The sequence below is a fragment of the Streptomyces sp. NPDC049954 genome (assembly GCF_040656295.1).
GTDB lineage: Bacteria > Actinomycetota > Actinomycetes > Streptomycetales > Streptomycetaceae > Streptomyces.
Map to the genome: position 1 here is coordinate 204,964 of NZ_JBFALS010000008.1, position 56,585 is coordinate 261,548.

Genomic DNA, 56,585 nt, shown 5'->3' on the forward strand with positions numbered 1-56,585 from the left:
TCTCGGACCTGAGCGGCAGGCTCGGGGAGGGGATGGGCAAACTCGCCGAGGGCAAGGTCGGCCCCGGTGGCGCGGTCAAGAGCCTCGCCAAGGGCGGCCAGGCACTGAGCGAGGGCAAGTCCCCGGGGCAGGCGGCCATGACGGCCGGTGTCTCTCACCTCAAGGACACGGTCAAGGACAAGGTCAAGGGATTGTTCGGCAAGGGCCGCAAGGGCGGCGGCGGCAAGTCGAAGAGCGTGACGATCTCCGAGGACATCGACGTCGGCGTCCCCGTGCGCGAGGCGTACGACCAGTGGACGCAGTTCCAGGAGTTCAGCACCTTCGGGAAGGGTGTCGTCAGCGTCGAGAAGGCCGACGACACCACGAGCAACTGGAAGGTGAAGGTCGCCAAGTCCACCCGCAGTTGGAAGGCGAACGTCACCGAGCAGGTGCCGGACGAACGGATCACCTGGACCACGGAGGGCGCGAAGGGCACGGTCAAGGGCGTGGTCACCTTCCACGCCCTCACCGACAACCTGACCCGCGTCCTGCTCGTCCTGGAGTACTTCCCCAAGGGCCTGTTCGAGAAGACCGGCAACATCTGGCGCGCCCAGGGCCGCCGGGCCCGCCTCGACCTGAAGCTCTACCGCAAGTTCATCATGATGCGCGGTGAGGCCACCGACGGCTGGCGCGGTGAGATCCGTGACGGTGAGGTCGTGGTCGAGCACGACGACGCGATCGAGGAGGAAGAGGCGCGCACCGCCGAGGAGGAGTCCTCGCAGGACGACGGTCCCGAGACGGACGAGGGCGAGCCCGAGGACGCGGACCCCGAGGACCCCGAGGACGACTCCGACTCCGACTCCGACTCCGACGAGGAGTACCTCGACGAGGACGAGGAGGAGGTCCCGGAGGAGGAACTTCCCGAGGACGAGGACGACGGGGAGTACGAGGACGAGGACGTTCCCGCCGATGAGGAGCCCGAAGAGGACTCCGAGGACGAGCCCGAGGAGCACGCGGCTTCGGAGGACGAGGAGCCGCCCGCCGAGGAAGAGCCCGAGGAGGACCCGGCCGAGGAAGAGCCCGAGGAGGACCCGGCCCCGCGTAAGCGGCGCCGTACCGCCTCCGCGCGTGGCTGACGCGCCCGTGACGCGCGCCGTCTCCCCGCCCGCGCTGCCTCGACACGGCGAAGGGCGCGGGCAGGACTGAGCGGCACGCGGCCCCACGCACCGGCCGGGCGTACGGGGGAGTCCTTTCGGGACTCCCCCGTACGCCCGGCCGGACTCGTGTCGGCTCCCGCGCGCGGAAGACTGCTCGACGCCCCGGGGAACGGCCGCGGTGAAGTGCCCGGCGCTTGCGCGCTCGCCACGGGCCGGGCCAACCCATCTGGTTTCAGACGGGATCGAACGGCCATACGGATGTCATGACTGCACAGAGCGAAGAGAACAAGAACTCCAAGGGTGCGGCCGCGAAGGTCGCCGAGGGAGCGAAGGCCACGGCCGACAAGGGGCGCGGTACGACGAGCTCCGTCGGGACCGCCGCCAGGAACAGCTCAGCGGTCGCAACCGAGAAGGCCAAGTCCTCTGTCCACGCGGCCAAGGAGTCGGCGCAGGGGGCCGGCAAGCTCGTCGGCGCCGGCTGGCAGAACAGCCGCGAGGCCGTCAAGTCGACGGCGGGCAAGGCGGCCGGTGCCGCGGGTACGGCGTGGACGGTGGTCAAGCACCGCAAGGCCATCGCCGCGGGTGCCGCGGGAGCCGTGGCCGGTGCGGTGGGCGGTGCCTACGCGCTGGGCCGCCGTACGGCGGCCGGCCGGCGCGGACCGCTCACCCGGCTGACCGGCGGCCGGATCTGAGGACGGCCTCCGAGGAGCGGGGCCGAAGGGCACGATTCAGGGCACGAGACGACGGAGGACCGGCGGATGCCGCCGGTCCTCCGTCGTCTCGTGCCCCTTCCGCGTGCGGCGGCCCGCACCGGTCTCTCGCGCGCACCGGCCACCCGCGCGGTCCGGGGCCGCCCCTCGGCCGGCCTGCGTCCCTCGGCTCGAACGAGGGGCGCCCGGGTGCGAACAGCGGGCCCCGGCCTCACCCGATGAGGTAGGTACCAGGGGTTTATCTCCTCGCGCCGCCGAAGAATGTAGTGCGAACGCAGTCCGTCCCCTAATCTCTCGGAAGAGAAGGGTCCGGAGAGGTGAGTACGCCTCAAATACCTTTTGAGTGACGGTCGTTGACTGCCACTCATCACCGTTCAGGATTTCCGCGTTCGTACCGTTCTCCTCTGTGAGGGACGCGAATGGACCCGCACTCGGCGTTGTCCACTCTTTTCACCCCGGCCGGCCGGGAAAACCCCTATCCCGTTTTCGCCGCACTCAGGAGTTCCGCACCCGTCCACCACGACGCGGAACTCGACACCTATTTCCTCACCCGCTTCGCCGACTGCCGGTACGCGCTGGGCGATCCCGCCCTCCTCGTCCCCGACCTCGACTGGTACGCCCGCCAGGACCCCGGCTGGCAGGAGCACTCCGGCGCCGACTTCTTCTACTCCTGTCTGCTGCGGCGCAACGGGGCCGACCACGGCCGGCTGCGGCGGCTGGTCTCCGGTGCCTTCTCGCTGCGCCGCGTGCACGCGCTGCGCGCCGGAGTCGGCCATCTGACCGACGGCTTCCTCGACCGCCTCGCCGACGCCTGCGCGGACGGTGGCACCGCCGACTTCCAGGCCCTGGTGGGGTACCCGCTGCCCGTCGCGGTCGTCGGGCGGCTGATCGGTGTACCGGCCGAGGAACAGCCGGACTTCCAGCGGCTGGGCCGTGACGCCGGCCGGCTGCTGGAGCCCCTGCGCACCGCGCGGGACTGGGAGCTGGCCGACCGGGCGGTGGACACGCTGCGCGCCTACTTCACCGCGCTCGTCCAGCGGCGGCGCGCCGAGCCCGCCGACGACCTGACGACCGACCTGTTGCGCGCCAGGGACGCCGACGACACGAGGCTCGACGAGCGGGAACTCGTCGACACCCTGCTCCTGGTGCTCGTCGCCGGCTACGAGACCACGGCGGGCCTGCTCGGGCTCGCCGTCCACGCCCTGCTGACCCATCCCGCCCAGTGGCGGGCTCTGCGGGCGCACCCCGCGCTCGTCCCCCGCGCCGTCGAGGAGGCCATGCGCTGGGACACCCCGGTGCAGATGACCGAGCGGATCGCCGCCCGGGCGCTGGTGATCGGCGGGGTCCCGGTCCCCGAAGGGGCCAATGTGACGACCGTGCTCGCCGCCGCGCACCGGGACCCCGAGCGGCACCCGGAGCCCGACGCCTTCCGGGTGGACCGGACCGACATCAAGGTGCTCGGGTTCGGGGGCGGCGCGCACTACTGTCTCGGCGCGGCCCTGGCCCGGCTGGAGGCCGCCGAACTCCTCGAACGGCTCCTGGTCCGCTTCCCCGCGCTCTCGCTCGCGGGCGGCGCCGTCCGGCGCTCCTCGGTCAGTCTGCGCGCCTTCGACGTCCTGCCCCTGTCCGTACGCGGCTGACCTTCCGAAAGGGTTCCCGTGAGATTTCTCGACCAGGAACGTACCGCTGCCGAACGACTGTTACCCGGCCTGGACGCCGCCCTCGCGCGTCATCCGCTCGGGGAGCTGGAGAGCTGCCCGAGCCCCGGGATCGCCGCGTTCCGCGCGAGCGGTGGCCCCGGGCTGCTCGTGCCGCGCCGGTACGGCGGGCTCGGCGCGAGTCCGCTGGAGGCCGTCCGGGTGCAGCGCGCCGTCGGTGCCCGCTGCCCCTCGCTCGCGGTGGCCACCACCATGCACCACTTCTCCGTGGCGGGGCTCGTCCAGGCGGTCCCCGGCGACGGGGGGCCACCGGGTCCCGGGGGGCTGCTGCTTGCCTCGGTCGCCGCTGAACGGCTGCTGCTCGCCTCGGCGTTCGCGGAGGGACGTACCGGTCAGAACATCCTGCGCCCGCACATCGTCGCGCGGCGCAGGAACGGCCGCGTCGTGCTCAACGGCAGCAAGATGCCGTGCAGTCTGTCCCGGTCGATGGATCTGCTGACGGTGTCCGTCGTCCTGCCCGAGGACGAGGGCCCCGGCCCGCGGGAGCAGGGGCCGGCCGGCCCGGGCCGGCTGGCCGTGGCCCTCGTACCGGCGGGGACACCCGGAGTGGAGGTCGTGCCGTTCTGGGGCAGTCCGCTGCTCGCCGGCGCGGAGAGCGAGCAGGTCGTCCTGCGTGAGGTGGAGATCGACCCGCAGCAGGTCGTCACCACGGAGGTGACCGCGGACGCCGTGCCCGACGACCTCCACCTCGCCGGTTTCCTGTGGTTCGAACTTCTGCTGACGGCGGGCTACTTGGGGATGGCCAGCGCGCTGGTCGAGCGGGTCCTCGGGCGGAGCGGCCCGCCCGCCGACCCCACTTTGCTCGTGACCGGTGTCGAGGCGGCCGCGCTGTCGCTGGAGGCGGTGGCCCGCGCCATGGAGACGGAGGAGTGGACCGACACCCTGCTGGCCGGCGCGCTCGCCGCCCGCTACGCGGCGCAGGACACCATCGCCCGCACCACGCGCGACTGTCTCACCGCCCTCGGCGGCATGGCCTTCGCCGGTGACCCGGACGGCAGTTACCTCGCCTCGGCCGCCGGCGCCCTCGCCTTCCATCCTCCGGCGCGCAGCCGCATGGCGCGGCCACTGGGCGACTACCTCGGCGGCCGGCCCCTGCGCATCGGCTGAGGAGAGACACCGGCCCCGCTCACAGAGAGGTGAACGACACCGTGGAAACCGCGGACACCGGCCCCCGAGGACACCACGTCGACGTGGTGCGCACCATCGACGCGCTGCCGCCCGGACTGTGGGAGCGACTCGCCCCGCCGCACGACCCGATGTGGTCGCCCGCCGTCTTCGCCGCGATGGAGAGCGGCCGGCTCGGCCCCGAGGGCTACGCCTATCTCGTCGTGTACGAGAACCTCGTGTACGAGGACACCCTGTCCGAGAAGGCCCTGTCCCGGAGGGCCGGGTACGAGGAGGCCGCGAGGGACGGCCGGAAGGGCGGCGTGCTGGGGGACGGCGGCCGGATCAGGCCCTTGCTCCGCTCCCGCCCCAGGCCCTGTCTCCTGGACGTCGAGCCGTACCGGGACGGGCGCGTGCCCGTCGCCGTGCTGCCGCTGTGCCTCTTCCGCTCGCTGCGTCTGGACGCCGTGGTGGCCCCCCGGGAGCGGCGTCTGCTGGCGCCGCTGCGCCGTCTCGCGCCCGGGCTGCTGCGGGTGCCCATGCTGCTGTGCGGTCATCTGCTCGGGCAGGGCCACGTGCTGAGCGTCCGGCCGCTGACCGCTCCCCTCGCCCGGGTCCTGGTGCGCGCCGTGGTCGACTTCGCGCGCCGCGAGCGGCTCGGCACGGTCGTGCTCAAGGACTTCGCCCCCGACGCGCTCGCCCCGTGGGGCGCGGCTCTGCGCGAGGCCGGATTCTTCCTCGCGCCGGGCCTGCCCGACACCGAACTGCGTCTCGAACCGGACCGCCCACCGCGCCCCGGGCACACCGCTGCCGACTCCCTCTTCGACGCGTACGTGGCCTCGCTGCCGGCCGCGCCGCGGCGCAACGCGCGCCGCAACATGCGCACCCACGCGGCCCACCCGGGGCTGCGCACGGAGACCGTCGAGGACTTCGCGCACCTGGTCCCCGAGATGCTCGGGCTGTACGGGCAGGTGATGGAGCGCGCCGACCAGACCCTCGACGTCATCGACGCCGCCTTCCTGCACCGGCTCAACGCCGACCGGGACAGCTGCCTCGTCGCCTGTTTCCACGGGGAGCGGCTCGTCGCGTTCCTGCTGTGCCTGTTCACCGGCGAGGGCGCGACGGGGGCCAGGATCGGCCTCGACTACGCACTCGCCCACCGGGCCCGCCTGTACCACCACGTCCACTACGCGGCGATCCGCCTCGCGCTGTCGCGCGGCTGCCGCCGCATCCGCTTCGCGCAGACCGCGTACACCCCGAAGACCGAGATGGGCTGTGCGCTGGTCGAGCAGACGTACGCCCTCACCCATGTGCGGCGGCTGCCCCGCGCCGTGCTGCGCGCCCTGCTGCCGAACGCCCTCGCGGCGGCGCGCGACCGGGCGCTGGGCCGCGCGGGGCGCGGCGCCGCCGGCCGGACCCGGGAGACGGTGCCGGCGCCCGGCGCGCACCGGGAAGGGGGGAAGCCGTGCCCCGAGTAGAGGTGGACCTGGACATCGCGGTGCCGCCCGCGGCCGCCTGGGCCGCCGTCGTGGACGTCGAGGCGTTCGCCGACCGCATGGCCGCCGTCGAGTCCGTCACCGTCCTCGCCCGGCCGCGGGCCTGCCGCCGCACCACCGCGTGGTCGGTGCGGCTGAGCGGTTCGGTGCTGCGCTGGACCGAGGACGAGGTGATCGACGAGGCCGCGCGGCGCTTCGACTTCCGGCAGACCAGCGGCGACCTCGGGGCCTTCGCCGGGCACTGGGGTGTCACCGCGGGCCCGGACGGCGGCAGCACCGTGTCCCTGCACGTGGACTTCGACATCGGCATCCCGCTGCTCGCCGACCTCCTCAACCCGGTGGCCGCCGAGGCCCTGCGGGAGAACGCCGGCCAGATGCTCGCCGCCCTCGAACAGCAGCTGACCGCCCGCGCACCGCACCCGCCGCGCGAGGGCCGCACCCCGGAGGGTACGAGTGCCCCGGCCTGAGACCACTCCCCCGCCCCGCCCCGACGGTCCGTCCTCCGTCTTCGATCTCGTGCGCCGCCACTTCTCGCCCAAGCTCGCCCTCACCGGCTCCTTCGCGGGGCGCGGCGCCCACGAGGAGTCCGCCGAGGGCTGCCGGGTCACGCTGTCCGACGGGCGGCGTGCCCTGGACTTCGGTTCCTACGCCGTGACCCTGCTCGGCCACCGGCACCCCGCCGTGGTCGCGGCGGTCCGCGACCAGCTCGACCTGATGCCGGCCTCGACGCGTGGTCTGACCAACCCCACCGCCGCCCGCGCCGCCGAAACCCTCAGCGGCTACTTCGGCGACGTCCTGCCGAAGGTGTACTTCGGCCTGAACGGGGCGGACGCCGTCGAGGTCGCCGTCAAACTCGCGCGGCTGGCCACGGGCCGTCCCCGGGTCCTCGCGGTGCGCGGCGGCTTCCACGGGAAGTCGGCGGGCGCCCTGTCCCTCACCCACCATTCCGCCTACCGCGTGGGCCTGTTCGGCAACGCCGCCGACACCGCGCACCTCGATCCCGGTGATCCGGGCGCCTTCCGGCGCGCCCTGGGCGCGGGCGACGCCGCCGCCCTCGTCCTGGAGCCGGTCCAGGGGGAGAACGGGGCCTTCCCGCTGCCGCTGGAGGTGGTGCGCGAGTGGTGCGCCGAGGCCCGCGCCCACGGCACTCTGGTGATCTCGGACGAGATCCAGTGCGGGCTGCGCCGCTGCGGCGACCGCTCCCCCGCGCTGGCCGCGGGGCTGCCCGTGGACGCCCTGCTGGTCGGCAAGGCGCTGGGCGGGGGCGTGGTCCCGCTGTCGGCCGTGGTGTGCTCGCCGCGGATGTACGCCCCGCTCGCCGACGATCCCTTCCTGCACTCGGCGACCTTCGGCGGCCATCCCCTCAGTTGTGCCGCGCTGCCCGCCGCCCTCGGCGCGATCGAAGGGCTCGCCGGCCACGGCGACGTCCTGTCCGCCGCTCTCGACACCGCCCTCGAAGGCCTGCGCCGCGCTCACCCGGAGGTGGTGCGGACGGTGCGGGGCCGGGGGCTGCTACGCGGGCTCGACCTGTGCTCGCCGCGCGCGGCGGGCCGGGTCGTCGTGGAACTCGCCGCCGCGGGCCTCCTGGTGTCCCCGTGCCTGAGCCGGCCCACCACCGTCCGGCTGCTGCCGCCCCTGGTCAGCACCGTGCGGGACGTCGAAGAGGCAGCGGCGATCCTCGACACGGCGCTGCTCGCGGCCGCCACCGATCTCGACCGGGCCACGGCCGCCACCGACCACGAGAACAGGAACCGCCCGTGACAGCATCCGAACCCCCGCTCGCTCCCGCACCCGCCGGGCAGCGCCCCGGCCCGGTCTCCCGCGCCGAGATCTCCGTGCTCGTACGGACCGCCGCGGCCGACGTCCTGGGCGCCGTGCCCGAGGAGATCGACGAACAGACGGACCTGGAGCGCGACTTCGGTATCGACAGCCTGGAGCTCATGGACATCGGGTCCCGGCTGGAGAACACGCTGCGCGTCCGGATCCCGCTCGCCGACCTGGTGGGGGCGAGGACCGTGTCGGACGCCGTCACCCTGCTCCACGACCGGCTGGCGGGCCGCCGGTGATCCTCCACCGTCCGGCAGACGGCCCGGCCCGGGACCGTACGCGCGTCGTCGTCACCGGCATGGGCGTGAAGTGCCCGGCGGGCAACAGCGTGGAGGAGGTGTACCGCGCGCTGTTCGCCGCCCGTTCGACCGCGGCACGGGTACCCGAACTGACGGCGGCCGGGCTGCCCGTGGACTTCGCCTGTCTCGTCCCGGCGTTCGACACCGGCCCCTACGTGCCCGCTCGGGAGCTGCGCCAGATCGACCGCACCACCCTGCTCCTGCTGTGCGCGGCGGCCGACGCGCTGGGCGACTCCGGTCCGCTGCCCGACGTGCCGCCGCACCGCGTCGGCGTGCAGATCGGCACCGGGGTGGGCGGGCTGCCGAGCATGGAGGCGACCACCCGCGAGCACGACGACCGGCCCTCGCGGATGCCGGTGCACACCGTGCCCCGCGCGATGGCGAACTCCCCGGCCTGCCGGCTCGCCATGCGGCACGGTTTCCGGGGCGACTGCACCACTTACTCGACCGCGTGCGCGAGCGGTACGACCGCGATCGGCGAGGCCGCGCGCAGAATCCGCTGCGGGGAGCTGGACGTCGCCGTGGCCGGCGGGGTGGACGCGGCCGTCACGACGGTCATCATGAGCGGCTTCGCGCGGCTGCGCGCCCTGTCCCCGCGCGGCGGCGAACCGGCCCTCGCCAGCCGCCCCTTCGACACCGACCGGGACGGTTTCGTCCTGGGCGAGGGGGCCGCCGTCCTCGTCCTGGAACGGCTGGACCGGGCGCGGGCGCGCGGCGCCCGCGTGTACGGCGAGGTGTGCGGGTACGCCTCCACCTGCGACGCCTTCCACATCGTCGCCCCGCAGGAGGACGGGCTCATGGCGAGCACCTGCATGAGCGCCGCTCTCGCCGACGCGGGTCTGGGCCTCGCCGACATCGGGCACGTGAGCGCGCACGGCACCTCCACGCTGCGCAACGACCGGGCGGAGGCCCGCGCCGTGCACCACTGCTTCGGGGGCGGCTCGCCGCCGGTGACGGCGGTCAAGGGGGTCACCGGGCACCTCATCGGCGGTTCGGGCGCCGTCGAGGCCGTCCTCGGCCTCCTGTGCGCCGCCCGGGGGCAGGTGCCGCCCGTCGCCAACACGCGTACCAACGCGGAGGCGGACCTCCTGGACGTGGTCATCGGCGCGCCACGCCGTGTGCCGCCCTCGCACGTGCTGTCCAACTCCTTCGGCTTCGGCGGCCAGAACGCCTGCCTCGTGCTGGGCCCGCCCCCCTGATCCGGTCCTCCTTTCGGCCGGTCGCCCCTCCCCCACCTCTCCTGGACGGCTGACATGCGCATCCTCGTCACTGGCGCCACCGGCGTCGTCGGCACCGAGGTCCTCGCCCGGCTGCGGGCCCATCCCCTGTGCCGCCACGGCCGGGTGACCGGCGTCGCCCGGCGCGCGGCCCCGGACGTCGTGTCCTGGGACATGGGGGCCGCGCCCGCTCCGGCCGGCCTCGCGGGCCCGTGGGACGTCATCGTGCACACGGCGGCCTCCACCCGCTGGACGCTGACCAGACCGCAGGCGCGGCAGGCGAACCTGCTGCCGCTGCGGGCCGTGCTCGCGCTCGCCGGGCGCGGCACCCATCTCGTGCACGTCTCGACAGCGTACGTGGACGGGGCGCGGGCCCCCGAGGACCTGCGCGGCACGGAGTTCGAGGGGTACCGCAACGGCTACGAGTGGTCGAAGGCCCGCTGCGAGGAGGTCGTCAGGAACGAGCACCGCGGGCCGCTCACGGTGGTGCGGCCGCCGCTGATCGTCGGCCGGAGCGGCACCGGCGAGATCGCCCGTTTCTCGGGCCCCTACACCCTGCTCCAGGCACTCGTCTCGGGCCTCGCCGCCGTCGTCGTCGGCGATCCGGAGGGCTACGCGGAGATCGGCCCGGTCGACGAGGTCGCGCGGGCCGTGGTGGACGCCGCCCTGAGCGCCCCGCCGCTGCTGGCCCGCACGGAGGTCGTCGCGGGCGGCCGCCAGTGCCTGCGGCTGTCCGGACTGCTCGACGTGGTGTGCACGACCCTGAACGAGTTCCGCGCCGCCCACGGAGCGCCCCCGGTGCCCCGCCCGCCCATCGTCCCCACCGAGACGTGGAACCGCTTCTTCCTACCGCTGGCGGAGCAGTACCTGTCGCCGCTCCAGCAGCAGGCCGTCCGCCTCCTGGCCATGTTCCAGAGCTACACCAGCATGAGCGCGCCCTTCGAGCCGACCCGTCAGGTCGAGGACCCGGCGGCGGTCATGGCGGCCTCGGTGCGGCACTGGGCGCGGAGCAGGCCGCGACTGGCACTGGCCCGGCCCACCCCGTGGACGCTTCTGGGTGAGTGACCGGAGGTGCCGTCCGGCCCTGGCTCCGTGCCCCGGTCCGCGTCCGCGGCGACCCGCGTGTCCGGGGCACCGGTGGCGGCCGGGTCGCCGCGATACGCCCTGTCTCATACGATACGAGGCGTCCCGCACCAGCGGGACGCGGACCGGCGAGGCAGGAGGTGCCTTCACCATGGACCCCCGGATGGACCGCACGCGCAGGCATGTCCTCGCCTGCGCCCGGGAGTTGCTGGCCGACCGGGGGGCGGCGGGTGTCACCTTCACGACGGTCGCCCGGACGGCGCGAGTCTCCCGCAACACCCTGTACCGGCACTGGTCCACCCGGGAGCAGCTGCTCGTCGACGTGACCTTGATGCAGTACGAGGAGGAGACGCGGAGCCGGGCGCCGAGGGGACCGGAGGAGTTCCTGCACACGGTGCGCGACAGCCTCGGTTCGGCCGGGGGCGCCGCCGCGCTCGCGAGCCTGATCGCCCGGGCCGGGCACGATCAGGTGAGCGCGGACGTCCTGCGCCAGGTCGCCGGCCTGCGCCAGAGCATCCTGGCCGAGGCGGTCGGACCGGTCTCCGACGCCGAGTTCGCCTCCCTGGTGGGCCCGCTCTTCTACCAGGCCCTCATCGCCCGCCGCCCGGTGGACGACGCCTTCCTCGCCGACCTCGCGCACGCTTTCACCGAGCGCCGCGAAGGCCGGTCCTGAGCCGCATGCGAGAGTGACCGGGCAGCGGCTCCGTGGGCCGCGTGAGGGTCCCGGCAGCGCGTTGACGTCTCCGGTGGCGAGGGACGACCCCGCGACTTCCTAGGGTGCCGGGACGCAGCAGTCGAAGGCGAAGGCGAGCTGAGCGAGCTGGAAGCCGGCGCCCGCCCGGTGGAAGTCGACGCAGTGGCCGGCGGAGCGGACGAGGCGCGCGTCGACGTGCGGAGCGGCGCGGAAGGCGGCGCCGAACTCCTCGACCTGCCGGGTGTCGGTCAGCCACAGCCGGTCGAACTCGCCCTGCCTGCTGTGCACGGGAACGGTGACCTGGGCGGCGACCGAGCGGACCCGCTGCGGCCACGAGGTGTTGATGTCGATGAGTTCGGCGGGCGGGGTCGGCGCGTCCGAGCGGTGACTGGCCTGCGGCATGTGCGCCTCGTACGTCCCCGGCGGGCCGAACATCACGGCGTCCTTGATCTGCTGCGGCATCCGGGCCGGGGTGTCCGGCAGCTCGCCGAACGCGGCCAGTTGCTCCTTCGGGACCTGGAGCAGGCAGCCGGAGACGGCGATGCCGAGCAGCGGCCAGGACGGCGTGCGCGCGGCGGTCGCGATGACGACGGCCCCGCCGATCGAGTGCCCGACCAGGACCACGCCCGCAGTTCCCGTGCCGAACCGCACCCAGAGTTCGGCGGCCAGATGGTCGAGGGCTTCGGCATTCTCCAGGATGACGGAGTCGGGCCCGCCCTTGGCGACGGGTGAACTGCCGCCGTACGAGGGGCGGTCGATCGCGATGACGGGGACACCGGCCGCCGCGGCGCGGTCGAGCAGCGAGTGGCCCGGGACGTCGAAGTACGCCGAGGTGTAGGTGCCTCCGTGCACCGCGATGATCAGCGGTGTCCCGGCGGCCGGTTCCCCTTCCCCGGCCTCACGGCGGCGGCCGGTGAAGGACATGCCCTGAGCGGGTCCAGGAGTGCTGACGCTGTGGGTGAAGCGGACCGTGCCCGTCGCCGTCGCCATGGGCCCTCATTTCCTCGGTCGGTGTCCGTCTCCGGCGCGGTGCCGTCCGCCGGTTTCCTCGGTCCGCACACCGTAAGGGCGATATATGATAGCGACAAGGCTCTGTACGAGCTGAATCCTCCGTACGCGTCACGGCCTGCGCGGCGCCGGCTGCTGCGCGGCACGGCGCAGCAGCGGAGCGAGCCGGTGGTCGACGAGCTGCCGCATGACGAGAGCGGTGTGGGTGCGCTCGACCCCGGGTATCGCGAGCACCCGGCCCGCCACGCGGTACAGGTCCTCCGCGTCGGTGGCGACGACGTGCACCAGGAGGTCGCTCGGTCCGCTGAGCCCGTGCACCTCGATGACCTCCGGGACGGCGGCGAGGGCGCTCCCCACCTCGTCGAGCCTGCGCTGCTCGACCTGGGTGGTGATGAACGCGGTGAGCGGGTAGCCGAGCGCGGCCGGGTCGATCGCGCGCTCGAAGGAGTCGATCGCCCCTTCGCGTTCGAGGGCCGCGAGCCGGGACTGCACGGTGTTGCGGCTCAGTCCGCACGCCTCGGCCAGGGCGACGGTGGTGGCGCGCGGATGCTCGGCGAGGGCGAGCAGAAGCCGCGCGTCGGTGGGATCGGTCCGTCCGTTGCTGGGCACCTTGCTCACCTTCCGGGGCTGGGGAGTTCACGGACTGAGCAGTATGCACATATATTCTTCCGGTTGTTGTGCGCCGCCGGAAGCGGTGCTTTTGTCGACGGGTCGACGGCAGGCCACGTGCCGCCGTCCCGAGCCCTGCCCTCCGTGCCCCGCGGGCGCCCTGGGCGTCACCCGCTTCGGGCAGTCGGGTGCGCCGCAGGAGGTGTACCGCCACCACGAGATCGACGCCGCCAGCGTGGTCCGCGCGGCCCTCGGCCTGACGGAGTGAGGCCCCCGCGACGCGTGGGGGGCACCCGGCCGTGGGCTAGATTGGATATATGGCTGACGACACGAAGGCGGCGCGGCGCCAGGGTCTGCGCTCAGTGGCCTCGACCGGGGACTCGGCGGTCGACCGGGTCACCGCCGAGGTACGGCGCGCGGTGCTCCACGGCACCCTCGCGCCCGGGTCGACCTTCTCCATCGCGGAGTTGAGCACCCAGCTGGAGGTCAGCCACATTCCGGTGCGGGAGGCGCTGCGCCGGCTGGAGGCGCAGGGGCTGATCGTCCTGCGCCCGGGGCGCAGCGCGATGGTGAGTCCGCTGCACCGTGACGAACTGCGCGCGATCTACCGGTTGCGTCAGCTGATCGAGCCCGATCTCGCGGCGCGCGCCTGCCCGTTGCTGACCCCGGCCGACCTCGCCCGCGCGGAGTCCCTGCTGGCCGCTTACGGGACGGGGTCGGACAACGCGGACGACCTGTGGTCCACCCACCACGACCTGCACCTGGTCCTGATGCGGCCCGCCGCTTCGGAGTGGGACCTGCGGCTGCTCAACCAGCTGTGGCACGCGTGCGACCGCTACACGCGCATCGTCTTCGACCCGTACGCGGCCAGCTCCCACGACCTCGCCTCGCGCGAAACCGCCCACCGCGGCCTGCTCGCGGCGGCCCGCTCGGGCTCCCCGGCCGAGGCGCGGCTCGCGGTCGCCTCCCACCTCGCGGAGAACGAGGCGGCGACGCTGGAGGCGCTGGCGGTCCTGTCCGCCGGCTCCCGGGGGGAGAAGGCCACCACCCCGAGCGGGACCGCGACCAGGTCCAGGTCCGCGCGGAGCTGAAGCGGCCGGCCGGCAGTTCTCGGCCTTCCCGGTACGGGAGGAGATCCCGGACTCCCGCTTGGTTTCTCGTATACAGCTCCTCGCGCGCATGCGCCTCGCGCTCCGGATGACCGAGCCGGTGGCGACAACGCTGAGCCGGTGACGATCGCCCGCCGCCTGTCGCGAGCAGTTCCCGACAGAGCCGCACGCCCGAGCGCGTGCGGCTCATCCACGCCCCCCTGCCATGCCCCCCTGCGTGCTCGGAGATCAGCGCGCGCTGTTGAATAGTCTATGTGGACTGATACAGTTCGACCATGCCGCGTCGCACTCTCGACAACCCCGTCGTCCTCGCCGTCCTGGGCCTCCTGCTGGAACAGCCTTCGCATCCGCACCAGATGCTGGGCGAGCTGCGCCGCCGCAGTGAGCACCACGCCGCGGCGATCAGCCGGGGCACGCTCTACAACACCGTGGCGGCGCTGGTCGAGGCGGGCTGGGTGGCCGAGCAGGGCAGACAGCGCGCCGGGAACCGCCCGGAGCGGACCGTCTACGCCCTCACCCCGGCGGGCCGCACCGAACTCGTCCGGCGCCTCGACGTCCAGATCCGTACGCCCGAGCGGGACTTTCCGCAGTTCCTGGGCGCGGTCACCTATCTGGGGGCCCTGGGCCCCGAGGGCGCGACGGCGGCCCTGTCCGAACGGGCCCGGCGACTCGGGGAGCGGACGGCCGGCGACGAGGAGCGACTCGCCGGGGCCCTCGCCGCCGGTGTTCCGCGGCTCCACGTCATCGAGGCCGAGTACGCGCTGCGCCTGGCCCGCGCCGAGTGCGAGTGGATCGGCGCGGTCCTCTCGGACATCCGCTCCGGCGCGCTCGCCTGGCCCAAGGCGTCGCAGGACCGCGCACCGGCCGGGGAGTGACCGACTCCGACCGACCTTTCCCGTAGCGGGATGTACCGACCGACAATCCATCGAGAGGCGCCTGCCGCCGGAGGTGTAGCAGCATGACATGGGACACGCGGGACGGACTGCTCTTCGGGATCTACCCGGGTTCGGTCACCGGGGACGACACGGGTGGCCTGGCGCGGGGAGCGCCCGACGACCCGGCGCGGGTGGAGGAGGCGCTCGATCGTCTCCAGGGAGAGCGGGAGCGCCCGTTCCTCGTGCGTGCGTACACCGCTTTCGAGGACTCCACCCGCCTCGGTGCGGCGCACCGGACCGAGACCCCGGCCGACGCCGCCCGGTACGCCCGCGGTGGACGGCGCCTCGACCTCGTCGCGCAGTACCGCTCGGCCTCCGGTGACGTCGACGGGTACTGCGCGTTCCTGTGTGAACTCGTGGAACAGTACGGCGCGGTGACGGACACCCTGCAAGTGGCGGAGGAGCCGAACGTCACGGGCAACCCCACGCTGGACGGGTACTGGCCACGGGTGGCCGAGGCGATCGTGCGGGGTGTGCCGGTCGTCAGGGCGCGCGCCCGCGAACTGGGCCACACCCATCTGCGGGTCGGCTTCAACACCACTGCGCTGTTCGGTCCAGGGGCGTCCTTCGTGAGTGACCTGGCGGCCCTCGGCGGCGAGAGGTTCCGCGCCGATGTGGACTACGTGGGGCTGGACTTCTTCCCGGACGTCTTCCGCCCCGTCGCGGGGCCCGAACTGGCACCGGCCGTCGAGGGGTTGCTGCGTCACCACCGTGATGCGGTGCTGACGCCGGCCGGTCTCGGCGCGGTTCCCCTGCACATCACCGAGCACGGCTGGCCCACCGGCCCCGATCGCTCCCCGGCCCGGCAGGCCGCCGTGGTGGAGACCGTGGTCGAGACGGTGGCCACTCAGGCCCGGGCGCTCCGCCTGAGTGGTTACACCCACTTCGCGCTGCGCGACGCGGACAGCGCACGCCCGGGCCTGTTCCACCGCTTCGGGCTCACGACGGACGACTACACCCCCAAGCCCGCCTTCGAAACGCTGCGGGGGCTCGTGGAGCGGTTCGGCGCCCGGTGAGGGAGAGGGCGTGGAGCAAGCTCACCGCACCGCTGTGGACAGGCCGGGCGGTCTTTGGTCAACTGCGCGGATGACACCATCGATATGGGCGGGTGACCTGGTGCGGCTGCGCGCGGTCGAGCCGGAGGACTGGGTCGCGTTGCGGGGTTTCACCGAGCAGGAGGAGCGCCTCGGAGACCTGGCGCAGCCGCCTCGTTCCGCCGAGAGCCACCGCCGGCGGGTCAAGGAGCAGTCGGTGCCGGAGGACGAGAGCGACCGGTTCGTCCTGGCCGTCGAGGCGGTGGAGAGCGGGGAGATCGTCGGCGCCGTCGGCTCGCACCTCACGGACACGCGGGCGGGCTGGTTCGAGTACGGCGTGTCGATCGGGGCGGAGCACCGGCGCAAGGGGTACGCGGCACAGGCCGCGCTGCTGCTGATGCGTTTCCTGTTCGAGGAGCGGCGCTACCACAAGTGTGTGGCCCGGGTCTTCGCCCACAACGAGGCCTCGCTGAGGCTCCAGCGTCGGCTCGGTTTCGTGGAGGAGGGCCGGCTGCGCGACCAGGTGTTCGTCGCGGGACGCCACCGCGACCTCGTCGTCCTGGGCCTGCTCGCCGAGGAGTACACGCGCCTGCACACGCTGGACGGTGCCCGGGAGCTGTGAGGCGGCGAGGCCCCCGCAGGGCTACGGCCGTCAGGGCCGAAGGTGGCGCAGGGTGAACTCCGGTGTGGCGAAGGCGCCGCCCTGGGGCGCCGAGGGGTCGACGGGGGCCTGCGCGCCCGGAATCTGCTCGGCGTACGCCTCCGCGTCGTCGACGGGCGTGTAGTCCAGCTCCTGCCTGCCGGGCAGCGTCCAGAAGCGCCGGGTGTTCGCGGAGACGGCGTACACCGTGGCGAAGCGGGTGGTGGCCGGGGCGCTCAGCGCGGCGCGGAAGTAGCCGAGCGCGTCGCGCGGGCTGAGCCAGGTCGACAGGTGGCGCGGCTCGCGGGGAGCCTGCTCGTAGCTGCCGATCCGCAGACAGATCACCGACAGCCCGAACTTGTCGGCGTACAGCCTTCCCAGCGCCTCGACCGCCACCTTGCTCACCCCGTACAGGCTGTCCGGCCGCGGTGGCTCCCCCGGCCCGGTCAGCTGCCCGGCGGGGTGGAAGCCGGTCAGGCGGTTGCTGCTGGCCAGCACCACGCGGGAGATCCGCCGGCGGCGCGCGGCCTCCAGGACGTGGTGGGTGCCCAGCACGTTGGCGTCCAGCAGGTCGGCCAGGGGCGCCTCGTCGGGCAGCCCGCCGAGGTGGAGTACGCGGTCCACTCCGGTCAGGGCCGACTCGACGGCTGTCTCGTCCCTCAGGTCGACGGTCAGGGTCTCCTCGTTGTCGGCCTCGGGCCGCAGTGGCGTCCGGTCGAGCAGCACCAGCCGGCTCACCTCGGGGCGCAGCGCCCCGCGTACCGCCGTGCCGATCCTGCCCGCCGCACCGGTGACGGCCACCGTTCCCTCGACCACGTCGCTGCTCCCCCGCCGCTGCCGGCACTTGACGGTCAGGGGGCGATCCTGTCACCGGTGGGCGCACCTGTGAAGGCACGGGGCGCGGTGACGCCGCGCATCACCCCCTCGGGGGCATGTCGTCCAACAGTCCGCAGTCCAGGGGTACGGCGTCCGCGGTGTGCAGGCCGCCGCGGCCGGGGCGTGTGCACGACGCCCGTACGGGCGCGGCGGCCTGTCACCCGGGGTTCAGCTGCCCGGGACGGTGTCCTCGAAGGCGGTGCCCGCCGAACGGTAGGCGGCGACCTTCGCCGCCACCTGCTGCGGGGTCAGCACCTGGTCCTTGACGTGCAGGACGTAGTCCACCTTCTGGTCGTAGGCGCGCGGGGTCGTGGAGGTCTGACCCGCCAGGTCGATCAGCCACTGGTTGAAGTTGATGGACATCGGCGTCTCGGGCAGGTACTTCGCGTCGTGCTTGCCGAACTCGGTGCCGTCCACGTAGTAGGTGATGGACTGCTTGTCGATGGTGAGGACGAGGTCGTGCCAGCCGGCGTAGGACTGCCGGGACTCGGAGTGCTGGTTGACGGCCTCCCAGGGGTCGGGGCGGTACGTCTCCCAGGAGGTGGTGTACAGGATGTTGGAGGGCTCGCCCCAGCCGCCGTTGGGCAGGTACTCGAAGTCGTACTCGCCGTAGTCGTCGTCCATCGGGGCTTTGAGCGCGTTGATGGTGAAGAAGGTCTGCACGAGGTGGTCGCCGTCCGGGCCGTTCTTCGGGGTGTCCGCGAACTGGACCCGGGCCGCGTAGGTCCCGTCCTTGAACTTCGTGGCCTTGGTGAGGACTTCGGTGTGCTTCGTGGACTCCCCGGTGCCGGCCGTGGAGGTCTCCATGTTCATGATGGTGTTGGTGCCCTCCTTGGCGAAGGTCACCTTCGAGGGGTCCCAGTTCGCTCCGGGCACTCCGGGGCCACCCGAGTTGGAGCGGACGCTCCAGCCGTGCGCGTCGATCTTCGGGTCGTTGTAGGCGGTGTAGGTGAAGTCGTCGAACAGTGCGCCCTGGTCGCCGGTCGGCGGGTCGGTGGGCGGGTCGGTGGGGTCGACCGGTCCGTTGCCCTCGGGGGCGGTGCCCCACACCCGGGTCTGGTCGACGGTCGCGGTGACCTTGTCCCAGTCGGCGTACGAGGTCCGGGCGGCGCTGAACGAGTAGTCGTCCGACTGGTTGAGGGCGCCCCAGTTGGAGCGGTAGAAGCGCAGCTGGATGTCGCCGGTGTCGGCGCCGGGGGCGAGGGTGCCGGCGTTCGCACCGAAGCCGACCTCCAGGTAGCGGTCGGAGTTCGCCGTGGACTTCGACGGGGTGCCGAAGGTGCCGGAGATGTTGGCGCAGCCCTTGACCGCCCAGGAACAGGCGAAGGTGTACGCGGAGCCGCCGTCGGTCTTGAAGTAGTACCGGAACTTGACCTTGCTGAGGGCGATGGGCGTACTGCCGTTGTTGACGACCTTGAACCAGGGTTCGGCCTGGTCCGCCCCGGTCGAGCTCTGGCGGTACTGGATCTTGACGGACTCGCCGGCGGCGTTCGCCGGGAAGACGGTCAGGGCGGTGCAGCCGAGGCCGGTGGCCAGGGCCGCGGCCAGCAGGGTCCTGCCCCTGAAAGTGCGGAGGGTACGAGACGTGCGGGCGGTGCGGGAGGTTCTGAGTGCGGTGCGCATCAGGCGGTTTCCTCTCCGGGTGGGGGTGTTGCCGTTGCCGTCCAGCGACGGCCCCGGACGCCGAGGGCGTCCAGGCGTTCTTGGTGGTGGTCCAGGCGCAGGGCGAAGCCGTCCCAGTCCCGCCGCGCCGACCAGCCTCGTTCCGCGAGGGCGGTCAGGCGCGGGAAGGCCAGGTATTCGAGGTGCGCGGGGGTCGGCGCGTACTCGCTCCACAACTGGGCCTGGACGCCGAGGACATGGCGCGCGGCCGGGGCCTCCCACGACGTGGGGACGGCCTCCGCCTCGTAGACGTCCCGCAGGGTGAGCAGTCCGGGCTGGCCGGGCGGTTCCGCGGGGTGGTCGCTCTGCGGGTAGTCGAAGTAGCTCGTGCGGTAGGGGGCCATGATCACGTCGTGTCCGCGACGGGCGGCGACGTGGCCGTGGTCCGCGTCGCGCCACGGGAGCACGGTGAAGGACTCGGGCAGGTCCTCGCCGGACTCGGTCCAGCCGAGCGGGTGCCGTCCGTGCTCGACGAGGTGGTCGCCCACCTGCCCCATGAACCAGGTGTGCAGGGCTTCGGGCCCGGGCAGGCCCGCCTCGCGTACGCGTTCCAGGGCGCTCGGCGAGGTGTACCACTCGGCTTTCGGGCACTCGTCGCCGCCGAGGTGCACGTACCGCGAGGGGAAGGCGTCCATGACCTCGTCGAGGACGGTGCGGCAGAAGTCGAGGGTCGCGTCGTGGACGCCGAAGACGTTCTCGCACACCCCCCACCGGGTCCACACCTCGTGTCGTACGGAGGGGTGGTTGCCCAGCTCGGGGTAGGCGGCGAGCGCGGCGCGGGCGTGCCCGGGCATCTCGATCTCGGGCACCACGGTGACCCCCCGCGCGGCGGCGTACGCGACCAGGGCGCGCAGTTCCTCGGTGGTGTAGGAGCCGCCGTGCGGGACGCCGTCCCCGGCGCTCTCGGCGCGGTGTCCGCCGATCTCGGTGAGCAGCGGGTAGTCCGCCACGGGCAGGCGCCAGCCCTGGTCGTCGGTGAGGTGCAGTTGGAGGACGTTGAGTTTGTGCAGGGCGAGGAGGTCGGTGAGGTGGTGGAGCCACTCGACGGGCTGGAAGTGACGGGCCACGTCGATCATGAAGCCGCGCCGGGCCAGCCGGGGGGTGTCGGTGATCTGGACGCAGGGCAGTTCCCAGCGGGTGCGCCGTACGGGGGCGGAGCCGAGCGCCGCAGGCGGCAGGAGCTGGCGGATGGTCTGGACCCCGTGCAGCAGTCCGGCCGGGCGGGCGGCGCGCAGGAGCAGGGCGTCGGGTCCGACGGTGAGCCCGTAGCCCTCCTCGCCGAGTCCGCTGAGCGCGGGGTCGAGTGCGAGCACGATCCGGCCGTCGGGCGAGGGGCCGAGGGAGAGTCCGGTGGCGGGGCGCAGCAGGGCGCGCAGCAGGTCGGCGGCTTCCTGTGCTCCGCTGTCCGCGTGGACACGGGTGTGCGGGTCGAGGACGAAGTGGCCGGATCGGCGGCTGACCCGGGTGGGCCGGGGCAGGAGGGCGAGCTGCTGGTGCGGTGGGGGCATGGCGGCGCCTTCGGTCGGCGGGCGGGACGGGTGCCGGGTGGTGGTGCGGGTGGTGTGCGGGGGCGCGCGCGGGCGGCGGCGGGCGGCGGGGAGTGCCCCGCCCGACCGGGGTGCGGCGGCGCGGCGGGTGTGCGCGAGCAGGTGCGGGTGGGGCTCAGCCCTTGACCGCTCCGCCGGTCATGCCGGCGCCGACCCGGCGCTGGAGGACCAGGAACAGGACGAGGACGGGCAGCGCGAACAGGGTCGAGGCGGCCATGGTGGCCCCCCAGTCGGTGCCGAAGACGTTGGAGAACGAGGAGAGCCACACCGGCAGCGTGCGGTCGCCCTGGTTCTTGATGATGAGCATGTTGGCGAAGGCGAACTCGTTCCAGGCGGTGATGAAGCCGAAGAGCGAGGTGGCGAGCAGCCCGGGGGCGAGCAGCGGCAGGGTGACCCGCCGGAAGGCCTGGGTGCGGGTGCAGCCGTCGACCTGTGCGGCCTCCTCCAGCTCGGCGGGGATGCCGGTGAGGAAGGAGCGCAGGGTGACGATGGTGAAGGGCAGGGTGAGCATGAAGTAGACGAGGGTCAGCATCGAGAGCCGGTCGAGCATGCCGAAGTCCCGCGCGATGATGTACATCGGGATCAACAGGGCTTCCCAGGGCGCCACTTGGGCGAGGAAGACCATCAGGATGAACCCGCGCCGGCCGCGCCAGCGCAACCGGGCGACGGCGAAGGCCGCGGCGAGGGCGACGACCAGGGCCAGCAGGACGCAGCTCACCGTCACGATCAGGCTGTTGCGCCAGAACCCCCAGAAGCCCTCGGTGCGCACGGCGTCCGCGAAGTGGTCGAGGGTGAGGTGGGTGGGCAGGAACACCGGGGTGTCGGCCTGGATGTCGGCGGTCGGCTTGAACGCCGTCAGGATCATCCAGTAGACGGGGAAGACGGAGAGCACGAGGACGAGCGCGGCGGCGCAGTGCAGCAGGAGCCGGCGCGGAAGGCGGCCGCGGGGCCGGAGACCGCGCGTGGTGGTGCGCGAGCGGGTGGGGCCGGGTGCGGCGAGCGGGGCGGGGGCGGGGAGGGTCACAGTTCGGCCTCCTGCCGGAACATGCTGCGCAGGTACACGATGAGGACGGCGACCAGGAGCAGCACGGTGATGCTGGAGACGGCGGCGCCGAGGTCGTAGCGGTGCAGGGACTGGGCGATGCGGTAGGCGTAGACGGGCAGGGTGGTGGTGGCACCGTCCGGGCCGCCCTTGCTGATGGCCCAGATCTGGGCGAAGCAGCGGAAGACCCAGATGATTTCGAGGCACACCACGAGGCCGAACACCGGGCGCAGGATCGGCAGGGTCACGGAGCGGAAGACCCGCCAGGGTCCGGCACCGTCCATCCGGGCGGACTCGACGAGTTCGGCGGGGATGGTCAGCAGCGCCGAGTGCAGGGTGATCGCCGCGAAGGGCACGGACTGCCACACGACGAGCAGGACGAGGATGACGAAGGTGGCCCGGCCGTTCGCGAACCAGGAGAAGTCCTGGAAGGAGTCGAAGCCCAGTTGTGTCAGGAGCCAGTTGACGACTCCGAGCCGGGAGGCGAACAGCCACTGGAAGACGGTGGTGGTGGCGATGACGGGGCTGGCCCAGGCGAGGACGAGTCCGCTCAGCACGGCGACGCGCCAGCGTCTGCCGAGCCGTTGCAGCATGAGGGCGACGAGGGTGCCCAGGCCCACGATGAGGACGACGTTGACGGCGGTCCACAGCACCGTGCGCCGGACCACCTCCCAGAACTCGGGATCGCTCAGCACGGAACGGTAGTTGTCGAAGGCGGCCCCCTTGGCGCCGCCCCTGATGAGTTCGCCCATCCCGAAGTGCTGGAAGGAGATGACGAGGTTGCGTACGAGGGGGTAGCCGAGCAGGAGCAGGGCGCCCAGGACGGTGGGCGTGACGAGCAGGTAGGGCCACCAGCCGGCGCCGCGCGGGCGGCGGGGGGTCGTCGCGGTGGGCGCGGGTGCGGCGGCGGACGGCCCCGAGGGGCCGGGCTCCGCCGGTGCGGTCTTCAGGGGTGGCGCGGTGGGCGTGGTCTGGCGGGCCACGGGCTCCTCCTCACGGGGGTCGGCCGGCTGGGGGCGCGGGTCACGGGTTGAGGGTCTTGGTGATGGACTCCGAGGCGGTGCGGGCGGCCTTTTCGGGGTCGGTGCCGGTGAGGACGGCCGTCATGTACTCCTTGATCGGGTTGGTCGCCTCGACGGCGGCCCACTCCGGGGAGTTGGGGGTCGCGTGCCCCTGGGCCGCGCCGGCCGCCATGGCCGCGGTGCCCTCGTCGCCGGCGATGACCTCGGCGAGGGAGGTGCGGTTGGGCACGTAGCTCATGGTCTTGGCCATGTCGCTCTGCCACTTGGTGCCGGCGAGGGCCTTGACCACCTCGTAGGCCGCCTCCGGGTGGGCGGAGGCTTCGGGGACGATGAGGTCGGAGCCGCCGGTGAAGACGGAGCCGGGCTTGTCCGCGGTCTTTCCGGGGATCGGGAAGAAGCCGATCCTCCCCTTGAGCGCGGGGTTGGCCTGCTCGACTATCTTGGCGCCGCCCGGCACCGCGACGACCTGTGCGACGTCGCCCTTGGCGAACACGTCGGCCTGCGGGGGCTTGGCCTCGTCGGAGTCCTTGGGGCCCTTGCCGAGGGCCTGGAGCTCGCGGTACTGCGCCATCCCGGCGAGGGACTCGGGGCTGTCCAGGGTGCCGGCCCACTTGCCGCCGGTCTTCTTCGCGAGGTCGCCGCCCTCGTCCCAGATGAACCCGGCGAGGGTGTACCAGTTCTGACCCGGCAGGTAAATCCCCTGGATCCTGCCCTTGTTGAGCTTCTTGGTGTCGCTGAGCCATTCGTCCCGGGTGGTGGGCGGCTTCGTGATGCCGGCCTTGGCGAAGAGGTCCTTGTTGTAGAGCACCACGCGGTTGGCGGCGTACCAGGGGATGCCGTACTGCTTCCCGTCGATCTTGCCGGGTTCGGCCAGTCCGGGCAGCCAGTCCCCGCCCTTGAGGTCGGACACCCGGTCGCTGAGGTCCGCGACCCCACCGCTCGCCGCGTACTGCGCGACCTGGGTGTTGCCCACCTCGATGACGTCGGGCGCGTCCTTGCTGGCGAGCGCGGCGGTGACCTTCTCGCCGATCCCGTCCCACTCCTGGATCTGCACGTCGATGTCGATGTGGTCGTGCCGCTTCTCGAAGTCCTTGGTGAAGCGGTCGAGGAAGGCGTCGGTGACGCTGTCCTTCATGACCCACACGGTGACCTTCTCCGGGCCGCTCGCACTGTCGGAGTCGTCGTCGGACGAACAGCCGGTCAGCGCGGCGGCGGTCGCGAGGAGAGCGAACGGGCCGGCGAGGAGTCGGATCTTCACGGGGCACTCCACGGAAATAGTTGACCAATTGGCCAACTGGTCAGTTGGCGTTGCTAGAAGGTGGCATAGACCACATCGACCGTCAAGACCCTTGTGCCACAAGCGGTTTCGGGCGAGTTACGAATTCCGGCGCGGACTCGCGCGCCCGGGTACGCTGGCGTCAACTGACCAGTGGTCGACCACTGGTCAGCAGCATGATGAACTAGGCGGCACCAACGGAATCGGTGACGGAGGCGGAACGGCGATGACGAGCAGCTCTTCGGGGGCGGTGCCCAAGCGAGAGAGGGTGCGGGAGTTCCTGCTGTCCCTGATCGAGTCCCGGGGGGCGGGCGAGGCGATCCCCTCGGAGCGCACGCTGAGCGCCGAACTAGGCGTGTCACGGCCCACCCTGCGAGCGGCCGTGGACGAACTGGTGGCGACCGGGGCGCTCGTGCGCGAGCACGGGCGGGGCATGTTCGTGGCCCCGGCGAAGATCACCCAGGAACTGGTGTCGGACGACACGACGCTGTCCGTGCCCGCGGCGCAGGGCACCTGGTCGAGCCGGGTGCTGGAACAGTCCACGATCCAGGCGGGGGCGCGGATCGGCCGCCGGCTGCGGCTGTCCCCGGCGGCGCGGCTGGTCTACATCGCGCGGCTGCGACTGGTGGACGGACTGCCCATGGCGATCGAGCACCTGCACATCCCGCAGGAACTCGTTCCCGGTCTCACACCACCGGAACTGGAGGCGGGAGACCTCTACGAGCATCTGCGGGAGCACCACGACGTCCATGTCCACGAGGCCACGCAGTCGATCGAACCCACCGTGGTGAACGAGGCGGAGGCCGAGGTCCTGGACGTGCCGGTGCTGTCCCCCGCCCTGCTCATCGAACGGCTGACCACCGACTCCTCGGGCCGGCCGGTGGAGTACGTGCACTCCGTGTACCGGGGTGACCGCTACCGCATCGTGTCGCGGCTGGCCCTGGGCACCGGCCCCGGGCAGCGGGCCGCCGCCCGGCCGGGGCACCACCCCGGCATCCCCCCGGGGGACTTCGCACACGGCGACATCATCACCTCGTCCACGGTGGGGGACGTCCAGGACGGGTGAGGGGGCGGTGGGGCTCACCGGCCGGGCGAGCTGTCGCGTCGGCGCTCCGGCCGGAACACGCGTGTCCGGGGTCCGCCGAACGAGGCGAGCGGGCTGTCGCGTGTGCCCGTCGGTCCCCTGGCCGCGCGCTGTCGCGGACTCTCGGCCTCCGGGGGCGGCGCCTCCTCGCGCCGCCCCCGCGCTACGAGGCCGGATGCACCGAAGGCCCGGACGACCGGCGGCAACCGGTGTCCGGCACCCCCGCCGTCCGGCAAGGGCCTCCCACCGAACGGGCGCGACCGCCAACGGGACCCGGCTCCGGATCCGGGATGCGACGGCGCCGACACCAGAAGTTCCGTCCCGGCTGACAGTCGGCCCCGACGTCGCCGGAGTGCCCGCACCGCCCGCACGTGCGCGTACGCGGGACGGGCACCCCGCACCGCCTCACCCCAGCGCCCCCACGACAAGGCGCGCCACCTCGGCCACCAGGGCGTTGTCGCCCTCGGCGTCCGCCGTGTGCCGGGTGGTCAGGACCGTGAGGAGGATCGGTGCCCGCCCGGGCGGGAAGGCGACGCCCGCGTCGTTGCTCGTGCCCCAGTCCCCACTGCCGGTCTTGTCGGCCAGGGCCCAGTCGGCGGGCAGGCCGGCGCGGAACTTGTCGTCGCTGGTGCGGTTGGCCCGCATCCACGCGCCGAGCCGCGCGCGGTCCTCGGGGTCGAGCACCTTGCCGAGCAGCAGCCGGCCGTAGGTCGTGCCGAGGGCGCGTGGGGTCGTGGTGTCGGTGACGCGCCCGGGTTCCGCCGAGTTCAGTTCGGGCTCGTACCGGTCGAGGCGGGTCACCCGGTCCCCCGTGGAGCGGCAGAACCGGGTGACTGCCGCCGGGCCGCCGAGGGCGCGCAGCAACAGGTTCGCCGCCGCGTTGTCGCTGTGGATCAGGGCGGCGGCGCACAGCTGCGCGACGGTCAAGCCCGCGCGCAGGTTCTCCGGGGTGCCCGTGACGGGCGCGTAGCCGGCGGCGTCGACCTCCCGCTGCGTGTAGTGGATCCGCCGCTCCAGGCAGCGGCCGTCGTGGTCGAGGTCGCGCAGGACGGCGCCCACCGCGAGCGTCTTGAACAGGGAGCACATCGGGAACAGTTCGTCGGCCCGGTGGCTCAGGGTCCTGCCGCTCCCGGTGTCGTGGACGTGGACGCCCAGTCGCGCGCAGTGCCCCCGCTCCAGGGCGGCGAAACGGGCCGGCAGGTCCGCGGTCCGGTCCGCACCGGCGGCGCGTTCGCCGCCCCACGCGGCCGGTGCTGCACTCGCGAGCGCGGCGGCCGTCGCCCCGGCGCCCAGGACGAGGACGGACCGGCGTCCGGGCCCCGGCCGGACGGATGTGGGACCGGTGTGGTCCGGGGTGTGGTGGTGCCTCATGGAGTCCTCCCGAGTGCGTGCTCCTGCTGCTGCGGTGCCCCCGTTCTAGTGGCCCGCTCCCCCCACTTCCAGCAGGCCGGTGTCCGGGCCTGGTGGCCCGGCGTGGTGCGGGGCTCCTCCGCTGAGGCTCTCCCGCAGGGGCTTGCACGTGCCGGGAATCTTTGCGACGCTGCTACCGAACGAATGGTCGGTAGACGGTCTGGCCGACGCGCCCGGGCGAGCACGGCACGGCCGGCGGCTCCGGCTCCCGTACCGGCCCGCTCCAGCCGTGGTGGCTCGCCGCCCCGAACCGTTCGCGTACGTCGAGGAGAACCGTCATGACCGCGCCCACGACCGCAGCCGGGGACGTGCGCCCGCCTGCCCGCCGCCGCCCCGCCTTCCACATCCTGCGGGTCGCCGATGTCGAGCACCTTTGCGACGACGCGGTGTCCGTGTCCTTCGAGATCCCCACGGAACTCGAAGCGGACTACGCGCACCGGCCCGGTCAGTCGCTCACGCTGCGCCGCGAGGTGGACGGCCGGGACGAGCGTCGTTCGTACTCGATCTGCTCCCCGGCCGGCAGCACCCCGAGGATCGGTGTGCGTGAGGTGTCCGGCGGGCTGTTCTCCTCCTGGCTGGTGCACGAGGTACGGCCCGGCGACGAGATCGAGGTCATGGCACCGACCGGCGTCTTCACCCCCGATCTGGCTACCGCCGGGCACCACGTCCTGATCGCGGCGGGCTCCGGCATCACGCCGATGCTGTCGATCGCCGGTTCGGTCCTGGCCGCCGACGACTCCTCGCGGGTCACGCTGTTCTACGGCAACCGGCGCACCGGCACGGTGATGTTCGCCGACGAGCTGGCCGACCTGAAGGACAGGTACCCGAGCCGTTTCGAGCTGGGCCACGTCCTGTCCCGGGAGCCGCGTGAGGCCGCGATGTTCTCGGGCCGTCTCGACGCCGACCGGCTGGGCGCTCTCATCAGCGCCCTCGTGGACGTCGAGGCCGCCGACCACTGGTGGCTGTGCGGACCGCACGGCATGGTCACCGACGCGCAGCGGGTCCTCTCGCGCCTCGGGGTGCCCGAGGCCCGCGTCCACCAGGAGCTGTTCTTCGCGGACGGCGAGCCGGTCACCCCCGCCCGCCACGAGGACGGCCCCCACGGCGGCGAGGCGGGCCCGACGAGTCAGGTCACCATCACGCTCGACGGCCGTTCCACCACCTCCGCCCTGCCCCGTGACCGCACGGTGCTGGACGGCGCGCAGAAGGCCCGCTCCGATCTCCCCTTCGCGTGCAAGGGCGGGGTGTGCGGCACCTGCCGGGCGCTCGTCACGCGGGGCGAGGCGGACATGCGCCGCAACTTCGCGCTGGAGAAGGGCGAGATCGAGGCCGGGTACGTCCTGACCTGCCAGACCTTCCCGGTCTCCGACACCCTCACCGTGGACTACGACAGCTGAGTGCGGCAGCGGACGGCCGAGCGGCTGCCGGGCCCGCCCTCCCGCAGTACGGTGGACGGGTCGGGGGTCCGACGTGCGCGGCTGCCCGTGGCCGTACCGCCCCCGCCGTACCGACACACCGGGTGAGCGTGTTCCCGGGGGGAGCCCGGTCGGGTTGGGGGTTTCCTGATGACTGCACTGATCGTCGTACTGGTGGTCGTGGTCCTGCTCGTCCTCTTCGTCCTCGCGCTGAGTGTGCGCAACGTGCAGCAGTACGAGAAGGGAGTGGTGTTCCGCTTCGGCCGGCTGCTGCCGCACATCCGGGAGCCGGGGCTGCGGCTGATCTGGCCCGTGGCGGACCGCATGCAGAAGGTGTCGATCCAGACCGAGGTGCTCGGTGTGCCGCCCCAGGGCGCGATCACCCGCGACAACGTGACGGTCACGGTCGACGCCGTCGTGTACTTCCGGGTCCTCGACCCGGTGAAGGCGCTCGTCAACGTGACCGACTACCCGGGCGCCGTCTCGCAGATCGCGCAGACCTCGCTGCGGTCGGTCATCGGCCGCGCCGACCTCGACACGCTGCTCGCGGACCGGGACCAGATCAACTCCGAGCTGAAGACCGTGATGGACGCGCCGACCGAGGGTCCGTGGGGGGTGCGGATCGAGCGGGTGGAGATCAAGGACATCGCGCTGCCCGGCGACATGATGCGTTCGATGTCGAAGCAGGCGGAGGCGGAACGTGAACGGCGGGCCCGGGTCATCGCGGCCGACGGCGAGTTCCAGGCCTCGCGCAAGCTGACGGACGCCGCCGGCACGATGGCCGACACGCCGGGCGCGCTGCAACTGCGGCTGCTGCAGACCGTGGTGGACGTCGCCGCCGAGAAGAACAGCACGCTCGTCATGCCGTTCCCCGTCGAGCTCCTCCGCTTCTTCCAGGGCGGCAAGGACCTCAGCTCCGACAAGGGCGGTGACGTCGGGCGCCCGGACGCCCGGATCACCGACGGCCCGGCCGCCGAGCCGCGCAGGACCCCGGGCGGCTCCTCGCCCGCGCGCCCCTCCCGCGGCGCCGGGGCCCGTCGCCCGGCCGCTCCCGCCGCGCACTGTGCACCGGCGCTGGACGGCCGCGTCGACGACCAACTGGCCGCCACCCGCACCCGCGCCGAGGTGGCCAGGCTGCGCCGCGACACCTGGCCCGAGCCGCTGGCGGGCTCGTTGAGCACCGAGGAGGAACGTCCGGTACGGGCCTGAGCCCCACACCGCCCCCGTTTCCCACCGCCCTCCGCGTATCCGCCCCGACCGGTCCGCCGTGCGCTGTCCCGCACGACGGACGCGGCCGGGGCGGATTCGTGCGAAAGGTCCGCCAGGCCCGGGTGGCCGCTCATGCTACGAGAGGCGCGCACCCATCCGCGGCGCCGACGGCACCGGATCACCTGCGGGCGCCGCGGCGTCCGGGGGCTGCGCGGGGTACGCGGTCCGGGTGGTGCCGTCGGCACCCGGCCAAGGGAGCAGAGGGAGACGTATGAGGTCGACGACAGTGGACGGCGGCGCGGTGGCCGACACCTCGCCGGGGGCGCGGGCGCTCGTGCTGGCGCGGGAGCCGGCGGGGGCGCGGCATGTCGCGCTGCTGCTGCACGGCGGGCGGTCGGAGGGCCGTCAGGCGGCACGGCCCTGGCAGCTCGCCGCCCTGCGCATGCGGCCGTTCGCGAGCGCGCTGTCCCGCGTACTGCCGACCGGTTCCACGGTCCTGGGGACGGTGCGCTACCGCTACCGGGGCTGGAACGGCGGGGCCGCGGACGCGCTCGGCGACACGGTGGCGGCCCTCGACGAGCTGGAGCGTCGTACCGGCGGTCTGCCGGTCGTGCTGCTCGGTCACTCGATGGGCGGCCGGGCGGCCCTGCGGGCGGCGGCGCATCCTTCGGTGCGCGCGGTGGTGGCGCTCGCGCCGTGGTGCCCCGAGGGCGAGCCGGTCGAGCAGTTGACGGGCACCGGACTGGTCGTCCTGCACGGCGACCACGACCGCGTCACCTCGGCGCGCGCCTCGTGGGCCCTCCTGAGGCGGGCCGAGGAGGCGGGTGCCCGCACCGCCGGGGTGTGCGTGGCGGGCGGGGAGCACACGATGCTGCGCCGGGCCCCGGTGTGGCAGCGCACGGCGGCCGGGGCGGTGGCGGGGCTCCTGGAGGTCGGCCCGTACCCGGCCGCCGTGACGCAGGGGTTCGCGAGCGAAGGGCCGGTGACGGTCTGAGGGAGGCGCCCGGGGAAGAGGCCCGGGGGCGGACGGCGTCGGCCCCCGGCCTTCTTGACAGGCCAGGACGGCGGCTGTTGGATCGTGGGCATGAGGATGCGAGTGGTTCTGACGCGGCGTCGCCACGTCGATCTCGCGTTCGTCTCCAGCGCCACCTGTCGCGCCACGCACCGCTTTTGCCGCGCCGTCGGCATCCGCTGACCCACCGCCCGCCGCCGCCCCGGTAACTCTCGGGACCGGCCAGGGCCCCGGGCCGACGGTGCCCGCACGCGCTCCCCTCCCGGCCGCTTCGGAAGCCGCCCGCCTCGCGGGGCGGCTGTCCGCGCCGTGAGCACACCGTGCCCCGCTGCGCTTGCGCCCTCGCTCCCTCCCCCGTCGATCCCCCTCCCGCGCTCCCGCGCTCTCGAACGGAGTCACCTCCCGTGAGTCTGACCTTCCACTGGTTCCTGCCCACCAACGGCGACAGTCGCGATGTCGTGGGCGGAGGGCACGGCACCCCCGTCACGGCGGCGGGCCGCGACCGGCCGCCCACGGTCGCCTATCTCAGCCAGATCGCCCGCGCCGCCGAGCAGGTCGGCTTCGCCGGCGCGCTCACCCCGACCGGCGCGTGGTGCGAGGACGCGTGGCTGACCACGGCGATGGTGAGCCAGAACACCGAACGTCTCAAGTTCCTCGTGGCCTTCCGTCCGGGGTCGGTCTCCCCCACCCTCGCCGCGCAGATGGCCTCGACCTACCAGCGGCAGTCCGGCGGCCGCTTGCTACTCAACGTGGTGACGGGCGGGGAGAGCCGGGAGCAACGCGCGTTCGGCGACTTCCTCGACAAGGACGCGCGCTACGCCCGTACCGGCGAGTTCCTGCACATCGTGCGGGAGTTGTGGCGCGGGGGCACGGTGAACCACCTCGGTGAGCACCTCCGGGTGGAGGAGGCGCGGCTGAACCGTCTGCCCGACCCGGTGCCGGAGGTCTACTTCGGCGGCTCCTCCCCCGCCGCGGTCTCGGTGGCCGCCCGCTACAGCGACGTGTACCTGACCTGGGGCGAGCCGCCGGCCGATGTGGCGCTCAAGATCGACCGGGTCAGGGAACTGGCCGCGCGCGAGGGCCGTTCGGTGCGCTTCGGCATCCGTCTGCACGTCATCAGCCGGGACCGGTCCGAGCAGGCGTGGGCGGAGGCACGACGCCTGCTGGAGGGCTTCGACCCCCGACTGGTCGCGGACATCCAGCAGGGCCTCGGGCAGAGCGAGTCGGAGGGGCAGCGGCGGATGCTCGCGCTGCACGGCGGGCGGCAGGACGCCCTGGAGATCCACCCGAACCTGTGGGCGGGCATCGGTCTCGTCCGCGGTGGGGCGGGTACGGCGCTGGTCGGCTCCCACGAGGAGGTCGCCGACCTGATCGAGGAGTACCACGCGCTGGGCATCGAGGAGTTCGTGCTCTCCGGGTATCCGCATCTGGAGGAGGCGTACTGGTTCGGCGAGGGGGTGCTGCCGGTCCTGGCCGGGCGCGGGCTGTGGCGGCACCCGTTCCCCGGTCCGGGCACGCACGACGCCGTACCGGAACCCGCCCTGGGGGTGCCCGCCGCGCGCAGGGGCTGAGGGGCCCGCCCCTCAGCCCCTGCGCGCGGCGCGCACGGTCCGGCCGGGGCAGTGGACGGCGCGGCAGGGCGGCGGCTCGTGTCGGGTGTGAGGGGGAGGGCCCCGGCCGGGCCCGCGCGGACTCACGGTGAGCCGTCCGGACGCTCCGCGGGCCGGGTTCCCCGGTCCCGCGAGGTCGCCCCGACGGACGCGCGAGGCCCGGTCACGCCATGCTGGTGGGGGTTTCGTGACCACCCCTGAACGGGGGAATACGCCCGCCGCGCCGGGAGGTTGAGCCGGTACGTGCCTTCCCTGGCCGGGAGCCCGCGCACGCGGCCCGAGGCGGTCCGGGCGGGGCGCGTGAACCGTACGGAGAGCACTGAGCAGAGGAGTCGTTCATGGACGTCGGCCGCTTCGGCATCTGGGACCACCACTTGGCCCGCGCCCCGCGGACGGAGGCCGTCGAGGCGGTCGCCGAGCTGGAGGAGCTGGGCTTCGGGACGGTGTGGCTGGGCGGTAACAGCTCGGTCGAGTCCGCCGTCCCGCTGGTGCGCGGCACTTCCCGGATCACCGTGGCCAACGGCATCCTGAGCATCTGGGAGCACGAGGCGCACGACGTCGCCCGGGAGCGCGCCGAGCTGGAGGCCACCCACCCCGGCCGCTATCTGCTCGGGCTCGGCGTGAGCCACTCGGCCCTCGCGGAGAGCTACCACAAGCCGTACTCCGCGATGGTCGCCTACCTCGACGCGCTGGACGCCGCCGAGGTCCCGGTGCCGCCGGGCTCCCGGGTACTCGCCGCGCTCGGCCCGAAGATGCTCCGGCTGGCCGGCTCGCGGTCCCGTGGCGCGCACCCCTACCTGGTGACGGCCGGGCACACGGCCGAGGCCCGCGAGGCGCTCGGCCCGGACGCCCTGCTGGCCCCTGAGGTCAAGGTGGTGCTGAGCGAGGACGCCGAACAGGCCCGGGCGATCGGCCGCGGCGTGCTGGAGATGTACCTGAAGCTGCCGAACTACACAGACAACTGGCTGCGTCTCGGCTTCACGGAGGAGGACTTCCGGGCGGGCGGCAGCGATCGGCTGGTCGACGCGACAGTCGTGTGGGGCAGTCCGGAGACGGTGCGGGCGCGGCTGGCCGAGTTCCACGAGGCGGGCGCCGACCACGTCGCCGTACAGCTGCTCGACGGCAACCCCGAGAAGCTGCCGCGCGACGGCTGGCGCGAACTGGCGGGGGTCCTCGGGCTGGGCTGAGCCCCCTGCCGGTGCCCGACCGCGCCCCGCCCCGCGGGCCCCGGGCCCCGCGTCACCCGTTCGGCCCACCCCGGTGGGGTGCGGCCGGGCGCGCGGGGGAGATCGGCCCGAGGCTGGGAGGGACCGTCCGCCGTTCCGGGGCCCGGCGCGCGTCTCCCCCTCGGAGGCGTGCGCTCGTGGTCGCCGGGCGTGGTCCACTGCGGACCGGGCACCCGGACCGGGTCCGGCCGAACGCCGCCGGGACGGTCCGGACCCTAGGGAGCAGCGATGCGCGCACTGACCTGGCAGGGCAAGCGGGACGTACGGGTCGAGACCGTGCCCGACGCCCGGATCGAACAGCCCGACGACATCGTCGTCCGGGTCACCTCGACCGGGATCTGCGGCTCGGACCTGCACCTGTACGAACTGTTCGGTCCGTTCATCGACCCCGGGGACATCCTCGGCCACGAGGCCATGGGCGTGGTCGAGGAGGTTGGCCCGGCCGTGCGCTCCCTCTCCCCCGGGGACCGGGTCGTCGTCCCGTTCAACGTGTCGTGCGGGAAGTGCTTCATGTGCTCCCAGGGCCTGCACTCGCAGTGCGAGACCACCCAGGTCAGGGACCAGGGCATGGGCGCCTCGCTGTTCGGCTACACGAAGCTGTACGGGCAGGTGCCGGGCGGTCAGGCCGAGTTCCTGCGGGTGCCCTTCGGCGACCAGCTGCCGGTCAAGGTGCCGGACGGCCCGCCCGACGACCGCTTCGTGTACCTCTCCGACGTCCTGCCGACCGCCTGGCAGGCCGTCGAGTACGCGTCGGTGCCGCCCGGCGGTTCCGTCACGGTGCTGGGGCTCGGCCCGATCGGCGACATGGCCACGCGCATCGCCCAGCAGCGGGGCGCGGGCCTGGTCATCGGGGTGGACCTGGTCCCCGAACGACTGTCCAGGGCCGCGGCGCACGGCGTGAAGTGCCTCGACGTGCGGCGGCACGGCAAGGACCTCGGGGACGCGATCAGGGAACTGACGGAGGGCCGCGGCACCGACGCGGTGATCGACGCCGTCGGCATGGAGGCGCACGGGGCGCCGGTCGCGAAGGCCGCGCACTGGGCGGTCGGCCTCCTGCCGGACGCGGTGGCCGAACCCCTGATGCAGCGCGCGGGCGTGGACCGCCTCAGCGCGCTGTACGCGGCGATCGACCTGGTGCGTCGCGGTGGGACGATCTCCCTCTCCGGGGTGTACGGCGGTGCCGCCGACCCCATGCCCCTGCTCCAGATGTTCGACAAGCAGCTTCAGTTGCGCATGGGGCAGGCCAACGTGTGGCGCTGGGTCGAGGACATCCTGCCGCTGCTCACCGACGAGGACCCGCTCGGGGTGGACACCTTCGCCACGCACCACCTCCCCCTGGAGGCGGCCCCGAAGGCGTACGCGACCTTCCAGGCCAAGGAGGACGGCATGATCAAGACCCTCCTGCGGCCGTGACGACCGTCCCTCCCCCGCCCTCATTCCGCTCGACCGACCCCCGCCCCGAGAGGTGTTCATGACCCGCGCCGCCCTGTTCGACGTCGACGGCACTCTCGTCGACACCAACCACCTCCATGTGACCGCGTGGTGGGAGGCCTTCCGGCAGGCCGGGCACCGGGTGCCCATGACGGCTGTGCACCAGGCGCTCGGCCTCGGCTCGACCGACCTGATCGCCCATGTGCTCGGCGCGGACCGCGACACCGGGCAGGACGCGGACATCAGCGCCGGCCACAAGGCGCTGTACGGCACGTACTTCGAGCGCCTGGACGCGTTCGAGGACGCGGCCGGGCTGTTGCGCACGCTGCACGGCGCCGGATGGTCCGTCGTGCTCGCCACCTCGGCGGGCGGACCGGAACTCGGCGCACTGCTGCGCGCGATCGGGGCCGACGAGGCGATCGAGGACACCGCGAGCGCCGACGACGTCGAGGAGGGCAAGCCCGCTGCGGAGCCCGTCCGGCACGCCCTGGAACTGGCCGGGGCCGAGGCCGCGGACAGCGTCTTCGTGGGGGACTCGGTGTGGGACATGCGCGCCGCGCGCGCGGCGGGCGTCACCCCGATCGGTCTGCTGTCCGGCGGCATCGCGCGCGCCGACCTGGTGGCGGCCGGGGCCGCGGAGATCTACGCGGACCCGGCTCAGTTGCTGGCCCGGCTCGGGAAGAGCGCCTTCGCCGGCGGCGCGTGACCAGAGGCCGTACGAGCGGACGCTCCCCGGACAAAGAGCCGGGGAGCGTCCGCTCGTAGGGCTTCCGCGGGCGGCTCAGGCGCTCGTCGTCGGTCCGGGGCGGCGCTGGTTTCCGGGGCCGACCGCGCGGTCGTTGAGTTTACTGCCCCAGGTCCTGAGCTTCCTGGCCACCGGGTGCGCGGGCTCGCCCGCCTGGTGTCCCTGCCGCAGACCGCCGGGGCCGGACGCCTCGGGCAGGGCCTTCGCCACCAGCGTCGTGAGCTTCGTCGTCAGCGCGGGCGCGAGGCCGTGTGCGAGGCCGGCGGCCCGGGCCATCGGGGTGAGGACGAGCCGGGTGCGCCGGTGGCCCACGGCGCGCACGACGCGGGCGGCGGCGCGCCGTGCGTCCATCGACACGACGGGCGCCCCGGCGAGCGCGCTGAACCAGCCGAACTCGCGGTCCGCGTCGCCGCCGAACTCGGCCTGGAGGTGCGAGCCGGTGCGCATGAGCCCGGGGTGGACGGCGGTCACGCTCACGCCGGGGCCCGCCTCCGCGTGCAGCCCCTCGGCGAGGGAGCCCACGGCGGCCTTCGCGCAGGAGTACGGCAGCAGGTGCGGGACGGCGAGCAGGCCGCCCACCGATCCGATCAGGGCGAGCCGGCCGCCCGCCGGGCTCTGCCGCAGATACGGCAGCGCCTCCAGCGACGTGTGCAGGGCCCCTTCGAAGATCGTGCCCATCGCGTCCTGGAACTGCTCGGCGGCGACGGCCGCGAGCGGGGCCACCTGGATGACGCCGGCGTTGGCGATCACCACGTCGAGACCGCAGGCCTCGTGCGTGGTGCGCATGAGTTCCCGCACGGTCGCACGCTCCCGCACGTCGCACACCGCGACCCGGATCGTGGCGGAGGTGCGCTCGCGCAGCAGTTCGGCGGCGCGCTCCAGTTCGTCCCGGTCGCGCGCGGCGATGGTGACGGTGGCGGCTCCCTGGGCGGCGAGTTGTTCCGCGAGCAGCAGCCCGAGCCCGCGGGAGCCACCGGTGACGAGGGCGGAGAGGTCGTCGAGAGGGCGCGTACGGGAGCCGGGGCGTGTCATGGGTGAGCCTCCTGGTCGGGTACGTTCCGGGTTCCACCCTGGCAGGAAGCCATGCGCGCCGCCTGCCGGGGCCGGGCGTTCAGGGGGCGAGCACGAGGGCGAGTTCGTCGAGGGAGCCGAGGGTGAGGTCGGGCCCCCTGCCGGGTCGCGGTGCCTCGGCGTGGGTGCGCGGGAGCAGTGCGGTGCGGTAGCCGTGGGCGGCGGCGCCTCGCAGGTCCCAGGGGTGGGCGGACACGAACAGGGTGCGCCGCGGGTCGAGTCCGAGCAGGCCGGTGGGCAGGCGGTAGGCGGCGGGCGCGGGTTTGAAGGTGTGCGCGAGTTCGGTGGAGAGCACCGCGTGCCAGCACAGCCCGCCGCGTGCCGAGATCTCGGCGATCCGGGCGAGGTCCGCGTTGGACAGCGCGGTGACGAGGACCCGGGCCGCGAGGACCCCGAGCTGCTCCGGCACCTCGGGCCACGGGGTGAGACGGCCGCCCGCGTGGCCGAGCCGGTCGAGGGCCGCGTCGGGCAGCTCCAGCCCGTGGGCGGCGAGGGCCCCGGGCAGCAGCTCGCGCCGCAGGCGCGTCTCCGGGGCCCAGTCGCGGCGGCCGTCGGCGACCGCGGAGAACTCCTCGTGGCAGCGTGCCCTCCAGTGGTCCGCCACCGACTGCGCCGGTCCCTCGTCCAGGCCGTGCGCGGCGAAGGCCTCGCACATCTCGCGGCGCAGGCTGCCCACCTCGTCGACCAGGGTCCCGACGACGTCGAAGACGAGCGCCTCGATCCTTCCCAGGGAGCCGACGCCGACCACCGGGTCCTCGACCGGGCTCGCCCCCGTGTCCGTACCCGTACGCATGTGTGGTCTCCTCGTCGTCGGCCGGTCTCGGAGGCCAGACGATGCCCGCGCCGGCGCGGCCGGACAGGCAGGCGGGCGGCGGGCCGCCACGGGTTCACCCGAAAGCGGCCGCCGCCCGCGTGCCCGTCACACCGGTCGCTCTAGGAGAACGTGTCGACGCCGGTCAGTTCGGCCGAGAGGGCCCACAGCCGGGCGGCCTCCTTCGGGTCGCCGGCGTACGTTCGTACGCCGGTGCGGCCCTCCCCGGCGGGCCGTGCGATGTCGCAGTCCTCCAGGTAGACGCCGCCCGCGTCGGCCAGGCGCGGGGAGGTCGCGGCCCACACGGAGGTCGCGGCGCCCTGCTCGGGGGTCTTGAAGGCGTCGTTGATCTGGTTGCCGTCCTCGTCGATCCAGCCGAGGGCGACCATCTCCTCCTTCGGGAGGTGGCGCTGGAGCGGAGTGAGGATGCCGCCGGGGTGCAGCGAGAAGGCGCGCACCCCCGCGTCCTTGCCGAGCGCGTCGAGGTGGACGGCGAACAGCGCGTTGGCGGTCTTCGCCTGGCCGTACGCCTTCCACTTGTCGTAGCCCTGCTCGAACTGGATGTCGTCCCAGCGGATCGGCGAATTGTGGTGACCGACCGAGGAGACCGAGACGACCCGGGCACCGCCGTCGCGCACGAGGGCGGGCCGCAGCCGGTTCACCAGCGCGTAGTGGCCCAGGTGGTTGGTCGCGAACTGCGCCTCCCAGCCGGGGCCGACGCGGGTCTCGGGGGCGGCCATGATCGCCGCGTTGTCGATGAGGAGGTCGACGGAGCGGTCGGAGGCCAGGAAGCGGTCGGCGAACTCCTCGACGCTGTCGAGGTCGCCCAGGTCGAGAGCGTCCACCTCGGTGTTCTCGATGCCGGCGAGGTTCTCCCGGGCCACCTCGGGGCGCCGGGCGGGGACGACGACGTGGGCGCCGGCCCCGGCCAGCGCACGGACGGTCTCCAGGCCGAGGCCCGAGTAGCCGCCCGTGACGATCGCCAGCTTTCCGCCGAGGTCGATTCCCTCGACGACTTCGCGGGCGGTACTGCGGGCGCCGAAGCCGGAGCCGATGGGGTGCTGTGTGGTGGTCATGCCCCGACGCTACGAGTTGGAGCACGCTCCAAGTCAAGGCCGCCGCGCGTCGGGCCCCCCTCGGGGCAGCCGTTCCCCTGGCGACGGCGGCACGGATCGCGGCGGCACGGGCCGGCCCGGCGGGCGGTCCGGGCGCGCGGCGGCCGCGGGGCGAGGACTGCCGTCCCGCGGTGAGCCGCCGACGCCGCCCGGTCGCCCGGGAACTGCGGGGGCTTCGGGCGGTCGGGGTGACCGTCCCTCCCGGCAGTCACCGGGGCGCGGGCTTACTCCGGGACCATGTTGAAGGTGTCCGGGTCCGGTCCGGTGCGCTCGTCGCGGTTGAGGGCGCTGATCTCCGCGAGGTCTCCCTCGCTCAGCTCGAAGCCGAAGAGGTCGAAGTTCTCCTCGACGCGCGAGCGCGTCACCGACTTCGGGAAGACGATGTCGCCCCGCTGGAGGTGCCAGCGCAGGGTCACCTGGGCCGGGGTCTTCCCGAGCCGTTCGGCGATGCTCACGATGACCGGGTCGCCCAGGACCTTGCCCTGTGCGATCGGGGACCACGCCTCGGTGGCGATGCCGTGCTCCGCGTCGAAGGCGCGCACCGTCTCCTGGGTGAGGTACGGGTGCACCTCGATCTGGTTGACGGCGGGCACGACGTCGGTGTTCTCCAGCAGCCGGCGCAGGTGGTGCGGCTGGAAGTTGGAGACGCCGACGGCCTTGGCGCGGCCGGAGCGGTAGATCTCCTCCATCGCCTTCCAGGTCTCCACGAAGTCGCCCACGGCGGGCAGCGGCCAGTGGATCAGGAACAGGTCGAGGTAGCCGATGTCCAGGTCCTCCAGCGACTGCTCGAAGGCCGCGAGGGCGTCGTCGTGGGCGTGGAACCCGTTGTTCAGCTTGCTGGTGACGAACAGCTCGGAGCGGTCGACGCCGGACTCCCTGACGGCCTGGCCCACCTCCTTCTCGTTGCCGTACATCTCGGCGGTGTCGATGTGCCGGTAGCCGGTCTCCAGGGCTGCCAGGGTCGCGTCCCTGGTCTTCTCCGGCGGGATCTGGAACACCCCGAAGCCGAGCTGGGGGATCTCCACGCCGTTGTTCAGGGTGATGCTCGGTACTGCGGACACGTGCCTCTCCTCGGGTTGTCGGCCGGGCGGGCGGAGGCCGGATCGGGGCGCCGTCCGGGGGGCGCGGCCCTCCCGCCGTGCAGGGGGCATGTCCCCGTCCCCTCGGCCGAAAAACATCCTTTGTACAGCTTTGCCGCGTTTTTCCCACTTGGCCAGCCGGCAGTGGGCCGGTTTCCGGCGGGTGCGCGGTGCGGTTCCCGGATCGACGCGAGCGCCCCCGGACTCTCTCCTTCCCGCGCCCCGCGTCACCACACGGCCGGGTTCACCGGAGCGCCCCGCCCCCTGGGGCCCGGCGCCGGCAGGTCACTCCTTGCCCCTGGCCCTCTTGAACCGTTCGAGCCCTTCGGAGAGACCGACGACAGGCTCCGGGTAGTCGTACCGGTCGCGGTCGGCGAGCTTCCACGGCTCGTGGACCGCCCCGCCCCCGACCTCGCGCAGTTCCGGGACCCAGCGTCGTACGTACGCGCCGTCCGGGTCGTACCGCCGGGCCTGGATCACCGGGTTGAGGACCCGGTTGGGACGCGAGTCGGTGCCGGTGCCCGCGGTCCACTGCCAGTTCATCTGGTTGTTCGCGAGGTCGCCGTCGACCAGGAGGCTCAGGAAGTGCTCGGCGCCGGTGCGCCAGTCCACGTAGAGCGTTTTGGTCAGGAAGCTCGCGGTCAGCAGCCGCCCCCGGTTGTGCATCCAGCCCTCGTGGGCGAGCTGGCGCATCGCGGCGTCCACCACGGGGTAGCCGGTACGGCCCTCGCGCCAGGCGGCGGTCTCGGCCTGCGCCTCCCGGCCGCGCCGCCAGTGGTCACCCCTGGTGCGGTAGTCCTGTTCGGCGCTCGCGGGGCGGGCGGCGAGCACCTGGTGGTGGAAGTCGCGCCAGCACAGTTGCCGGACGAAGGCCTCGGCGCCCGCGCCGCCGGCCGCTCGGGCCCGGGCCACGCACTCCGCGGCGGACACCGCCCCGAAGTGCAGGTACGGGGAGAGCCGCGAGGTGGCGTCGCCCGCCATGTCGTCGTGCCGCTCCTCGTAGGCGTCGAGCCCCGAACGCCGCCAGGAGGCGAGCCGGGAGCGGGCCTCGCTCTCGCCTCCGGGGGCGAGGCCGGGCGAGACGCCCGCGACCTCACCGCGACGCGGCAGCGGCTCGGAGCGGACCGAGCGGGGGACGGTGACGGAGCGCGGTGCGCCGAGCGGGGTGCGCAGGGACTGCTCGGACCAGCGGCGGAAGTACGGGGTGAAGACGGCGAAGTGGTCTCCCCCGCCCGGGGTGACCTCGCCGGGCGGCAGCGCGGTGACGACGGCCTCGTGCTCGACGAGTTCCCTGCCCTCGGCGGCGAGCGCCGAGGACAGCCGCTCGGCCCTGTTCCGCGCGTAGCGGCTGACGCCTGCCGCGAGGTGCACCCGGGCGGCGTCGGTCTCGGCGGCCACGGCGCACGTTTCACGGACCACGTCCCCGGAGCGGATCACGAGCCGGCCGCCGCGCTCACGCAGGCCCCCGTCCAGGTCGGCGAGGCAGTCGGCAAGGAAGGCCGCCCGGTTGGGCGGGGCGAACCCCCGCGCCTCCAGCGCCTCGTCGCGCACGAACAGGGGCACCACCTCCTCGGCCTCGCGCAGCGCGGCGCGCAGCGGCGGATGGTCGTGCAGCCGCAGGTCGGAGGTGAACAGGACGAGAGAGGTTCTGGGGTGCTGGTCTGGCATGGCGAGGGCGCTCCGGGACGACTGGACGGGATGTACCGGATGATCCCCCGGGTCACGGTCGGCCTTGCGCCGCCACACGTGTGCGCCCGTGTCGCACTGGTGCCCGCACGGGTCCTCGTGGGCGGGGGTGGGTACCCGCGCCACCACCGGCGCACACATCGAATCGCCACCAAGCCTTGTACGCAGGCGAGTTGGCGGATCATACGGGATCCGTCCCTCCTCGCACGGCGGGACGGCCGAGTCTCCCCGACTCTCTTGACGCGGACGCGTCGACCGGTATGGTCTAGTCCAAGTGGCCCAGACCTTTGGGAACTCCGGTGCACGCATGCGGAGTTCGCATCGGCGCAGGCCAGGTCCCTTCGCGTCTCTTGACCCCCCACCTTGAGAGGCCGGTCCGTCGCCGCGGCATCCCCACTCGTCCGGGCGCACGGGCAGACCTTGGTGAAGGAGTAGGTATGCACACCAAAAGGAAGACGGCCGCGCTGCTCGGCGCCGTTCTCGCCCCCGTCCTCGCGCTGACCCTGCCGGCCGCCTCGGCGAGCGCGCACGGCTACATCTCCAACCCGCCCAGCCGGCAGGCCCAGTGTTCGGCCGGCACGGTGTCCTGCGGTGACATCAAGTACGAACCGCAGAGCGTCGAGGGACCCAAGGGCCTGACCAGCTGCAGCGGCGGCAACAGCCGCTTCGCCGAGCTGGACGACGACTCGAAGGGCTGGGTGGCCACCCCGGTCAGCACGAGCACGCAGTTCACCTGGACGCTCACCGCGCAGCACGCGACGAGCACCTGGCAGTACTTCGTCGGCAGCCAGAAGATCGCCGAGTTCAACGACAACGGCGCCAAGCCCGGCGCGACCGTGACCCACACCGTCCACTTCGGGAGCCTCAAGGGCAAGCAGAAGGTGCTCGCGGTGTGGAACATCGCCGACACCACCAACGCCTTCTACACCTGCATCGACGTCAACGTGAGCTGACTCGTGGCGGTGCGGGGCGGGCCCCACACCCCTCGCACCGCCTTCCGCCTCTCCCCCACCCCCCACACCGGCGGGCCGCCGCGCCCCACGCGGCGGCCCGCTCCGGCGAAGGAGCGACAGCGTGCGCACACGCCTTCTCACCCTGCTCTCCACGGCCGCCTCGGCCGCCGCACTCACCGCGCTCACCCTGACCGGCTCGGCGGGCGCGACCCCCGCACCGCACACCTCGGCGGCCGAGTTCGTGGTCAGTGAGGGCCAGTTCAACGACATGTTCCCGGGCCGGAACTCGTTCTACACCTACCAGGGACTGACCGCCGCGCTCGACGCCTACCCCGGGTTCTCCGGCACCGGCAGCGACACGGTGCGCAAGCAGGAGGCCGCGGCCTTCCTCGCGAACGTCTCCCACGAGACGGGCGGCCTGGTGTACGTCGTGGAGCAGAACACGGCCAACTACCCGCACTACTGCGACACTTCGCAGTCGTACGGCTGCCCGGCCGGAAACGACAAGTACTACGGCCGGGGCCCCGTCCAGCTCAGCTGGAACTTCAACTACAAGGCGGCCGGGGACGCGCTCGGCATCGATCTGCTGAACAACCCCGACCTCGTGCAGAACGACGCGGCCGTCGCCTGGAAGACCGGTCTGTGGTACTGGAACACCCAGAGCGGTCCGGGCACGATGACCCCGCACGACGCCATGGTGAACGGCAACGGCTTCGGCGAGACGATCCGCAGCATCAACGGAAGCCTGGAGTGCGACGGGAAGAACCCCGCGCAGGTCCAGAGCAGGATCGACAACTACACCCGCTTCAGCCAGATCCTCGGCGTCGACCCCGGGGCGAACCTGAGCTGCTGAGCGGCACACCGGAACCCGGCCGGGGCCAGTCCGCGGCGGGCGTACGCCGTGGACCGGCCCCGGTCGCGTCCGTCGGGGGCCGGGTCAGGAAGGCCCCGCCCCCGGCTTCAGGGTCGTGACGGTGAAGGTGTCCCCGCACACCCGGAACGCCCCGCTGCGGGTCGTCATGGCCTCGCGGGAGCCCGGCGGGTAGACCCGCAGGAGCTTGCCGCCCGGCCGGCAACCGCCGTTGATCCCCTCGTTGACCGTGTGCACCACGCTGTACGCACGCGCGCCGGGGGCCAGCCGCACACCGTCGGCGGTCTCGCCCTCGCGCGTGGCCGGCGCACCGATCTGCTGACCGTCACCCGCGAGCAGTGACACCCCGGGGTAGCCGCTGAGCGTGCAGGACCGGCCGGAGGTATTGGTGAAGACCAATGAGTAGTGCAGGTTGCCCGCCCCCGCGTCCCCGCGGCCCAGTTCCAGCCGCATCCCCGCCGAAGGGCAGCGGTCCCCCGCGGCCGCGTCCTTGGAGGTGGCCGGGGCGGAGGGCTTCGTGGTGCCGGAGGCGGCCGGGGTGTCCGGTCCCGAGGGCGAGCTGCTCTGCGGCGCTCGGGTGCTGCTGCGGCCCGCCCCCGGGGGCGTACTCTGCGAGGGCGCCGGCGAGGAGGCGGCCGGTGGAGCGGACGAGTCGGCCACGCTCTGTGCCCCGTCACCCCCACCCCCTCCTCCCGAGCAGGCGGCGAGCGCCGCGCCGAGCAGCAGGCACAACGCGGGGGCGGACCCCCGGCGCAGTACGGCCCGGCGCCCGCGCCCGCCGGCGCCGGTGGTCAGTGGCTCACGCACGTTCCTCACAGTCCCCATAGTCGGCCTGTGCCCCGCCGGGGCCCGGTCGAATCCGTACCGGGGGCGGCGCGGGAGGCTCCGGGGAGATACGGAGCGTCTCCCGCGCCGAGAACCGCCGGTGGCGCGGGCGCCCCGCACCGGCGCGCGCACGAGGTGCCGCGCGCCGGTCACCGCGACTGTTCGAGGCGGCCGGACGTGGGCCGCCACGCGACTCCCCCTGTCGCGGACGCCTGCGGCGTGGGCGCGCCGGTGGTTCAGGCTCCGGCGGCCTGGGGGGCCGGCTCCTGCACGCGTGCCGCGTCGACATGGGTGTAGAACACGGACTTCTGCTGCTTGGAGCGGTGCACGAGGCCCTTGGCGACCAGCGCTTCCAGGGTCGTACGCACGACGTTGCCCTTGATCTCGCGCTCGGGGTGCTCCTGAGCGAGCGTCGCGGACACCTCGGAGGCGGACCTCGGCTCACCGTGGTCGGCGAGCTGACGGGCGATGAGCTCCCGGAGGCTGAGGCGGGCGCCGGCGTCGTCCTGCGCGGGGGCGGCGGACTTCGCCGCGCCCTTGGCTGCGGGCTTCGCGGCGGCGGCCCTGCCGGTGTCCTTGCCGCCGGCCCTGCCCGCGGACTTCGGGCCGGACTTGGCACCCTTGGGCGCGGAGGTCTTCCTGGCGGCCCGGCCGCTCTTCTTCTCGGGCGACTTCTCGGCCGGCTCCTCGGCGGTCTCCTGCGTGGCCTCGGCGCCGGTGCCGCGCGGCCTGCGCGCCCGGGGGACCTTGGCGGTCTGCGGCTGCGCGGCCGGGGTCTCGTCCGGTGCGGCGGCGGAGGCGTCCTCGGGCGCGGCCTGGGTGGTGCTCGCGCCGGCCGCGATGGCCTGCTGCACGCCGACCAGCATGGCCTGTTCGCGTTCGAGGACGGTGAGCCGCTCGCGCAGGTCGCCGATCTGCTCGCCGATCCTGGTCTGCTCCTCGACGTTGGCCTGGAGGTCGGAGGCCACTTTGGCCTCGTACTCGTTCTTGAGGTTCTGGACCTCGGTGGAGTGTTGGGTCACGAATGGCTCGCTTCCTGCGTGGTGGTGGTGTGACCCGGTCCTGTGGACCGGGTGGTGCGCGCGGCCGTCCGTGGTCCGGACTCGTGTTCCTCGTGGGCCGCCGGCGGTGCCCGGTGGCGTGCCGTCCGGCCGCGGGCAACCCCGCTCGGAGTGGCGCCAGTCAGCGGAGGGCGGTAGTGCGCGGTGGGCTGAGAGTACCCCCGTCGACGGCTTTCGTGGGCCGTGGGCGGTGAAGTGCACTCCTGAGGGGCCCACCGCGCTGTTCAGCGGGGCGCCCAGGTGTAGGAGTCCCCGCCCACCCACCGGACCTTGTCGGGGTCGTCGAGGTCCTCGGCGGTGTACCCGAGGCTCACGGCCACGGCCACGACCTCGCTGATCGCGGTCGCCTCTCCCACCACCTGTCCGTCCACCTGGATCACCCGGAAGGGCGGATCGGCGGGTTGCGGAGCGAGGATCACGAGACGCGGAAGCGCGGTGCGGGGGCTGTCTCTCTCTGTCATGCCTTCAGCCGTTCCCCGGGCCGCCCGCGCGCATACGTCCCCCAAACGCCTGCCGGACACCTGCCCGGCGGGCCCGGGCGGTACCCAACTGCGCTTTTCCGCAGCCGTTTTGGCTTCCGGTGCGATTGTCCGTACGATCCCACGATGATCATGAAGAAATACCTGGCGGTGGGCGCCTGTGGGCTGCTCGCCGCCTCGTTGACCGGGCTGCTGTCCGGAACGGCCTCGGCGGCCGACGAGCCGGACGCCCCCAAGGACGCGCCGAAAGTGGAACTCGTGCTCGACGTGAGCGGTTCCATGCGCACCCGTGACATCGACGGGGCCTCCCGCATGTCCGCCGCGAAACGTGCCTTCAACGAGGTGCTCGACGCGGTGCCCGCGGACGTGGAACTGGGCATGCGCACCCTCGGCGCCGACTACCCGGGTGAGGACCGCAAGGTCGGCTGCAAGGACACCCGTCAGTTGTACCCGGTGGGCAAGCTCGACCGGACCGAGGCGAAGGCGGCGGTGGCGACCCTCACGCCCACCGGCTGGACCCCGATCGGCCCGGCCCTGCTGGGTGCGGCCGAGGACGTGCAGGGCGGGGAGTCGAGCCGCCGGATCGTGCTGATCACGGACGGCGAGGACACCTGCGCTCCGCTGGACCCGTGCGAGGTGGCCCGGGAGATCGCCGCGAAGGGCGTGCACCTGGTCGTGGACACGCTGGGCCTGGTGCCCGACTCCAAGACCCGCGACCAGCTCTCCTGCATCGCCGAGGCCACCGGCGGAACCTACACGACGGTGCAGCACACGAAGGAACTCTCCGGCCGTGTCAAGCAGTTGGTGCACCGGGCGGCCGATCCGGCGGTGACCCCCTCGGCGGTCTCGGGCGGGGGCGACTGCGCGAAGGCGCCCGAGCTGAAGGCGGGGCTGTACAGCGACCGGGAGGCGATCGGCGAACACCGCTGGTACCGCGTCCAGGTGCGTCCCGGCCAGGAGCTGCGTGCCTCGGTGAGTGTGTCGGCGGACCGCGCGGTCGCGCCCGACTACGGCGTCCTGCTGCGCGCGCTCACGGTGCACGGCCGGGAGATCGTCCGGGGAGCGGAGGCCGGCACCGGCCGCACCGACGCCCTGTCGACGGGGCTGCGCTATCCGAAGCCGGAGCTGGACGACGTGGACGGTGAGGAGGCACCGGCCGAGACGGTGTGCCTCCAGGTGTCCAACTCCTTCTCGTCCCAGGAGGCCGGGAAGAAGGCTCCCGGACTGCCCGTGGAACTGACGGTGGACCTGGTCGACGGCCCCGACGACGGCGCGGATGTCGCCGCCTTCGGCCTGGGCCGCGGCTGGTGGCTGCTGGGCACGCTGGTCCTCGTGGGCCTGCTGACCGGACTGGTGTGGGGCTTCCTGTCCCGCTGGCGCGTAGCGGTGTGGAGGAGCAACTGATGGGCACGCGGCTACTGCGAGCGAACACCACCACGTACCGGCCGGGGCCCCGTACCCGCCGTACGGTCCGGCCGCGCTGGGCCGCCGCGCTGGCGGGCGCCCTGCTCGCGCTGGGCGCGGCGGGCGGTGCGAGCGCCGACGACGACGCGAAGAGCGAGGCGCCCACCGAGGCCGGTACCTCCTTCCGTACGGCGACGGCGCTCGCCCAGGACCAGCGGGCGAGTGCGCACGCCTCGACCGGGGACTACCTGTACTGGGTGTTCCCCGCCGACATCGGGCAGACCCCGACGGTCACGGCGACGGTGCATCTCCCCGAGCAGGCCGCGCGGCACGGAGCCTCGACCTGGCAGGTGGACGTGTACGACGGGCTGCGCCGTCGGCAGGCGTGCCGGTACGGCGCGCAGACCCGGACGGTGGCGGCCGGGGCGACCTCGGTGAAGCTCTCGTGCACCCTGCGCGTGGTGCGGGCCTGGGCCGAGCCGTGGTCGAACGATCCGCTGCCGGGGAGCTACTTCGTACGGCTCACCTCGCTCGACGCCGCGGCGCAGGACCTCGGGCTGCCCGTGGACACCGAGGTGGAGGTGGTCTCCGGGGACAAGGGCGGGGCGCAGGCGGTGGGCGGTTCGCTGTCGAAGCCGCTGGTTCCGGCCTCCGTACCGCAGGCCGTGGCCCCGGAGGACGGCTGGTCCTCGGGGTGGTGGACGGACCGCTGGCTGTGGACGGCGGCCGGCGGGGTGCTCGGCGCCCTCGCGGGGATCGGCGGTTACGCGCTGACCCGGGGCCGGGGGCGTCCCTCGTACGTGCCGCCGAACGCCTGACCACTCCGGTCGACGCGTGGGCCCCGTCCGGTGACCGGACGGGGCCCACGCGTCTGTGCGCGGCGGTCAGCCTCGGCCCGCGACGGTGAGGGCCGCGCACGCGAGACTGCCCGCGGCGGCGGTGACGCCGAGGACGGCCGTGGCGACGCAGCGGCGCCGCAGCCGCTCGTAGCGCGCGGTGTACTCGGCGCGCAGGCTCACCGAGCGTTCCGCGATCCGGGTCAGCGTCGCCCGGGAGGCGGCCAGCCGGTCGGCGGCGTAAACCCGCTCCACGTCCTCGCGCTGAGCGGTGGTCAGCCAGGGCAGTTGCTCGCACAGCTCACGGGCCCGGCGCCGGGCGTCCGCCACCTCGGCGTTCCACAGGAGGTATCCCTCCAGCTGGACGAGGCCGCGGGTGCTGTCGGGGGTGGGCTGCTCCACGTGTGACTCCTTGCTGCCGGCAGGGCCCGCCGGGGCCCGCACGGCGGGCTCAGTCCTCGCGGTGGTCGCGGTCGCCGGGGGCGATGGTGGCGGACTTCTGCGGCGCGTTGACCGCCTGGTCCATGGCGCCGATGGCCGGGTGGTGCAGTTCGAAGGCCGGGGACTCGCTGCGGATACGGGGCAGCGTGGTGAAGTTGTGGCGCGGCGGCGGGCAGGAGGTGGCCCACTCCAGGGAGCGGCCGAAGCCCCACGGGTCGTCCACCTCGACCTTCTTGCCGTACCTGGCGGTCTTCCACACGTTGTAGAAGAACGGCAGCATCGACAGGCCCAGCAGGAACGAGCTGATGGTGGACGTCATGTTCAGGGCGGTGAAGCCGTCGGCGTCGAGGTAGTCGGCGTAACGGCGCGGCATGCCCTCGGCGCCCAGCCAGTGCTGGACCAGGAAGGTGCCGTGGAAGCCGACGAACAGGGTCCAGAAGGTGATCTTGCCGAGCCGCTCGTCGAGCATCTTGCCGGTGAACTTCGGCCACCAGAAGTGGAATCCGGCGAACATCGCGAAGACCACGGTGCCGAAGACGACGTAGTGGAAGTGCGCGACGACGAAGTACGAGTCGGAGACGTGGAAGTCGAGCGGCGGCGCGGCGAGGATGACGCCGGTCAGCCCGCCGAACAGGAAGGTCACGAGGAAGCCGATGGCCCACAGCATCGGTGTCTCGAAGGACAGGGAGCCCTTCCACATGGTGCCGATCCAGTTGAAGAACTTCACCCCGGTCGGTACCGCGATCAGGAAGGTCATGAAGGAGAAGAACGGCAGCAGCACTCCGCCGGTGACGTACATGTGGTGGGCCCACACCGTGACGGAGAGGCCGGCGATGGCGATGGTCGCGCCGATCAGGCCCACGTAGCCGAAGACCGGCTTGCGGGAGAAGACCGGAAAGATCTCCGTGACGATCCCGAAGAACGGCAGCGCGATGATGTACACCTCCGGATGCCCGAAGAACCAGAAGAGGTGCTGCCACAGCAAGGGGCCCCCGTTGGCCGGGTCGAAGACGTGCGCGCCGAACTTGCGGTCCGCCTCCAGTGCGAGCAGCGCGGCGGCCAGCACGGGGAAGGCGAGCAGCACGAGGACGGCCGTCAGCAGGACGTTCCACACGAAGATCGGCATGCGGAACATCGTCATTCCGGGCGCGCGCATGCAGACGATGGTGGTGATGAAGTTGACCGCGCCGAGGATGGTGCCGAAGCCCTGGAAGGCCAGGCCCATGATCCACAGGTCGCCGCCGACCCCCGGCGAGTGCACCGCGTCGGTCAGCGGCGAGTAGGCGAACCAGCCGAAGTCGGCCGCTCCGTTCGGGGTGAGGAAACCGCCGATCGCGATGAGGGAGCCGAAGAGGTAGAGCCAGTACGAGAACATGTTGAGCCGGGGGAAGGCCACGTCCGGCGACCCGATCTGGAGCGGCATGATCCAGTTCGCGAAGCCGACGAACAACGGGGTGGCGAACATCAGCAGCATGATCGTGCCGTGCATCGTGAACGCCTGGTTGAACTGCCCGGGCGACACGATCTCCAGCCCGGGCCGGGCCAGTTCCGCGCGCATCACCAGGGCGAGGATGCCGCCGATGATGAAGAAGCTGAACGACGTCGCCAGGTAGGAGGTGCCGATCATCTTGTGATCGGTGGTGGTGATCCAGCGGATCACCCAGCCTCCGGGATGCCGCCTTACGGGTGCGGGAGGCGTCGGGGGGAGGGTGTCCACCCGGGTGTCTGCCGAGCTCACTCGGTCTCCATTCGTCATTCGTCAGGCGGCGTTGCGGGAAGACCCGTTTCGCCCGTATGGCGACCGAAGCCTATAAATGCGGATACACCGGATGTACACGCCGCGCGGGACACGCCCCCCGATCGGTTGACATGGGCGGGCGACGGGATGACGAAAGCCCCGCCACCGGGTGGTGACGGGGCACGGGCAGCGGGCCGGAGGCGGGAGGTTACCGGGGGGTGGCCAGGAGGGGGCGGGGCTCCAGCCGGAAGTCCTGGCGCGCGGGGCGGCCGTCCACGACCGAGACGCGGGCCACGCTCGCGAGCCAGGCCGGCGCGCTCGCGATGACGTTCACGAACTGCTCGTCCATACCGCCCGCGGCGTACTCGCCGTTCGCGTCGGTCGTGGCCCGCACGAGTTCGCGGCCGTGCGTGCCGGTGACGGTGATGACGACGTCGCGCAGCGGCTCGCCCGACTCACCGCCGACGCGTCCGGACAGTTGCGGCAGCGGCCGCCGCGCGTCCCGCTCGTGCGGCGGGAGGGCGGCCGGTCGCGGCATCTCGATCGAGGGGTCCTCGACCGGCGGCTCGGGCGGCGAGGTCTCCTCGGTCGCGGCCTCGCGCGCGGCGGCCCGCCGCTCCTTCCACACGCCCAGGCCGTGCAGGGCGAACCCGGCGGCCACCCAGGCGCAGATCACCAGGACGTGGCCGGTGACCCCGTTGCCGTGGAAGTAGAAGAGCCCGCGCAGCGCCTCGATGAGGTTACCCATCGGCATGACGGGGTGCAGGGCACGGAAGAACCCGGGCACCATCTGCACCGGGATCGCGCCGCCGCTGGAGGGCATGCTGAGCAGCACGAACAGGCCCATCGCGACGCCGGGCAGGTACTGCTTGACGAAGGGCACGAGCCCCAGGGAGGTCTGCGAGACCGCCTGCGTCATGAGGAACAGGAAGAGGATGGCCAGCGGGTCGCCGGGGATGACGTTCATCCAGCGGGCGACGCCGTAGGCGACCAGCGCGAGGACCGCGCCCGCGAAGGCGAGCGTGAGGATCTTCTTGCGCCGCCCGAAGCTCGTGGCCCGCAGCAGCATCATCACCATGACGTAGGCGGGGACGGTGCAGGCCAGGACGGCGTAGAACAGGCCGGTGCCCAGACCGTCGCCCGGTGCGATGGGGGCGACCTCACTGGTCCGCAGTTGGCCGCCGCCGTGCTGGGCGACGCCGGTGAAGGTCTTCTGCAGCGCCGACTCCAGGGAGTACCCGTCGGCCTTGGCGGTGTAGAGCTGCGGGTCGCCGGGGCCCGGGACGTACCCGGCGATCGCCTGCCGGTCGGTGACCGCACTGCGGGCCTGCGCCGCACTGTCGACCGGGACGATGTCGTAGCCGCCCGGCAGACTCCGGTCGAGACTCTGTTGCAGGGGCCGGGCGGCCGCGGCGGGCACGGCGACCCTGACGTGGTGGGGGGTGGGGTTGTGGAAGGGCAGCAGGTAGCACACGAGGAACCCGGTGAACATGAACGCCGGGAACCAGAGGGTCTGGACGAGGGTCCGGGCGGTCTCCCGCAGCCCCTCGCCCCGCGTGGACCGCGTGGGACTCTCCGGTGTTGCCGATGACGCCATGAACCTTTCCCGCCTCCTCGCGACACCCCGGGGCGCCTCGTCCCCGCCGGGGACGGCCCACATGGATGCATGTATCAATATTTAGCCAGGCTAACATTAAGGTTCAGTCGCACAAAAATACGGAGGTGTACGGATATGGTCACGTCGTCCCGGACCGGGCGGTGTGCACCACCGCGTACCGGCGGAGCACCGAGAATCCGGTCGACACCCCCGGTGTCGCACGGCAGGATTCGGCCATGACGAACACCACACTCGCGGCGCCCCGGCAGGGGCGCTCCTTCTGGCCCCTGCACGGTCTGCGCATCCGTACGCCGCGCCTGGAACTGCGGTTGCCCGACCTGGCGCTGCTCGAAGAGCTGAGCGCGGTGGCGGCGGCCGGAGTGAACGCCCCGGGCACCATGCCGTTCTCCGTTCCGTGGACGGACGCCACTCCTCTGGAGCGGGGGCGGGCGACCTACCAGCACGTGCTGGAGACCATCGCCTCGTGGCGTCCGGAGCGCTGGACGCTGTCCCTCGTCGTGTCGCACGCCGGTCAGGTCATCGGCCGCCAGGACGTCATGGCCACCGATTTCGCCGTCTCCCGGGAGACGCACACCGGCTCGTGGCTGGGCCTGGCCCGTCACGGCCGGGGTTTCGGCACCGAGATGCGGGCGGCGGTCTGCCATCTCGCCTTCGAGGGGCTCGGGGCGCTCGCCGTCACCTCGGAGGCGATGACCGACAACCCCGCCTCCCTCGGCGTCTCGCGCCGGCTGGGCTACCGGCCGGACGGGGTGTCCACCTGCGTGGTGCGGGGCGAGCGCCGCACGTTGCAGCGGCTGCGGATGGAGCGCGCGGACTGGGAACGCCACCGGACCGTCGAGGTGACGATCGAGGGGCTGGAGGAGTGCCGCGGACTGTTCGGACTCGCCCCGGGCGACTGTGGCCCCCGGAGCGCCTCCCCCGCCGACGGCGGCGCCTGAGGTTCCCGCCCCGCCCCATGCGGGCACCACCCATGTGGCGCCGCCTGCCGCGACGGTCACCGGCCGACCGGTCCCGGTGCACGGCTCGGCTCCACCACTGCGACCGTCTCCCTCTCCCGCAACCCTGACCTGCGAGGATCGCCGTTCGCACAGTGCGGGCGGGGGTGGGGGCCGGGGCGTTCGGCCCGGTGGGGCGCCCCCGCCGAAACGGGAGACATGGGCACCGGGACGTGCGCCTGGTGGTCGTGACGGCGGTTTGTGGTGATTCTGGGGAGTGAGGCCCTGTCCAGGGACCGTCTCCGGCAACCGCCGGTCCTCCGACCTGGAGCACCCGAACCAGAGACCATGACCTTGATCCCCGAGAGTGCCCACCTCGCCGCAGCCCACGCCGAAGGGCCCGCGTGGCTGCTCGTCGACGTGGGCGCCGGCCCCGCGGAGGGACGCGTCCTGGACGTCGGTCCGCGAGTCGCCTCCCTGCTGGAGACGGACCGCGCACACCTGCTGGGCCGCCTGCTCACCGAGGTGGTGGCCGAGCGCAGCAGGCAGAGCGCGCTGGCCCTGCTCACGGAGGTCGCCGATCCGACCGGCGAGGGCCCCGACACCGCGGCGCCCATGCAACCCGTGGAGTTCGCCCTGGCGAGCGGCGCGGTGATCTGCACCCTGAGCGCGCGCCGGCTCGGCGGCTCCGACGGACGGCCACTCGTGCTGCTGTCCTTCGAGGAGAGCGACGAACGACGGCGCTGGGAGGCGTTGCGCCTGGGCATCGTGCTCAGTGGCGAGTCGCTGTGGCTGTTCGACGAGGACCACGACGTCTTCCACTGGCTGGAGGGCGAGTCCCCGTTCTCGACGCTCAGCCCCGGCCGGAGCCTGCCCCGGGCGCAGTTGTTTCCGCGGGTGCACCCGGACGACCGCGCGGGCCTGTCCCAGATGTTCGAGGACCTGCGGGCGAACAGCGCCGACAGCGGGGAACTGCTCTTGCGGATCGCGGACGGGGCGGGTGGCTGGAGAAGACTGCGCTCCCGGGCGCGAGCGGTGCGTTTCGGCTTCGGCGGCCGGCGCCGCGTCGTGGGCACCACGGCGGACACGACGCCGTTCATCGAGCAGCACGAGGCGCTGCGCGCCGCGTACGCCGGCGAACGCAGGCGGGGCGAGCTGGTCGAGCAGCTCTCGGCGGCGTTCATCGGTGCCTCGACGGAGGAGGAGCTGACGGAGGCGGTGCTGCACCGGGTGGCTCCCGCCTTCGGCGGGGTCGGAACGCTGCTCGCGTACGTCGAGGGGGACCATCTGCGGGTGGCCTTCGGCGACGAGATCGACCGGGCGCTGGCTCGCACGCTGGACGGACTCTCGCTGGCCGCGGAGAAACCCCTGCCGTACGCCATCAGGACCGGGGAGGCCCAGTTCATCCCGAGCCGGGAGGAGTACCGCCGCAAGTGGCCCGCGGCGCACAGCCTGCTCGACGCCACCGAGGCGCGGTCCTTCGCGATGGTCCCGCTGCGTGCGGCGGGCCGGGCGCTGGGCGCGTGGGTCATGACGTACCACGAGCGCGACGGGGCCGCGGAGGAGGATCGCACGCTCATGCGGACCCTGGGCACGCTGGCCGGTCAGGCGCTGGAACGCATCCGGTTGCAGGAGGCCAGGATCGAGCTGGCCAGGATCGTGCAGCGCAACATGCTGCCCGAGACGCTTCCCGAGGTGCCGGGCGTCGAGTTGCAGGCGCTGTACCACCCGGCGCAGACCGGTCTGGACGTGGGCGGCGACTGGTACGACGTGGTGCCGCTCCAGAACGGGGGCGCCGCCTTCGTCATCGGCGACGTCCAGGGGCACGACCTGCACGCCGCCGGGCTCATGGGGCAGGTGCGCACCGCGCTGCGGGCCTACACGTGGCAGGACCCGGAGCCGGGCAAGGTGCTGGCCCGCACCAACGACCTGCTGATCCAGATGGGCGTGCGGGCCTTCACGACCTGCCTGTACGTCCTGCTGACCCCGGACGGGCGGCTGCTCACCGCACGGGCGGGACACCCTCCGATGGTCCAGCTCGACGCCGGGGGCGTGGTGCGGGTCAGGGACGAGGAGCCCGGCCCTCCGCTGGGGATCGTGGAGGGCGCGACGTATCCGGTGTGGGAGTACGCCTTCGGGGACAGCGGCATCCTGGCGCTGCTCACGGACGGCGTCGTGGAGGGGCCGAGGTTCACCGCCGAGGAGGGGCTGAGCCGGGTCGGCACACTGCTGGTCGAGAAGGGCCACGAGTCGCTGGACCTGCTGGCCCAGTACCTGATGTCCACGGCGGGCAACACCGGTCACCTGGACGACTCGGCTCTCCTGCTGGTGCGCAGGCCGCCCGGACGGTGAGCGGGCCGCCCCGGCGCCCGGGCACCGGGGCGGCCCGCGCTCAGGTGCGGATCCGGCGTCCGCTGAGCCGGTCGGGGTGGACGAGGAACCAGACGGCCCGGCCGGGGTCGGCCCACGGCTTCGAGAAGGCCGCGCGCTCCAGCCGGTCGGCCTCCCGCGCTTCGCGCACCCGGCGGGCCGCTCCGGTGACGAGGACGGACCAGCCGGCGCTGAGCGCGTCGTCGATCCGGTCGACCTCGAAGGCGACCCGCTCGCCCTCGGCGGTGGTGAGCGCGGTGTCCTCACCGGTGCGGAAGGCGATGTCCCCGTCGACGACGCAGTAGTTGACGGGCAGGATCTGCGGGTCCGCCCCGCCCGTCAGGAGCCCGACCCGGCCGACTCCGTGCTCCGCCAGCCGGGCGCGGCACTCGTCCTCGCTCAGCGCCTCGAAGACGGGGGCGGCTGACGCCCCGCCGCGTCCTTGCGGGTACTCGACGGCGGTGCCGCGCAGATCGGCGAGGTTGACCCCCAGGGCAGCGGCGATGCGCAGCAGGACGGCGGTGCCGGGGGCGGCGTTCTCCTCCTCGATGTAGCGCAGGTAGGAGGGGTCGGCGCCGACGGCACGGGCCAGTTCCGCGCGGCTGAGACCCGCCTCCTCGCGGCGGTGGGCGATGCGCCTGCCGACATCGCCCCCCGCGCTGCCGGGTGCGGTGAACTGGGAGACGGGACTCATGGGACGGACCTCCTGGTGGCGGTGAGGCCGCTCGCGTGGACAGGGAGCGGGGAGGTGTGGGCGGGGTTCAGCGCCGCGGCAGTTCGGTGACGGTGAACAGGGCGCCGTCGGGGTCACGCAGCATCGCCTCCCTGCCCTGCGGACTGTCGTGCACGTCCACGAGCCCGCCGCCGTACTCGGTGGTCGTCCGCAATGCCGTGTCCAGGTCGTCCACCGGGAAGTGCACGCGCCACATCGGGCGGACCAGCGGGTCGGGGGCCGCCTCGACCGCTCCCGAACTGATCCTGGCGAGCTGCTGCCCCTCCGTGCGCACGACGACCTCCTCCAGCTCGTAGTGGACCTCGGGGGCGCCGGGCCGGTCACTGCCCCAGCCGAGCACCTCTCCGTAGAAGATCGCGGCCTCGAAGGCGTCGCGGGTGCGCAGCCGCAGCCAGGCGCGGGGGCTGCGGCCGGAGATGCGGCCCGGTACGCCGTCGTCCTGCCACATGCCGAAGACGGCCCCGTCGCGGTCGGCGCCCAGCGCGGCGCGGCCGTAGGGCAGCCGCAGCGGGCCGACCGCGACGGTGCCGCTGCGTTCGCGTACCCGGGCGACGACGTCGTCCAGGTCGTAGACGGCGAAGAAGGGGGTCCAGGCGACGGCGACCTGGAGCGTCGAGGCGATCGCGCCGATCACCGCCGCCGGGGTCCCGTCGGGGCGCTGTGCGACGCAGAAGTCCTCGCCGAGCCTGCCGCTGCGGAAGCTCCAGCCCATGACGGCCCCGTAGAAGCGCTGGGCCTCGGCGAGGTCCCGGGTCATGAGGTTGACCGAGCCTCTCGTACCCAGCCCGATGCCGTCCTGGTCCTGCGTTCCGGGCCTGTCAGCCATCACCCTACGGCCGCCTTCCTCAGTCCTTCGGTCCCCCGCTCGGGGGCGCGCGGCGCGCGGGCGTGCGGGGCTGCGTTCATCTTCGGCCCGGCGGCCTCGGCGCGCATCCGCTGACATGCCGGGGCCGTGCCCCCGTTTCACCCCCACGCACGGTCGCCCGTAACCGTGATCGACGCACGCACGTTCACGTGGTTGACCGATGACCGCGACAGAACGGAGCGCACCATGGCCAAGCGTCGTCAGCAGAAGGGCCGCAGGCACCGGACGGTCGACCGGACCCCGCGTCCTGTGAGCCGCACGGGTGCCGCGCGGCGGGCCGTGGCGACGGCCGCCACGCCGGCCGGTTCCCCGGCCGGAGCGTCCGCCGCCGCCACGGCCCCCACCACCGCGCCCGCGCCCTCCGCGACCGTGTCCCCCGCCCCCTCGCCCACTCCGCCTCCCGCCTCCGGCGGCGCCGGGCCGGGCGGCCGGGCCGTGCCCGGCACGGAGCTGTTCGCCCCGGCGAGCAGCGGGGGCCTGGGCCGTACCGCGGCGCGCACCTGGCAGC

General features: G+C 73.2%; 52 protein-coding genes (2 of these 52 only partly in view). 30 read left to right on the forward strand and 22 right to left on the reverse strand.

Annotation, left to right across the window (positions count from 1 at the left end; translation table 11 throughout):
- The 11 genes from AB0J21_RS20355 to AB0J21_RS20405 all read left to right on the forward strand — a co-directional run.
- A protein-coding gene (locus AB0J21_RS20355) for an SRPBCC family protein (RefSeq protein WP_363147418.1) crosses the window boundary here: on the forward strand, window positions 1-1,115 show its 3' portion. Its footprint begins 112 nt before the window's first position; the window shows 1,115 of its 1,227 coding nt (coding positions 113-1,227); the start codon falls outside the window, past its left edge; it ends in the stop codon at window positions 1,113-1,115.
- Window positions 1,116-1,399: 284 nt separating this feature from the next.
- Complete coding sequence (locus tag AB0J21_RS20360) at window positions 1,400-1,828, forward strand: hypothetical protein (protein WP_363147419.1); 429 nt, start codon at window positions 1,400-1,402, stop codon at window positions 1,826-1,828.
- Between the two features lie 437 nt (window positions 1,829-2,265).
- Window positions 2,266-3,486: a cytochrome P450 gene (locus tag AB0J21_RS20365; RefSeq protein WP_363147420.1), complete on the forward strand. Its 1,221-nt coding sequence runs from the start codon at window positions 2,266-2,268 to the stop codon at window positions 3,484-3,486.
- Window positions 3,487-3,504: 18 nt separating this feature from the next.
- On the forward strand, window positions 3,505-4,671 hold the full coding sequence (locus AB0J21_RS20370) for an acyl-CoA dehydrogenase family protein (protein WP_363147421.1): 1,167 nt from the start codon (window positions 3,505-3,507) through the stop codon (window positions 4,669-4,671).
- Window positions 4,672-4,712: 41 nt separating this feature from the next.
- Window positions 4,713-6,146 (forward strand): GNAT family N-acetyltransferase, encoded by a 1,434-nt coding sequence (locus AB0J21_RS20375; RefSeq protein WP_363147422.1) that lies wholly within the window; start codon window positions 4,713-4,715, stop codon window positions 6,144-6,146.
- A complete protein-coding gene (locus AB0J21_RS20380) occupies window positions 6,134-6,631 on the forward strand; it encodes an SRPBCC family protein (protein ID WP_363147423.1) in 498 nt (165 codons plus the stop codon). Before AB0J21_RS20375 ends, AB0J21_RS20380 begins: the two co-directional genes overlap by 13 nt.
- Window positions 6,618-7,925, forward strand: a complete 1,308-nt coding sequence (locus AB0J21_RS20385; RefSeq protein ID WP_363147424.1) for an aspartate aminotransferase family protein — start codon at window positions 6,618-6,620, stop codon at window positions 7,923-7,925. The genes AB0J21_RS20380 and AB0J21_RS20385 overlap by 14 nt, the downstream gene beginning before the upstream one ends.
- Window positions 7,922-8,230 (forward strand): acyl carrier protein, encoded by a 309-nt coding sequence (locus AB0J21_RS20390; protein WP_363147425.1) that lies wholly within the window; start codon window positions 7,922-7,924, stop codon window positions 8,228-8,230. Before AB0J21_RS20385 ends, AB0J21_RS20390 begins: the two co-directional genes overlap by 4 nt.
- Window positions 8,227-9,489, forward strand: a complete 1,263-nt coding sequence (locus AB0J21_RS20395) for a beta-ketoacyl-[acyl-carrier-protein] synthase family protein (protein ID WP_363147426.1) — start codon at window positions 8,227-8,229, stop codon at window positions 9,487-9,489. Before AB0J21_RS20390 ends, AB0J21_RS20395 begins: the two co-directional genes overlap by 4 nt.
- A gap of 54 nt (window positions 9,490-9,543) precedes the next feature.
- Window positions 9,544-10,572, forward strand: a complete 1,029-nt coding sequence (locus AB0J21_RS20400) for an SDR family oxidoreductase (protein ID WP_363147427.1) — start codon at window positions 9,544-9,546, stop codon at window positions 10,570-10,572.
- A 169-nt stretch (window positions 10,573-10,741) separates the two neighbouring features.
- Window positions 10,742-11,263, forward strand: a complete 522-nt coding sequence (locus tag AB0J21_RS20405) for a helix-turn-helix domain-containing protein (RefSeq protein WP_363147428.1) — start codon at window positions 10,742-10,744, stop codon at window positions 11,261-11,263.
- A gap of 99 nt (window positions 11,264-11,362) precedes the next feature.
- Here the strand turns inward: AB0J21_RS20405 and AB0J21_RS20410 are convergent, their stop codons facing one another.
- A complete protein-coding gene (locus AB0J21_RS20410) occupies window positions 11,363-12,274 on the reverse strand; it encodes an alpha/beta hydrolase (protein WP_363147429.1) in 912 nt (303 codons plus the stop codon).
- 129 nt (window positions 12,275-12,403) lie between these two features.
- Complete coding sequence (locus tag AB0J21_RS20415) at window positions 12,404-12,901, reverse strand: Lrp/AsnC family transcriptional regulator (protein WP_363147430.1); 498 nt, start codon at window positions 12,899-12,901, stop codon at window positions 12,404-12,406.
- Between the two features lie 317 nt (window positions 12,902-13,218).
- Between AB0J21_RS20415 and AB0J21_RS20420 the strand changes: the two genes are divergently transcribed.
- From AB0J21_RS20420 to AB0J21_RS20435, 4 genes are all read left to right on the forward strand, one after another.
- On the forward strand, window positions 13,219-13,992 hold the full coding sequence (locus AB0J21_RS20420) for a GntR family transcriptional regulator (protein WP_363147431.1): 774 nt from the start codon (window positions 13,219-13,221) through the stop codon (window positions 13,990-13,992).
- A 293-nt stretch (window positions 13,993-14,285) separates the two neighbouring features.
- On the forward strand, window positions 14,286-14,885 hold the full coding sequence (locus tag AB0J21_RS20425; protein WP_363147432.1) for a helix-turn-helix transcriptional regulator: 600 nt from the start codon (window positions 14,286-14,288) through the stop codon (window positions 14,883-14,885).
- 83 nt (window positions 14,886-14,968) lie between these two features.
- Entirely contained in the window at window positions 14,969-15,961 is a 993-nt protein-coding gene (locus AB0J21_RS20430) for a hypothetical protein (RefSeq protein WP_363147433.1), read from the forward strand.
- A 70-nt stretch (window positions 15,962-16,031) separates the two neighbouring features.
- The gene (locus AB0J21_RS20435) at window positions 16,032-16,601 is read left to right on the forward strand and encodes a GNAT family protein (protein WP_363147434.1); all 570 of its coding nucleotides are present in this window, start codon (window positions 16,032-16,034) and stop codon (window positions 16,599-16,601) included.
- 30 nt (window positions 16,602-16,631) lie between these two features.
- Here AB0J21_RS20435 and AB0J21_RS20440 read toward each other — a convergent pair whose 3' ends face one another.
- The 6 genes from AB0J21_RS20440 to AB0J21_RS20465 form a co-directional block, all read right to left on the reverse strand.
- Complete coding sequence (locus tag AB0J21_RS20440; RefSeq protein ID WP_363147435.1) at window positions 16,632-17,435, reverse strand: NAD(P)-dependent oxidoreductase; 804 nt, start codon at window positions 17,433-17,435, stop codon at window positions 16,632-16,634.
- A gap of 228 nt (window positions 17,436-17,663) precedes the next feature.
- The gene (locus tag AB0J21_RS20445) at window positions 17,664-19,118 is read right to left on the reverse strand and encodes a cellulose binding domain-containing protein (protein ID WP_363147436.1); all 1,455 of its coding nucleotides are present in this window, start codon (window positions 19,116-19,118) and stop codon (window positions 17,664-17,666) included.
- Complete coding sequence (locus AB0J21_RS20450; RefSeq protein WP_363147437.1) at window positions 19,118-20,665, reverse strand: beta-N-acetylhexosaminidase; 1,548 nt, start codon at window positions 20,663-20,665, stop codon at window positions 19,118-19,120. Before AB0J21_RS20450 ends, AB0J21_RS20445 begins: the two co-directional genes overlap by 1 nt.
- A gap of 154 nt (window positions 20,666-20,819) precedes the next feature.
- A complete protein-coding gene (locus AB0J21_RS20455; protein WP_363147438.1) occupies window positions 20,820-21,728 on the reverse strand; it encodes a carbohydrate ABC transporter permease in 909 nt (302 codons plus the stop codon).
- On the reverse strand, window positions 21,725-22,588 hold the full coding sequence (locus tag AB0J21_RS20460; protein WP_363147634.1) for a sugar ABC transporter permease: 864 nt from the start codon (window positions 22,586-22,588) through the stop codon (window positions 21,725-21,727). The genes AB0J21_RS20455 and AB0J21_RS20460 overlap by 4 nt, the downstream gene beginning before the upstream one ends.
- A gap of 181 nt (window positions 22,589-22,769) precedes the next feature.
- A complete protein-coding gene (locus AB0J21_RS20465) occupies window positions 22,770-24,026 on the reverse strand; it encodes an extracellular solute-binding protein (RefSeq protein WP_363147439.1) in 1,257 nt (418 codons plus the stop codon).
- A 244-nt stretch (window positions 24,027-24,270) separates the two neighbouring features.
- Here AB0J21_RS20465 and AB0J21_RS20470 point away from each other — a divergent pair, with 244 nt between their 5' ends.
- Window positions 24,271-25,110 (forward strand): GntR family transcriptional regulator, encoded by an 840-nt coding sequence (locus AB0J21_RS20470; protein ID WP_363147440.1) that lies wholly within the window; start codon window positions 24,271-24,273, stop codon window positions 25,108-25,110.
- A 423-nt stretch (window positions 25,111-25,533) separates the two neighbouring features.
- On the opposite strand, the gene bla is transcribed toward AB0J21_RS20470, so the two are convergent.
- A complete protein-coding gene (gene bla, locus AB0J21_RS20475; RefSeq protein WP_363147441.1) occupies window positions 25,534-26,499 on the reverse strand; it encodes a class A beta-lactamase in 966 nt (321 codons plus the stop codon).
- A gap of 317 nt (window positions 26,500-26,816) precedes the next feature.
- Here bla and paaE point away from each other — a divergent pair, with 317 nt between their 5' ends.
- The 7 genes from paaE to AB0J21_RS20510 all read left to right on the forward strand — a co-directional run bounded on the left by paaE (window position 26,817) and on the right by AB0J21_RS20510 (window position 35,147).
- Window positions 26,817-27,935, forward strand: a complete 1,119-nt coding sequence (paaE, locus tag AB0J21_RS20480; protein ID WP_363147442.1) for a 1,2-phenylacetyl-CoA epoxidase subunit PaaE — start codon at window positions 26,817-26,819, stop codon at window positions 27,933-27,935.
- A gap of 168 nt (window positions 27,936-28,103) precedes the next feature.
- Window positions 28,104-29,162 carry a slipin family protein gene (locus AB0J21_RS20485; protein WP_363147443.1) on the forward strand — a complete coding sequence of 353 codons (1,059 nt, stop codon included), beginning with the start codon at window positions 28,104-28,106 and terminating at the stop codon, window positions 29,160-29,162.
- A 271-nt stretch (window positions 29,163-29,433) separates the two neighbouring features.
- On the forward strand, window positions 29,434-30,156 hold the full coding sequence (locus AB0J21_RS20490; RefSeq protein WP_363147444.1) for an alpha/beta fold hydrolase: 723 nt from the start codon (window positions 29,434-29,436) through the stop codon (window positions 30,154-30,156).
- Between the two features lie 422 nt (window positions 30,157-30,578).
- Complete coding sequence (locus tag AB0J21_RS20495) at window positions 30,579-31,745, forward strand: LLM class flavin-dependent oxidoreductase (protein WP_363147445.1); 1,167 nt, start codon at window positions 30,579-30,581, stop codon at window positions 31,743-31,745.
- 377 nt (window positions 31,746-32,122) lie between these two features.
- Window positions 32,123-32,971 carry an LLM class F420-dependent oxidoreductase gene (locus AB0J21_RS20500; protein WP_363147446.1) on the forward strand — a complete coding sequence of 283 codons (849 nt, stop codon included), beginning with the start codon at window positions 32,123-32,125 and terminating at the stop codon, window positions 32,969-32,971.
- 267 nt (window positions 32,972-33,238) lie between these two features.
- Window positions 33,239-34,423 carry an alcohol dehydrogenase catalytic domain-containing protein gene (locus AB0J21_RS20505; RefSeq protein ID WP_363147447.1) on the forward strand — a complete coding sequence of 395 codons (1,185 nt, stop codon included), beginning with the start codon at window positions 33,239-33,241 and terminating at the stop codon, window positions 34,421-34,423.
- A gap of 58 nt (window positions 34,424-34,481) precedes the next feature.
- Window positions 34,482-35,147 (forward strand): HAD family hydrolase, encoded by a 666-nt coding sequence (locus AB0J21_RS20510; protein ID WP_363147448.1) that lies wholly within the window; start codon window positions 34,482-34,484, stop codon window positions 35,145-35,147.
- 75 nt (window positions 35,148-35,222) lie between these two features.
- On the opposite strand, the gene AB0J21_RS20515 is transcribed toward AB0J21_RS20510, so the two are convergent.
- The 5 genes from AB0J21_RS20515 to AB0J21_RS20535 form a co-directional block, all read right to left on the reverse strand.
- Complete coding sequence (locus AB0J21_RS20515) at window positions 35,223-36,218, reverse strand: SDR family oxidoreductase (RefSeq protein ID WP_363147449.1); 996 nt, start codon at window positions 36,216-36,218, stop codon at window positions 35,223-35,225.
- 79 nt (window positions 36,219-36,297) lie between these two features.
- The gene (locus AB0J21_RS20520) at window positions 36,298-37,050 is read right to left on the reverse strand and encodes a haloacid dehalogenase type II (protein ID WP_363147450.1); all 753 of its coding nucleotides are present in this window, start codon (window positions 37,048-37,050) and stop codon (window positions 36,298-36,300) included.
- A gap of 140 nt (window positions 37,051-37,190) precedes the next feature.
- A complete protein-coding gene (locus AB0J21_RS20525; RefSeq protein ID WP_363147451.1) occupies window positions 37,191-38,144 on the reverse strand; it encodes an SDR family NAD(P)-dependent oxidoreductase in 954 nt (317 codons plus the stop codon).
- Window positions 38,145-38,407: 263 nt separating this feature from the next.
- Window positions 38,408-39,244 carry an aldo/keto reductase gene (locus tag AB0J21_RS20530; protein WP_363147452.1) on the reverse strand — a complete coding sequence of 279 codons (837 nt, stop codon included), beginning with the start codon at window positions 39,242-39,244 and terminating at the stop codon, window positions 38,408-38,410.
- A 303-nt stretch (window positions 39,245-39,547) separates the two neighbouring features.
- Window positions 39,548-40,930, reverse strand: a complete 1,383-nt coding sequence (locus AB0J21_RS20535; protein WP_363147453.1) for a deoxyribodipyrimidine photo-lyase — start codon at window positions 40,928-40,930, stop codon at window positions 39,548-39,550.
- Between the two features lie 455 nt (window positions 40,931-41,385).
- Between AB0J21_RS20535 and AB0J21_RS20540 the strand changes: the two genes are divergently transcribed.
- Complete coding sequence (locus AB0J21_RS20540; protein WP_363147454.1) at window positions 41,386-41,901, forward strand: lytic polysaccharide monooxygenase auxiliary activity family 9 protein; 516 nt, start codon at window positions 41,386-41,388, stop codon at window positions 41,899-41,901.
- 121 nt (window positions 41,902-42,022) lie between these two features.
- Entirely contained in the window at window positions 42,023-42,754 is a 732-nt protein-coding gene (locus AB0J21_RS20545; RefSeq protein WP_363147456.1) for a chitinase, read from the forward strand.
- Window positions 42,755-42,838: 84 nt separating this feature from the next.
- Here AB0J21_RS20545 and AB0J21_RS20550 read toward each other — a convergent pair whose 3' ends face one another.
- From AB0J21_RS20550 to AB0J21_RS20560, 3 genes are all read right to left on the reverse strand, one after another.
- Window positions 42,839-43,579, reverse strand: a complete 741-nt coding sequence (locus AB0J21_RS20550) for a DUF4232 domain-containing protein (RefSeq protein WP_363147457.1) — start codon at window positions 43,577-43,579, stop codon at window positions 42,839-42,841.
- A gap of 254 nt (window positions 43,580-43,833) precedes the next feature.
- Window positions 43,834-44,619 carry a BlaI/MecI/CopY family transcriptional regulator gene (locus AB0J21_RS20555; protein ID WP_363147458.1) on the reverse strand — a complete coding sequence of 262 codons (786 nt, stop codon included), beginning with the start codon at window positions 44,617-44,619 and terminating at the stop codon, window positions 43,834-43,836.
- Between the two features lie 263 nt (window positions 44,620-44,882).
- A complete protein-coding gene (locus AB0J21_RS20560; protein ID WP_363147459.1) occupies window positions 44,883-45,119 on the reverse strand; it encodes a hypothetical protein in 237 nt (78 codons plus the stop codon).
- Window positions 45,120-45,263: 144 nt separating this feature from the next.
- Between AB0J21_RS20560 and AB0J21_RS20565 the strand changes: the two genes are divergently transcribed.
- Window positions 45,264-46,541, forward strand: coding sequence for a VWA domain-containing protein (locus AB0J21_RS20565; RefSeq protein ID WP_363147460.1), 1,278 nt, complete (start codon window positions 45,264-45,266; stop codon window positions 46,539-46,541).
- On the forward strand, window positions 46,541-47,359 hold the full coding sequence (locus AB0J21_RS20570; RefSeq protein WP_363147461.1) for a hypothetical protein: 819 nt from the start codon (window positions 46,541-46,543) through the stop codon (window positions 47,357-47,359). Before AB0J21_RS20565 ends, AB0J21_RS20570 begins: the two co-directional genes overlap by 1 nt.
- 66 nt (window positions 47,360-47,425) lie before the next feature.
- On the opposite strand, the gene AB0J21_RS20575 is transcribed toward AB0J21_RS20570, so the two are convergent.
- From AB0J21_RS20575 to AB0J21_RS20585, 3 genes are all read right to left on the reverse strand, one after another.
- On the reverse strand, window positions 47,426-47,779 hold the full coding sequence (locus tag AB0J21_RS20575; protein ID WP_363147462.1) for a hypothetical protein: 354 nt from the start codon (window positions 47,777-47,779) through the stop codon (window positions 47,426-47,428).
- 49 nt (window positions 47,780-47,828) lie between these two features.
- On the reverse strand, window positions 47,829-49,478 hold the full coding sequence (gene ctaD / locus AB0J21_RS20580) for a cytochrome c oxidase subunit I (protein ID WP_363147463.1): 1,650 nt from the start codon (window positions 49,476-49,478) through the stop codon (window positions 47,829-47,831).
- 286 nt (window positions 49,479-49,764) lie between these two features.
- A complete protein-coding gene (locus tag AB0J21_RS20585; protein ID WP_363147464.1) occupies window positions 49,765-51,153 on the reverse strand; it encodes a carboxypeptidase regulatory-like domain-containing protein in 1,389 nt (462 codons plus the stop codon).
- A 236-nt stretch (window positions 51,154-51,389) separates the two neighbouring features.
- Here AB0J21_RS20585 and AB0J21_RS20590 point away from each other — a divergent pair, with 236 nt between their 5' ends.
- Both AB0J21_RS20590 and AB0J21_RS20595 read left to right on the forward strand, forming a co-directional pair.
- A complete protein-coding gene (locus AB0J21_RS20590; protein WP_363147465.1) occupies window positions 51,390-52,112 on the forward strand; it encodes a GNAT family protein in 723 nt (240 codons plus the stop codon).
- A 345-nt stretch (window positions 52,113-52,457) separates the two neighbouring features.
- Window positions 52,458-54,461, forward strand: a complete 2,004-nt coding sequence (locus AB0J21_RS20595; RefSeq protein ID WP_363147466.1) for a SpoIIE family protein phosphatase — start codon at window positions 52,458-52,460, stop codon at window positions 54,459-54,461.
- A 40-nt stretch (window positions 54,462-54,501) separates the two neighbouring features.
- Here the strand turns inward: AB0J21_RS20595 and AB0J21_RS20600 are convergent, their stop codons facing one another.
- Both AB0J21_RS20600 and AB0J21_RS20605 read right to left on the reverse strand, forming a co-directional pair.
- Window positions 54,502-55,173 (reverse strand): pyridoxamine 5'-phosphate oxidase family protein, encoded by a 672-nt coding sequence (locus tag AB0J21_RS20600; protein WP_363147467.1) that lies wholly within the window; start codon window positions 55,171-55,173, stop codon window positions 54,502-54,504.
- Window positions 55,174-55,240: 67 nt separating this feature from the next.
- On the reverse strand, window positions 55,241-56,038 hold the full coding sequence (locus AB0J21_RS20605) for a VOC family protein (protein ID WP_363147468.1): 798 nt from the start codon (window positions 56,036-56,038) through the stop codon (window positions 55,241-55,243).
- 225 nt (window positions 56,039-56,263) lie between these two features.
- Here AB0J21_RS20605 and AB0J21_RS20610 point away from each other — a divergent pair, with 225 nt between their 5' ends.
- On the forward strand, window positions 56,264-56,585 hold the 5' portion of the coding sequence (locus AB0J21_RS20610) for a helix-turn-helix domain-containing protein (RefSeq protein WP_363147469.1). Its footprint extends 170 nt past the window's final position; 322 of the gene's 492 nt are visible here — the first part of the coding sequence; its start codon is at window positions 56,264-56,266; its stop codon lies beyond the right edge, outside the window.

Bases quoted from the DNA above. Each gene is read 5' to 3' on its own strand.
- AB0J21_RS20360 (WP_363147419.1), top strand. From the start codon at position 1,400: ATGACTGCACAGAGCGAAGAGAACAAGAACTCCAAGGGTGCGGCCGCG.
- AB0J21_RS20365 (WP_363147420.1), top strand. From the start codon at position 2,266: ATGGACCCGCACTCGGCGTTGTCCACTCTTTTCACCCCGGCCGGCCGG.
- AB0J21_RS20400 (WP_363147427.1), top strand. From the start codon at position 9,544: ATGCGCATCCTCGTCACTGGCGCCACCGGCGTCGTCGGCACCGAGGTC.
- AB0J21_RS20405 (WP_363147428.1), top strand. From the start codon at position 10,742: ATGGACCCCCGGATGGACCGCACGCGCAGGCATGTCCTCGCCTGCGCC.
- AB0J21_RS20410 (WP_363147429.1), bottom strand. From the start codon at position 12,274: ATGGCGACGGCGACGGGCACGGTCCGCTTCACCCACAGCGTCAGCACT.
- AB0J21_RS20420 (WP_363147431.1), top strand. From the start codon at position 13,219: ATGGCTGACGACACGAAGGCGGCGCGGCGCCAGGGTCTGCGCTCAGTG.
- AB0J21_RS20425 (WP_363147432.1), top strand. From the start codon at position 14,286: ATGCCGCGTCGCACTCTCGACAACCCCGTCGTCCTCGCCGTCCTGGGC.
- AB0J21_RS20430 (WP_363147433.1), top strand. From the start codon at position 14,969: ATGACATGGGACACGCGGGACGGACTGCTCTTCGGGATCTACCCGGGT.
- AB0J21_RS20435 (WP_363147434.1), top strand. From the start codon at position 16,032: ATGACACCATCGATATGGGCGGGTGACCTGGTGCGGCTGCGCGCGGTC.
- AB0J21_RS20445 (WP_363147436.1), bottom strand. From the start codon at position 19,118: ATGCGCACCGCACTCAGAACCTCCCGCACCGCCCGCACGTCTCGTACC.
- AB0J21_RS20450 (WP_363147437.1), bottom strand. From the start codon at position 20,665: ATGCCCCCACCGCACCAGCAGCTCGCCCTCCTGCCCCGGCCCACCCGG.
- AB0J21_RS20470 (WP_363147440.1), top strand. From the start codon at position 24,271: ATGACGAGCAGCTCTTCGGGGGCGGTGCCCAAGCGAGAGAGGGTGCGG.
- bla (WP_363147441.1), bottom strand. From the start codon at position 26,499: ATGAGGCACCACCACACCCCGGACCACACCGGTCCCACATCCGTCCGG.
- paaE (WP_363147442.1), top strand. From the start codon at position 26,817: ATGACCGCGCCCACGACCGCAGCCGGGGACGTGCGCCCGCCTGCCCGC.
- AB0J21_RS20485 (WP_363147443.1), top strand. From the start codon at position 28,104: ATGACTGCACTGATCGTCGTACTGGTGGTCGTGGTCCTGCTCGTCCTC.
- AB0J21_RS20490 (WP_363147444.1), top strand. From the start codon at position 29,434: ATGAGGTCGACGACAGTGGACGGCGGCGCGGTGGCCGACACCTCGCCG.
- AB0J21_RS20500 (WP_363147446.1), top strand. From the start codon at position 32,123: ATGGACGTCGGCCGCTTCGGCATCTGGGACCACCACTTGGCCCGCGCC.
- AB0J21_RS20505 (WP_363147447.1), top strand. From the start codon at position 33,239: ATGCGCGCACTGACCTGGCAGGGCAAGCGGGACGTACGGGTCGAGACC.
- AB0J21_RS20510 (WP_363147448.1), top strand. From the start codon at position 34,482: ATGACCCGCGCCGCCCTGTTCGACGTCGACGGCACTCTCGTCGACACC.
- AB0J21_RS20515 (WP_363147449.1), bottom strand. From the start codon at position 36,218: ATGACACGCCCCGGCTCCCGTACGCGCCCTCTCGACGACCTCTCCGCC.
- AB0J21_RS20520 (WP_363147450.1), bottom strand. From the start codon at position 37,050: ATGCGTACGGGTACGGACACGGGGGCGAGCCCGGTCGAGGACCCGGTG.
- AB0J21_RS20525 (WP_363147451.1), bottom strand. From the start codon at position 38,144: ATGACCACCACACAGCACCCCATCGGCTCCGGCTTCGGCGCCCGCAGT.
- AB0J21_RS20535 (WP_363147453.1), bottom strand. From the start codon at position 40,930: ATGCCAGACCAGCACCCCAGAACCTCTCTCGTCCTGTTCACCTCCGAC.
- AB0J21_RS20540 (WP_363147454.1), top strand. From the start codon at position 41,386: ATGCACACCAAAAGGAAGACGGCCGCGCTGCTCGGCGCCGTTCTCGCC.
- AB0J21_RS20560 (WP_363147459.1), bottom strand. From the start codon at position 45,119: ATGACAGAGAGAGACAGCCCCCGCACCGCGCTTCCGCGTCTCGTGATC.
- AB0J21_RS20565 (WP_363147460.1), top strand. From the start codon at position 45,264: ATGATCATGAAGAAATACCTGGCGGTGGGCGCCTGTGGGCTGCTCGCC.
- AB0J21_RS20570 (WP_363147461.1), top strand. From the start codon at position 46,541: ATGGGCACGCGGCTACTGCGAGCGAACACCACCACGTACCGGCCGGGG.
- AB0J21_RS20585 (WP_363147464.1), bottom strand. From the start codon at position 51,153: ATGGCGTCATCGGCAACACCGGAGAGTCCCACGCGGTCCACGCGGGGC.
- AB0J21_RS20590 (WP_363147465.1), top strand. From the start codon at position 51,390: ATGACGAACACCACACTCGCGGCGCCCCGGCAGGGGCGCTCCTTCTGG.
- AB0J21_RS20595 (WP_363147466.1), top strand. From the start codon at position 52,458: ATGACCTTGATCCCCGAGAGTGCCCACCTCGCCGCAGCCCACGCCGAA.
- AB0J21_RS20600 (WP_363147467.1), bottom strand. From the start codon at position 55,173: ATGAGTCCCGTCTCCCAGTTCACCGCACCCGGCAGCGCGGGGGGCGAT.
- AB0J21_RS20605 (WP_363147468.1), bottom strand. From the start codon at position 56,038: ATGGCTGACAGGCCCGGAACGCAGGACCAGGACGGCATCGGGCTGGGT.